This window comes from Pseudomonas sp. MN1F (assembly GCF_009391885.1).
In the GTDB taxonomy this organism is placed as follows: Bacteria; Pseudomonadota; Gammaproteobacteria; order Pseudomonadales; family Pseudomonadaceae; genus Aquipseudomonas.
This window is the reverse complement of the sequence record NZ_VZII01000010.1, coordinates 1-54395: the sequence shown is the minus strand read 5'-3', so window position 1 is coordinate 54395 and position 54395 is coordinate 1. Positions and strand designations below refer to the sequence as shown.

Sequence of the window (54395 nt, the reverse complement as noted above, 5' to 3'; positions counted from 1 at the left end):
GCTTTATCCGCCTGGATCACCATTTCGCCGAGGATGCCGGCGTGCTCGTACTGGCCGGCGAGGAGGTAGATCAGTTGCTTCCATAGCTCAGGGAAGCCACTGAGCCAGTCCAGGATTCCGGTGTCCAAGACTTGCATGTACACAAGGGCTGAAGCAGCCCCGTGCAGTTGGTACTCCCTACCTTTCACATACTTGAACCGGTAGGGGCGGTTGATCGGTCCGTGCCATGGGTGCCATGCGCGGCCATCTTCGAGCTCGACGCGGAGGTCAACAGCGATCTTCCCCAAGTCGTGTAGCAACGCGCCGTAGGCAGCCGCTGCAGTCCAGGCTTCTGCTTGAGCAGATTGGGACTCCGGTGGAGCGCCTATTGGCAGAAGGTGCGTCTGCCGGATCTTTAGGGCATAGGCCATGATCTCCAGGCCGTGGTCCAGGAGTCCGCCAAGGTGGGCATGATGATGATTTTCAGAGGCAGGGAGCAGCTGCACCAGCTCGGCGTAGCGCTCGAGCGGTTTAAGGTAGAGGGTATTGAACTGAGCTCGCGAGAGCGAAGCCCGGCGCCAGATGTTCTCCAGGAGCTGCTGACGGAGTGGGCTCTGCAGGAGAGCAGTAGCCTTCGCCGGCAGATGGAAGCCCTGTGGTGAGGCTTCTGGTGTTGGTTTAGCCGGTTTGCGGCTCAACCAGGAGAGGAGTTGCATAGGTTGCTCCATGGGGTGTGCATGGAGCGGGCTTTTCTCTTAATGCCAAGATGGCATCAACGGTAAAGCGAATGTCTGCCACTTTGGATTTCTTGGCAAATAGCCATCATCAATAGCCAAATTTTGGAGGCGATGGCCGAGGTGTGAGGTCGATGCGTGGTGCAGGGGGAGAGGGCTTCAACTCTTGGCGATACTGCTCAAGGCTCATGCTTCCGATGAGCTTGCCAGTTTTTGAAACACCCATAACTGTCAGCATGCTTTCTGCTGAAACATGCTTCGCCTGGCCACTCCCCCCGCTACCACGCGCATCCGGCATCCTGAAACTCTGCAGTTTGTCCAGATAGTCCATGAAGGTCGTATGTGCAACCCCGGTGTTAAGAATATCTGTAGTGTCTAGGTAATACTCTTCAGGTTCGAAGTATCTTTGATTCCAAAGGTCTAGCTCACCACTTTCTGTAAGAACGCCGTAGACTATCCAGTGGTGGTCGTAGCTATTGAGTGCCGCAGTTGCTGCTTCATAGTCCGTGAAGATGGTTTTTTCTGACTCTATCTCCGAGTAGTCTTTTTTGAATTCAACGAGTACGAGTTTATTGTCTTTTCCGAAAACTCCATCGCCTGATGAGCGCTCATGTCGGCCGGCGATCGGCGCAGCGAAGTCCAGTCGACCATAGCTGGCAAGTCTGATAACGAAGTCGTACTCGACAGTTTTTTCCCACCAAGTTGGTTGCATCTAAGGCTCCTATTTTCCTTTTATCGGACTACGTCCGCCCTTTCGGGTAGGGCTTTTACCCTTGTGGTCCATTCCATTATCCATTCAAACCCATTTTGCGTCTGGGCCATTTCCCTTTATCTACTGATCCAGATGGATTAAATGCTGAGCGACTTCCATCGCATCGTGGAGGACCCGTAGGATCTCCACTGTCTGCTCCATCCCAGCGCGGTAGAACACTATATGTCGGGGGCTGATCATGCGGCCGTCAGTCATCTCCAACACGTTGAATGACAGATGCAGGCTGCGAAGACCTGGTGAAAGCTCATCGCGCATCTTGCTGCCGACCGGCGTCGGCTGCTCAGCTAAGGCTATGAACGTCTCCTGTAGCAGGTCTTGATACCGATTTCTGACGCACTGACCGAGCCTCACCTCAGTGAAGCGAAGCGTATCGGCGATGTCGATGCATGCCTGGGGTGACATGCGAAACATGACCCTACTCATGCTTTAACGCCCTTTAGTCTTCCAAGATTGTCCAGATAGGCTGCAAGATTGGCCGGATCGATTTCATCGTACTGGCCCGCTTCGATCTGCATGATGCCCACTGATGTTGCGTTCCGCAGCGCTTCGAGTCTGGCTGCCTCAGCTGCTTCATGCTCAAGCAGCATCCGGATGCCTGCTCGCACGACTTCGCTGAAATTCTGGTACCGACCAGTGTTGACTAGATCATCAATGGACTGCTCCATCGGCTTGGGAACGACGACGTTGTGTGTGGCCATGGATGTGAACCTGATGAGTGGTGATGGCGTTTTATGCCATACCCCTTGCGAAAATGCCAAAGCTGTCGTATATCTGATGGCAAGATGCTCTCACAGGGCTAGGAGATTGGATCATGACTGCAACCGCCAAACACACGATTGCCTTCCGCTTAGGCCGGGCTCTGGGAGGCGTGGCGCGCTTCTGCATGCATGACTTGAATCCGACAGTCCGTTGGGTTAAGCGGGCAGTCCTCGCCATGGTAATTACGCTCATTTTAGCCAGCTCGATCAGCTGGTTTATGTCGGTGTTACTGACAGTCTTTTCTCTGACTCTTGGCCTGTACGCACTTTCCAAAGTTGACCTCGGAAAGGTTGAGTTGTTTTCTGAGGATGAAGAGGCACCATACGGTCGGGATGTTTTTGAAAGACCGGTTGATTCTTATGGTAGGTCAGTTAAATAGATACTGGCTCAGTACTTGATGTATTAAGCCAGTATCACCATGATGCGCTCAGCTCTTTGACGCTCCTCCAGCAACTGACTTTACTCCGCCCTCAACTAGATTTCCTGCTTTTTGACCTGCCCTTTGCACTGCTCCGGTTCCTTCTGACAGTCCGCTAAGAATTGTCCCAGTTTGGACTCCTGCCCAGCCAAGAGCTAGAACCCAAAAGGTTGGGAGAATGATAAACATCGATCCCATGACGAAGTTCAGAATCGCGTCTTGAGTCGTGGTGTTCAAGCCCATCACTGGATCAAAGGATAGGTGCGGCGAGCCCGAGCCATACAAAACGTCGATGATAGTGCTATCGACCCATCTTGCCAGTTGAAACCAGAAATCTACAAATATTAAGGCGAACATTGTTACTGACATGGTCATGGCAACTTTCAGTTGATACGCACCGATTATCAGCACCAGTGGAATGCAGATGACCATGGCCATCTTGAGGAAGGCCACTACCATCGGTAAGGCTTGGCGCACCATGTCCATCGCCGGGAAGAAGGCCAGCGACCCGACGGCGACCCCCAATGTTCCGCCTGCACGTGCAAGGCCGTTCCAGACGGTTCCATCGATCTGTCCACCATAATCGGTGTAGACGTCGCCGTTGACCTGGCTAGAAGGCGACACGAGCTGGCGAATCATCGAGTCGGTGACTTCCTCCTGGGACAGCCACTTTGCCCACCCGAGGAACTGGTTCAGCAAACTAGGATCGACTTGGGCTTTCAGTCGGTCCCGCAGCCCGATGTTCCCGTCAGACCACCACTGTTTGCAAGTGGGATACCCACCACCACCGGTAACCTGGGGCATGCCATCATCTCGTTTCGTGTCATACGGCCAGGATGTACGGGGTGTTCTGGAGTAATCCGTGTCGTAGTAACCAGCCGTGTTCAGCAGGTAGTGGGACCCGATCCAGTTCAGGTCCTGCAGGGCCTTCTGGTCTTTGGCGATCGACCCAATGTCGGGCTGACGCATGAACAGGCGCGCGCGGGAAGGGCCGAAGCAATCATGGGTGAAGTCTGCCACCTCCTGCGCGAGCAGAGGATTGCCGATCCTCATCGCGTCGACCTCCATGCGCATTTGCCTGAGATCTGTACCGCAGGGGATTGCTGCAACAGCGCCGCTATTCAACCCCTTGGACAGCGCGTGTACGAGCGCCCACCACACCGGCACCTTCGCGCTCTTGCCGGCCAACGAGCTGAAGGTGGTGTTCCAGCCTGTCTCCGAGGGCGCCGGCGTCAGTACCTGGCACTGCTTCCCTCGCGCCTGGTCGAACTGCAGAGTGTCAAATCCCACGGAGATGGCTGGCACAGCACACAGTGAAACAACCACATACCCAACGTACAGCTGGGTTTCAATGCGAGCCAGGGACAGCACCCCCTTGTTGCCCTCGTCAGCGCCTTCTCCTCGGACTTTGATCCACTCACGGGCCACGATGATGATAAAGGGCAGGGCGAAAAGGCCCGTGTCCGAAATCATGTCCCAGATCCCGTTGTTGATGATCCACCCTACCAGGGTGAGGTAATACTCGAGGTAGTCGTTCGTATAGAGCGTCATAGGACCTCCGACCAGGTGATTGGCGCCTTCGAGATCTCGATGATCACGAACAACAGGAGTGCCAGGAACTCGATCCGCTGAACCCCCTTGGACGACTGATCTTCGTCGCTCCCAGGCAGACGCGCCTTGAGCTTCACCCACGCGAAGACGATGCTGCCATAGAGGGCGAGTCGCCATAGCAACAGTGGCAGGTAATTGCCCTCACGCCACTTCAACCAGGTGTCGAACACGCCCAGATGATTGACCGCGATGACGCCGAGCAACACGCTCAGCAACAGCATCACCACGCTGAATAAAACGCCTCCCAGGAGGACTTTGAGGGGGTGGGCTTTTTTCTCGACATCTTCCGACATGGTCACTCCTTGCCGGCAGGCTTCTGCAGCTGAAGCAGGCGATCCTGTTCAGGCGCCGCTTCGTAGATCGAGCGGGAACTTTCGGCGCGCGACTTGCTGCGCTCGATGATCTTCATCGGAGAGTTGTTGGCGAGCTGCTGCCGCATGTCGAGCTCGGTCTTGAGGTTGGTGATGAGTTGCTGAAGCGTGTCGACCTGGCCGAGTGTGGCCTCAACGGCGAGCTTGTTCGCATTCACGTTGGGTTCCTTGCTGCCTGTAATCAGCATGCGCTGCAGCAGCAGACCTTTCTCCAGGACATCAGCCAAGGCGACCTCGGATGCCAGGCGGGAGGCCAACACCGCCTGATCTCGCTCGTCACGAAGGGCAGTAACGACGCCGCGGGTAATGGGGAGGGAGTCGCTGCTTGCTTCACGCAGCTTCTCGGAGGTGATCTGTGTCCCGGGCTTCAAGAGCTCCTGCAGGGCCGCGAGCTTCTTGTCGTATGTTTCCTGGATCAGCGGGGTCAAGCCCACACCCGGAGTCGAGGTGGTCGTGCATCCTTCACAGGTCTGCAGCTGCTGTTCACCCAGGACCCGGTTTGCGAACTGGGCGGCTTCGGCCGGAGACTCCCAACTGCCGCATACCAATCCATTGGAGCAGCTGGACTGCGGGATGCTCGAGGTGTCCTGAGCTGCGCGGTTGTTGAGGAGGTTGTAGCCTGCTTTGGCAACGTCCCCAACCACTTTGATGGGCTGCTGCCCATTGCCACCGGCCTGTTTACCGCCGACCCAGGTCACGCCATTCGATCCTGGTGCTTGCTCGACTTTGTCGACCACTGCTACGGCGTCGTTGCTGGATGCCAGGGCTTGCCCCATCTTCTGCCCCTCTGCAACCTTGCCCCACCCCATCTGGCCACCCGCGATGTCGGCCATTCGTTCGGCCATCGCCCTGCAGGTTCCCTTCGATCGGTCGTAGTCAAGGCGCGCCTGTAGGATTCCGTTCGTCAGCAGGTTATAGAGGGCGGGATTGGCCCGCTGCAGGATCATCGCCGGCAGTGACGTGACTGCGCCGGTCGCGCTCTGGATGACGCTGCCCATGATCTGTTGGAAACCCTGCGTTGCGCCGTTCAGCTGGTTCTGCAGCGTGTTGCTGAGGTCCATGTTTCCGCAGACCAGGTTATTCTGCCAGCCGGCACCGACGGTGATGCTCTCCATCTGGCCAGCGCTGCCCATCTGGACAGCACTGCCACCACCGATGCTGTAGAGCACGTCGTCTCCGATCACGCTGCCCTGGGATTCGACCTTGATCGGGTCGGCGGCCTCGGCCATGCACCAGGTGCTGGTCATGCCAGCTGCGAGAATGATCGCGATGGTTAATTTATTCATTGAACTCTCCATTCATGTCTCATTGGAAGTCAGTGCTTCCCAGGAAGGTTTGGCCCTTACGCTGGCAGCATGAGTAGGGCCGCCACAGGGCCCACGCATAGGCTTCGTCGACAGCGTCGGCATTAGGGGCGGGAGAGGGGAATACGGCGCAGGTGGGGCTCATGGTTGGCGTGAGTTGCTGCCATTTTCCTGTGCTGGCATCGCCTTCTTTCAGCTCACCGGCAGGCCAGTAGCCTGGTTCTGCAAGACCGCGCATTGGCAGGTACACGTGGGGTTGACCGACACGGGTGGTGACGTCGCCGGCGCGCTGGGCGATGACAGCACCGGCCTTAAAATCGTCGACCTGGTGGATGAAGCCGCTGCGTGGGTAAACGCGTCCCCACATGTCTGCCGATAGAAGGCCGCCGACTTCACGCATGCCCGGAATCAGGGCCTCTGGGTAAACGGACTCGGGTACTCCGTACCGCCATGCAAGGGTGTCCAGCGTGCTGAGCATGTATGGAACGTAAGGCGTGGTCGCGCCGTGGCAGGAATAACCAAAAGAACTGGCGAACCGGCTGAACACCGCAGCTCCAGGATGACCAATAACGTCTGCTTCCTTGAACTTGGCGATGTTGTTCTCGGCGTTGTGGTTGGTTGTTCCATCATTACCGGCTTGCGCTGCCGCATTCGGCGCCCCCATGGGGCTCACCTCTGTCCAAGGGTTTTCCCCGGTATTGGCGTAGGCAGATACCACCGCGTCCGGGATGTAATGCCGGACCTTGGTGGAGGTTTTGACCGTGCAGCCAACAGGGGTGCAGAGCAGCCAGTAGCAGATGCCGACCACTTTGTACTCTAGGCAGGTAGGCGAACTGGTGGAGGCGATAATCGCCGCCGAACTGATGGCCGCTGATGCTGAGAACGGGAGTGATGCTGTAAGAAGACCGGTCAGGGTGAGTCGCGAGATTCGTCTCATCATCGCCCCCTTGCCTGGTTGATTGCCTGAATGGCAGCAGCCACGTCGGGTTGGCCATAGACCACAAACCTGCGATCGACAACGACTGCCGGCACCTTCGACACCCCGACACTCCAGGCATCGGCATTGCCCTGCTGAGCGGCTGCCAGCTGTTGCATCAGGGCAGCTCCGGCCGGCGTGCCCATTAGCTGCCTAGCGGCGAGCGCGGCTTGGTGCGGGTTGGGTGGTAACTTCCTGGACAACTGCTCCTCGATGCGCTGTTGATCATCGAGCTTGATGACACGCACATCTGCCGGTACCGAGGTGAGTGGGTGCGCCGCGTCTGTGAAGGCCCAGGTCTCGGCATGCGCGGTACCGGTGGCCAGCGCGGCGACGAACAACGGGATCACTCGCGATGAAGGCGGGGGGAAATTGAACATGAGGCTGCACCTGAAGTGGGGACGGGTACAGGAAAACGGATCGGCCCGCCAGGCGCAGTAGGAAATAGATATTTGACGGTACTTGGATTTCTTGGTGAATCGCCCCACGGGCGTAAGCGAAGCGTTTCCTCTCGGATTTCAGGTCGCTATAGAAATGGGAACTAGTCGAGCCATTCCTCGTCACCAGGATCAAGTTCTTCCAGATTCATATCGAGCTGCAGCTGCAGCTCGATCACGGTCCCGGGCGCTGGCGCATACCAGTCGACTATTACGAACCGACCTTTGCCTATGGTCGCGTCATAGTCCATGAGCACGCAGTCGTCGTTCCACTCCTGGAGAGCCCAGCTCAGCTCATCGTGTGAGGGGAATTCTTCCCCGGTCGACTCAAGCTGAAACCATCCATGGCCAGAGCCTGCGCTTGGGAAGAACCTACTTGGTAGATTGCTTTCTTCGTCATTGTTGTCGATGCGGGAGACCGTGAGCTTGATCATTACCCTGGCTACTCCTTGCTCGCAGTGGCCTGGGCTGCGAGGTCATCAATGACCGACAGCAGTGTGGTGCTATCCACGGGACCCTCCAGGCGCATGCTGTGCCCCGTCAAACTGTCGGTGACCTCGACCGTAGGGGTAGCGGCAATGCCCCTGCCCTTGGCCACAGCCAATTGCTGTTCAACGGCTGCTCGGATATCCAGTCTTGTCCTCGCGCAAGTGGAAAGACCTTCTGCAGAGATGCCAGGTACCTCCAACTCATCAGCGAGCCCCTGGCCATTGCCACGTGTGCGCAGCAGGACCTGGTCGATCGCTTCCCAGAACGCCGAAGCCCCGCCCAATGAACCCGCGCATTGAACGAGCCTTGCCTCTGATACTGCTGCAGGGCCATGACTATCGAGAGGGAAGTGATGCCAAGCGAGCTTCACGTTCTCTTGCTCGCTCACCCATCGCTTCAGTTGTGGCGTGTATGCCCTGCAGTATGGGCATTCCAGATCGGCGTACTCCGTGATCACCCAGCGGGCACTGGACGGACCGAAATACCAGGTCTCATCGGCGGGGCGTGCGCTGTTGTTCATTGCCAGCAGCCAGCCAGCGCCGAGGCCAGTGATCGCGATGATGCCGACCACGATGAGTTTGAGCCTGTTCTTACGCATGCTCATCCCCCCGAGCATGAGGGGGGACTTCAGGTTGGCCGAGCTTCTGCAGGGCGGCCTGTAGATCGTGAATGGCTCCCTCAGGCTGAGGATGCTGCTTCAGCCACTCATCCAACACGGACTGAACCAGCGGAATGATGTCGCGACGATCGAGGGCGTTATTTTTGATCTGTTGCAGCTCGTCAATGAGCACTGGTGCGCAAACTGACAATGACTGGAGTGTGTCGTGCCCGGGCTCTTTGAGCAGCTGGGTCAGGCTATCAATGATGTTCTGGGTCAGGGTATTCATGACTCTCATGCCACGCGCTCCACGGCCTTCTTTGATTCGGGTAAGGTGATGGGATAGGGAGTGATACCGCGTTTGCGGTCCAGGTCCGCGGCCACCTGCAGTGCTGCGTGTAGCTCATCGCAGCCGAGCGCCTGCATGGTTTCGTAACGCTGCCGTTTTTCTTCTGGCTCGGTCATGGCCAGAGCAAGGCACAGACTGGGTGGTACCACACGGAACAGCATCTCGATCCGCTTGGCCAAGACGATGCCCTCGGTGAACTTGCCGTTTTCCTTCCGTGCCGAGAGCATCATCGTCTTCTGCGCCGGCGTGAGCTCACGAAAACGCGCGATTTTCTCCACCTCGTCAGGCGGCATGTTCAAGCAGATCCACCACTCGATCATGTTCAGCAGGGCGGATGCTTCTGGAGGGATGTCGTCGACGTTCTGGGTTGCCATCCAGTACCAGGCGCCTAGTTTTCGCCACATCTTGGTGATCTTCACCGAATACGGGGAGAGCAGTGGCACCTTCAATGGGATGTGGCCTTCGTCGGTGAAGGCAATGAGTGGTCGGCCTTTGAACTGGTCCCGCTCTGCGATGTTGTTGATGGTGTTCAGCAGGGAGATGTAGGCGATGGCCATCTGGGCTTGATAGCCCTCACGAGCGTAGGTGGCCAAGTCGACGATTGTGATGTCAGCTTCCGGCCAGGCGGTACCAGGACGGTTGAACATTTCAGCCTCGGTGCCCATGGTGAACATCCCCATGGCCTCGGCCATCTCCATGAACCGGTTGCGCCGGCTTTCAGGGAGCTTGTCGTCGCTGGCCATCGCCTGCAGCGCTGCGCTGATGTCTTCAGTCAACACCGGACGGTTTTTACTTACGCACAGCTCGGCGGCGTTGATGATGCACTGCCGGATGGCACTGCGGTCGGCCCGAGTGAGTCGCGCATCTTCCTTCGACTCGCCGCCAGTGATCATCAGGCGGGCTGTGATCTCCAGCTCGCCCAGGATGTCCCTCTGCTCGTCCTCCATCCCCGCCAGTGCGTCGGTCAGGTGCTGGTCCGATGCATCCACGTCCGAGGCATCCAAGACCTTGACCTGGTCCTTGTTTTTTACAAGCTGCACGGCGTCGACGAACGGGGCGAGGCTCACGCCGCTACCCGGAGCGAGCCGTACCCGGTTGACGGTCAGGCCAAGCCGCTTGGCGAAATCGCCCAGCAGGCCGAAGCTGTTGCCGGCCTCGATGATGAAGAGTCGAGGGCGGTAGAGCGCAATGGCCTGCATGATCAGGTAGTTGGCTGTGGCAGATTTACCCGCGCCGGTGGGGCCGAACAAGAACAAGTGCGCGTTCATTTGTCGGTCGAGCTTGTTCAGCGGATCGAAGGTCAGCGCTGCCCCCCCTCGATTGGATAGGGTGAAGCCCGGGTTACCTGTGCCAGTGGAGCGCCCCCAGACTGGAGCCAGATTGGCGATGTGCTGGGTGAACATAAGCTGGGTGTACCAATCCAAGGCGCGGTTTTCATTCGGGTCGAAGTTGCATGGCAACCAGCGCAGGTAGCTGTTTAGAGGAGCTACCTCGTCCTGTGACTGGACTGGTTGCATGCCGGCGCCGAGGAGCACGTTGCACAAGCTAGTCGTGCGCTCCTCGAGCACGGCTTTATTCTGACCACGGAGGAAGAACGCGACACTTCCCCGGTAGAGCTTGTGCTTTCGTCCGAGAAGGGACCGCGCCGTTTCAACGTCATCCCGGGTGTGACTGGACGCCTGGGTATCCCCGATAGCCTTCCTGGATAGCTGTTCGAGATGCCCTTCCAGCAGATCCTGCGGGGTCGGCACCATGGTGATGCACAACACGGTATCCTCCGGCAGCCGGTCGAACAGCGAGTTCAATGAGTCGGCCTGCTTGGTCTCACCGGTCAGATGCCCAGTGAGGGGGGCATTTTTCAGGCGATCCAGCATCACAACCCGGTGCGGCATGCCGTCGAACGACCAGAGACCGCTGTCGATATCCGAGCGCGGTTCTCTGTAGAACAAGTTCTCCGAGAAGTCGGTGCCGCTCGCCACCGGCAGCTCACCCTCTTGCAACTCGCGGGCTGGCTGGCATACCTCTTCGTAGAAACGTCGGATATCGCGCTCAGTCGACCCCAGGTGATCTGGGTGTGGATTGAACCAGCCTACGAGCCAACGCTTGATCGCATGGCCATCCATGCGTTTGGTTGTCACGCCGGCGTTGGCCAGGGATCCTTTAAGACGGTCGCAGATCGCTTTGAGGTAGGCGGCAGGCTCCTGGCCGCGCACCACGACGTCCTGTTTTTTTACTCGGCGATACACCACCAGGCGGACTTTCCGTGTCTGACCACGCCACGGGAGGTTGCTGACTGCCGTGTCGACGAACAATCCACCTGGCTTGGAGATGGACTCGAGGTGGTGGCGGAACAGCGCGAGGTAGAGCTTGGTGAAATCCGTGTTCTCAGCCCGGGGCTGGACGTAGGCCTGGAGTTTTTGCAGGTAGTCGGTCCAGTCCGTTTCGTCCTGGGCATAAAGCTGCACTACCCAGTGAGAGCTCTCGAGCTCGTCGAAACTGTCCTGCAGGACACCTTGCAACGCATCGCGAGCTTGTTGAAGCCAGTCGTCGGAGCGTCCCTCGGTCCCGATCGGGATCAACTCGAAAAACGCCGCCCTGGAAATGCCATCCTCGAGGAGCATGGCTTCTTCCTCGGGCAGGTATTCTGCCCATGGCAGCATGTCCACGAACGACGGGTTGACCTCGTACATCCTCGCCACGTCAGCTTTTGTCGCCGGCCGACGTTTAGGGTTTTGCCACTCGATGGGTGTAGGGATGCCCATGGACTCCAGGCGAGCTATGTACCGGTCATTCGCAGCCTGGCGGTCTTCTTCGCTGAGGACAGTACTGACTGTTGCGGGATAGTCGTCGACAAGGTCGGTATCGGTTGTCGTCTGGCCGAGCACGGGCTCGATAGGCGTTGCAGGGCCTTTGCCCAGCAATTTGCTGATGAACTGCATCAGTACTCCTCCGTCCGCTCGCCTGGCATGGCGTACTGCACGCGTTGATACATCGGGAACACCGTGGTGTACCCCGGGACTGGGACTGGATCCGTACCAGCCAGGTGTGGGAATACGTACATCACCAGATCAGGGTTCGGCAGGCGTTTGAACTGGCTGTAAATTTCGTTCTGGGGCGTGCGGTTGAAGGCGTGAGCACTTGCTTGTTGGCGAGCCACCTGAGCCTCATCGAGCGGTCGGCGCAGCTCTTGGCGCGCATCCAGCAACATTCTGCTGTTGGAACTGCCAGAGCTCCCGCCAGACGTACCGTGTTGCCACACGTCCATCATGTTGGCTTCCCCGTGGGGGAGCAGCTCGTCTTTGTCAGTCGTGCATCCGCCTAGGATGAGGGCGAGCACGAGCCAGGCCCCGGCCTGCAGGCGGGGCTTAGTCCAGGTTTGCGGATACATGGTTGGCTCCGGCGTTGTAATCGACCTTGCGGCCTTTGATCTCGTAGTCGATGGCGAGCTGCTGGTCCAAGTGGACGGCGACCTTCGCCCCAGGCTGTACGTACACGGCGGCGAAAGCTTCGCCGTAGAGCTTGTTCATCCAGGAGCGGATGTCGCTGACCCCACCGGTCAGGATCGCGCCCATGGCGGAGTTCCCCGAGGAGCCCGTGGTCCCGAATGAAGTTCCTCCGCTGCTGAAGGTAGTCGAGCTATTTTGCTCATCAGCCTTCAACAGTTTGGCGATGCCGGCGCCCGCAGCCGTCACCAGGGACTGGTTGGTCAAGTACTCCTTGGCGTTGGATCGGCGTTCGCCGGAGATGCAAGGAATGCCGTAGGAGTCGCTGATCCAGCCGAGTCCGCCCTGGATCGCTGGCTGCCCGTTACCGTTACTGCTGTTCTGGTTGTTGTTCTGGCTGCCGTTGGCCTCTTCTGCCGGGGCAGGGAACGATCGGACCGTGCCATCTGCGAACACGAAGGTCAGGCTCCGGACTTGCCCGCGCACGCAGGACAATGTCCAGTCGCCTGATGCGGTACCGCTGGCAACAGCACCGACGACGTCAGGGATCTCGATGCCGTTTGCGGTGAGGTTGTCCGGACCGATCAGGACCTTGAAAGGGAAGGGATCATTGACTGTTCCATCGATCGGTACGCGGCCAATGAGCGCCGACATAGCCACCGACCCCATCAAGGTCGAGTTCTGGGGCAAGGTATAGGCTTTGCGTACTTGCTTGCGGGCATCCTGGGGAGACAAATCAGCGCCGACGTTCTGGGCCGTCGCGCTGAGAACTGTTTGGCCTTTGTCCAGGGTGCTGCCAAAGCTGGTGGGAAAATTGAAGCTGCTGGCCGTCTGGGCGGAGCCGGGCTGAAGGGGTTTACCGCTAGCGTCCAAGGCAGTGGCATCGGTCGGTTCAACCCATACGAGACCATTGGACTTCGTCCCTTTGTCGAAACTCGCGCCGTCACCTGGCAGCACTCCGAGTCCAATGGGAAGGTCCTGCCCAGCGGCATTGGGGTTCTGCGACAGGTTATCCAACTGACGCTGGAACTGGTCCAACAGGCCCATGCTCTGGTTCTTCACCTGCTCCTGCAGCTCGCCCTTCGCATCATTCAGCTTGTTGTCGACACTCTGATCTATGCGCGAGAGCCGGAGCTGGAGCTCTGCATTCTGGTCCTTCAGTTCTTTGTTGTCGGTCAGCACCTTCGCGATCTGGTCTTTCACCTCCCGACTTTCAGCGACCACCGTGCGGAGGGTGTCGGCTGGGGTATCACCGTCCACCCCTAGCTTGCGCGCGGTGTCGCCTCCGATGATGATCGGCTTGTCTTCAGGAGTCTTCGGCTCTTCTCTTTTACTACCCCCCTTGAACACGATGATGAGCGCGACGATCAGCACGGGAATGAGCAGGTACTTGAGGAGTGGATTACTTTTCAGACTGCCCACGGCGCCCTCCTGCTTTCGGATCAATTTGACTGACCGAAGACGGCAGCAGGGCCTCTTTCAGCCCCTTTCCTTGGGTGACCAGGTAAAGCGTGGTGGTATCGCTGGCATTTCCACGAGCTCCGAGGTACGGGTGCTGGAATGTCGCCGTGGAGAAGTTGCCCATCAGCTCTGTTGCATTCATCGTTAACTGCTGGGCACTCAGGTTTCTGAGTTTGACTGCCGTGACATAGCTGTTGTCGAGGCGCCAAGCCCCCAGCACCGATGCTTCCACCGGTAACACCGGCAACAAGGTGCTGAGGTCCAGGGCTCGATCAACACGCACCTGGCTGATGCCGGCGACAGGCTCAACTGTCCGGAGTGGGGCATACAGCATTTGCGCCGCGTAGCGGGTCAGGGCCACCGGCGCAGGTGTCTCATGTCGGGGTGCCGGCGGAACATCCTCCTCTTCCTCCGACGTCGCGGATCGCTTCGTCGGAGCTCGCGTCGAAGTGGTATCGCCGTAGTAGGTAGACGGGGGCGCACCGGCGACGATCTTCGCGGGTTCGAGCTTGGCTTGGCCTTCTTTCGCTGGTGTCGCGGCAATATCCACCAGCATGATCTCGCCTGTGGCCACGTTCTGCAGTTGCAGCCTGGTCGGCTGAATTTCCTGGCTGGCCAGCAGGTAGACGGCGCCGCCGGTGCTCTGGACCCGCAGCTGGCCAACAAGCTGCGGAGGCATGCCTACGCGCACGTTTTGGTCGACGAAAACAATGCGCTCTTGCCCGACAATCAGCGGGATTGCCATCGGGATACGGTCCCACTGCAGCAGCTCTACCGCTTTCACATTGGCAACTGCGAAAATGCCCAGAACAAGGAGGCACGCACGCACATTCATGGCTTCACCCCGGCTGCTTGCAGATCTACCTCGATGCGTTGCGGGTTGGACGCATAGCAGTTCCACATCAGCCCGAACGGATTTTTCTCCGGGTTGACGTCGGCCCGGACGATGGACAGTGGATAGCGGGTCATTGCACGCTTGACCCGCTCGCCGTTCACCGACTCGTCAGCGAGTAGATCCAGGTTGACTGTCCAGTCGTTGATTCCGATTTCTTCCACCCGCAGCACGCCAGGGTCGGTCAACCCGTGGCCAGGGATTTCTGAGACATTCCGTTCACGGCGGCGCAGCTCACCGGCGTTACGGCGCATCTCGTAGTCTTTCTGCAGGTACTCCTTGCAGCCAGGGGTCACGTAGGAGGCCAGGCGCTCGATGTTGTCCTGGTAGTCGTCGTCCCCGTTCTTCTCCCAGCGCTGCATCTGCTGGAAGATATAGAACCCGAAGGCATACACGTTCTCTGGTGGTACCTCCCACCATTTGCGAGTACTACCGGAGCGCAGATCCGGCGGCACATGCACGGTCAGATCTTCAGGGGCTTTGTGCCAGCCATAGAACGCAAACAGACTGACTGCGCCCAGCACAATGACCGCGATTCGCAAGCTGAGGATGTGTGCTTGCTGAGCATCCACTCGTTTTCGAAAACTCATGAAGATCCCTACTTTCCTGTACGACGGCATGTCCACGCACCCTTCCGGATGACCAACTGAGGGCCACCGAGGAAGGGGAGGTGTTGAGCCTTGTAGAACTGGAGCTGGCGGTAAAACCATGTATCCGGCCGGCCGCGCTTCATCTTCCGCAGGATTCGGCTTGCCACGGTCAAGCCCAGTGCACCACCTACCAGAGCGCAAGCGATGAATAGAGATGGGTTGCCGAAGAGGAACGATACCGGGATACCCAGGATCACCCCGGCTCCCCCACACGCTCCAACTGTGCCCCACATCTCATCAGCTGTGAGGCCGCCCATGACGATGGGTTGCCTGTTGAGGTTGTGGGGGAGGAAGTCGAGCGTTCCATCCTTGAGGTAAGTGGTTTCAGCCATGTCGCATCACCGGTTAGAGAACGCCAGTGGCTTTGGTGACCATGAAGATGCCGATACCGATCAGGCAGATCCCGACGACGGCGGTGAGTCCCAGGTCTCGCCACTTCTTCTTGCCCTCATGGATATCGTGGTAAACACCGTAGGCATGGGAGGCGACCCCCACCATCATGCCGCCGAGCAGGAATAGCCCAATCAGCATGAAGCCGTCGTAACCGTAGTTTTGGATGGTTTGGAGCCAGCTGGTTCCCTCGCCGCGTGTCGGGGCTTGTGCTCCCGGTAAGGCGGCAGCGGCAATGACTGGGTGCATACCCATGAGCAATGCAGCGGCGCCGGTGAGTGAATTGGTGATGGTGCGGATGGACATCGGTTAGCTCCTTGGCTAGCTGAGAACGAGTGCGGAAAGAATCAGCAGCAGGACGATGACCCGGACGGTCGACGCGGCTGCGATGTTTTTGTCGATGTTCTGGGTCGCCCAGCCCCGATAGATGCTGTACAGCGCCCAGGCACCCCAAAGGGTCGACAGTGCGATGACGGTGCCAACGAACAGCACGGTGCTGGCCTGGGGGGTGACCCCGCTTGCAGCGTTGAAAGCTGCGACTTGAGTGCCGCTCATGCTCATGGCATCCGCCCGCCGGTGAGGGTGTATTTGCCCGCCAGCTCTGCCGGATCCCGCGGCTGTGCGCGACTCGGGGTCAGGTACTCTTGCAGGCCCTGGCGAACGCGCTGGATGTCGCCAGCCAGACGTTCATAGTCGAAGTTGTAGCGCTGGCCAGGTTCGCTGGCGATCGTGGCGCTGCGTCGCGCCGAGTCCTCCAGCGCGTTCAATTGGCGGATCATCACCTCGATGTTCGCCTGTTCGGATGCGCTAGCCGCCAGGGCGCTGGGCATGAGTGAAAACCCGCCGCTGACGCTGATCAGCGCGCCAATCAGGATTCGGCGAGTAGATGCAAAGTGGAGGGATGGCTTGTACACGGCTGGGCTCTAGCAAGACTGACTGTGGTTGTCAGGATGCCGAGATCAGGGGCTGGCGTGCCTCAAGAAATACTTATCTCAGTGTCGTAGAATTTTTTGCGGTAAGAAAAGCCTTGCGCGTTTGAGGAGATCAGAATGCCGCATCGAAAACCACAATCAATGACATTCCGTAAGTGGATAGCGGATTACCTGGGCGCCAATTTTCGGGATGAGGGGTGCTACGACAACGCAATCCAGGCAGCGGAGCAACTGCATGCTGATGGGCTGGTGAGCTCAGCGGAGTTGTTCGATATGATCAAGCGAGCCAATGTGTCGCTGCTCCGTATTCACGGTTAAGGCAGGTAGCGGCCTTGGCCGCTGGCATCAGCTGCACCTGGATGGGGTTTGATTTCGAAAACCATTGCAAATTCGGCCACGAATGCGACTACCTTTGGGTTCACCGCTACCGCGTCGATTTCGACGTGACTTTTCGTCAACCGATTTTGGTTGACGACGAATGATACGATGGGCATGATGATCTCAATCGCGCCCGATCCTCTGGTGCTGGCTTAGTCCGGCATTACGTTCGGGCCTTCTTATTTCTGGGAAATGGATTTTGCTGGCTCCGAAACCTTTCCGAACCTATCCAGACCTCGTCGCTCTCATCCAACAGCGCAATATGCACGTTGCAGATCCTGTACGAGCAGAGCGCAAGCTGGCTCAGTTGGGTTACTACCGCCTAAGCGGCTACTGGTACCCAGCACGCGAGTTCGATGTTGACCCGGTTACCAACCAGGCAAAGATCTGCCCGATCAGCAACAAGCCGCTTCGTCAAGACGTCTTTGCAGCGGGAGCATCCTTCGATGATGTGGTTAGCCTTTACAGATTTGACAAGCACCTTCGTCTACTCATGCTAGATGCGATCGAGCGGCTGGAGGTAAACCTGAAGACTGTCATCGCTCACGTTGTTGGTTATCACGACCCGATGGCGTATAAGGACGTCAGCTATATCCATCCTAAGTACGCCAAGAATTTCATCTCTCATGGCAAGCCTCGAAACAAATGGAACGAGTGGGCGGCGAAACAGCAGCAGCTCTTGGACAGGAGTACTGAGGACTCTATCCAATGGCACCGTCGCTCCGGCAGACCCATTCCGTTCTGGGTTGCTGTGGAGGCGTGGGATTTTGGCGCGCTTTCTCGTTATTTCGAGATCCTTAAGGGAACGTATCAGAACCAGATCCTTTCAAGGTTTGGCGTGACTGATGCCAGGGTTTTCGCTCGATGGTTGCAAGAGATCAACCTACTACGCAATCGTTGTGCGCATCACACACGGATCTGGAACCAGGTTACTCCCAACCCATTGTCCGCGTTGTCGTCGGACCCATACTTCGCCGCCCTAAACTTAGACGTCAATGCGCTGAGTAGGCTCTACGGCCTCGTATCCGTTGTTTGGTACCTACTCAAGAAGCTCGCGCCTAGCTCAGATTGGATCAGAAAGGTTGCGGATCTGCTTGACAGCAAACCAGGGTTACCAGGATGCACGTTCGGCTCGCTTGGGCTTCCAACTGAAACCGGATTCCCACGTGCGGCCTTTGGGATCTAAAGGGGCTAGTGAGTAGATCGGCGGTCCCAGTTTCCCGGACGCGCAGCGTGAAGAGGTTGTTCAACTGACTTCGCGCTTGAAAAAGAGCAGATATCCGATCGGCATAGGGAAACCGTAGGACCAGGCCTGGGCATTTTGATTGCCCACCTTGATTTCGCCTCGGCACACTGGCTGTGTGCTGACAAGTTCCCAGCCTTCGGCTCCGAGCTCGAGCATCTTCTTCTGCAGTTGCTCCTCTTCTGCCAAAAGAGACGCAACATCGGGCTCAAGCGTCTGTTCTGTGCTCTTGAATATCCAAGCGCCGCTAGTCGCGTTTTTGAATGGGATAGCGACATACTCAGCGCGGTGTTCGAATTTCTTGCTCATAGTGACTCCCTTATTTAATCAGCCGCGCGCTTGACGCGCTCCTGGGGCGAGAGCGTCCACGTAGCGTTCCATGATGGACAGCACCAGACTGTTGATGGCGAGGATCTTCATCGCCCGGGTGACGGCCACGTACAGAAGGTTCAATTCATCATCTCGTCGACCTGGATCGATGTCAGGTGAGAGCGGGTCCGACGTGAAGTCGTCGAAGAGCCCGACGAAGTCCCACTCCAGGCCTTTCGATTTGTGGGCAGAGGTGAGGGTGATAGTTGCATCCAGCTCTTGGTCCACGGTGCATGAGCGCAGGGCCAAGATTCGCTGAGGCAGATCCGGATACATGTTGATGATCTTGATGGACCGGATCATCTCGCTGTCCTGGCTAACCTCGGCGATTTCCACGTACTGGCCATAGTCTCGGTAGTCACGGAGCAGCTTTTTATTCTGGACCAGATCGCGCTGTTGGCGACTGAAATAGAACAGGTCCTCGAGGTCGCGTACTGAATAGCTGTCAATGCCGCCAACCCAGTAGATTTTGGGCTTCTCGGTGACCAGGCACAGTGCGTGTTCAATCACCCCGATAACGGTCCGATGAATGTATGCCCTGTGCGGCAGCCCGGCCGGCAGCGCCTTCTTCACCAATGTCTTCTCGCCCAGTCCCTGCAGCTTCCTGGTTTCTCCCTTGTAGGACAGGATGATGTTGGCGACATGGGCGACTGCAGGCCCAAATCTGAAGCTCTGGGTCAGGTAGTGCTTCTCCGCCCCGGCCATCCAGCTGGCATTTAGAGCGTCTTCCGCCCCTCGAAAGCGATAGATCTGCTGGTGACGATCACCCACGGCCACCTTGCGAATACGCTGAATGCGCACAATGTCAGCGATGACGGGGTTTACGTCCTGTCCCTCATCGAGCAGGACACAGTCGAAGCGCTGGCTCAGGTCGGGTTTGCTCAGCTGGTACAGCTTCAGGTATCCGTCATGCGTGATCTGCACCGCTGTGTCCTGCAGGTCAGTCATGCGCTTCCAGATGCTCATCGCTGCTACCAGCGCCTGGTTCAGGTAGCGCTCCTGGGCGGAGGTAAGCATCGGGCGGTCACGGAACCGTGGAAAGTGCCAGCGCTCGATCAGGTCGTCGGCGCTGGCCATATAGTTGTTGAGGGTGGTTAGCACGTCCCTGACCAGCTCCCAGTCCTGCGTATCAAGCGCTCGGGCGATATCGGTCAGTCGCAAGTTGTTGGTCTGCTTATGGCTGAATTGTGTGCCATAGACGGCGTAGGCCAGGCCGTGCGCAGTTTTGTTCACCACGTTGCGCGGAAATCGGCCACGCGCGGCGATCTCGACCGGCTTGTTGTAACAGAGATAGAGAATCCGCAGACGGTTGTGGTGTTGCGCATAGCCCACCAGCGTTGTGGTCTTGCCACTGCCAGCGCCGGCCTGGATAAGGAGTTTCGGGGCTTCCGACTGGATGATTGGCGACTGCTCGTGTGTCCATTGCATCGTTCTCTTCCTCACAAATACTTCTTGAAGCTCGCGGCCGTAATGCTCACGGACACCCCGAGTAAGGCAGCGCAGGGGAGTAGTACCAGCATTGGGCTGATGCTGATCGGGAGCGCCAAGTAGAAAGTCCAGGGGAAAATGGCCAACGGCAACATCGTTGCCCGGGCCTTGTGGTACAGGTAGCTGGACTCCCGGCCGGCACCAAATTTACGGAGGTCTCGCCGCACCAGACCGTCGACCAGGCCTGTGAGTGCAGCCATGGCAAAAAGCGGTACCGTCATCAGCAGCACGACCAGGCGGACGCAAAACACCAGGACGGTAAAGAGGGCAGCCAGGGCATAGTTCTGTACCGTTGTGACGCTCTGCGCGGCCCAATAGCGCATGTCCAGCTCGTTACGGGGACCGGCTTGAGCGATCGACTCCATGCCCTGGACCCAGCTAAGCATCCCGGTCTTCACGACCAGCCAGTCGTAAGCTTCAGTGACCAGCCAGGTCGCGGTGCGCCCGGGCTCTTGGACGACAGCGCTATGGACCAGCCCCTTGGACAACCAGCCGACCTCGCTGACCAGCATTTGCTGACCGTGCCGCCACCCGGCCTCTGGCCATAAGAAGTACAGGCATACCCAGTCGACCACGATGGCGAGGAACAGCGAGCTGAACATTACGCCGATGAAGGTAATCGGGAACCAGAAGATCTTGCTGAACAGCGATTCCTGTCGCTCTTGCTGCTGTTCGGCCTTCTTTGATACGTCATCTGCCATTGGCTACACCTCAAGCTGCATCATCGGTGGCCACCTGGCGGAAATCTTCAACCAGGTCTTCGGGCAAAGCTGATTTCAGCTCTTGATAGCCAGGGGCTTCCCACCAATCGTTCGAGGACGCTGCCGATCGCCGCATGCCGGCGGCCAGCTCCTGCAGGTTGCCGGGCATGACCTCGTCTGGGTCGTTCGCGGGGAGCGGCATGCGGATTTTCCACAGATTCCCACCTTCGATGAGCGCGAAGGCCTGTCCCTTCGGCAGTCCCACCACGTGGGCCGGCTCAATCATCGGCACACTCGCCAGCTGCACCTGGTCGTGCGAGCTTGAGGTGAACGCGGTTTTGCCGTTGACCGAGTCGTTCGCGCTGCTCGCCGGCGTGCTGTTGTAGATCTGCACTTTTGGTAGCTGGTTGGTCAATAGCTCAGCGGTCGCGGTTTCCCGAACACGCAACATGAACAGGTTGTTGAAGTTACCGATCACCTGGCCGGCTTTCGCCTTCGAGCCGATCTTCGCTTCGATATCACTCATCGTCTGGGTGTAGGCGGTGACCTGGATGCCGGCACCACCGGCCTTATTCACCATCGGGATGAATTCGTCCCCGATGAGCTCGTTGAACTCGTCAGCGTGGAGGTTGATGCGTACCTTGCCCCCAGCCATATGCCCCGGCAGGCCGTCGTCGATGCCGTGCTTGTAAATGTGGCCTGCAACAGAGACCAAGTCACTGAACATCGAGTTGCCCACGGCCGCACTGACTTCGGTGTCGGATAGTGCATCGAGGCCAACATAGACCACGGCGCGTTTTCGGATCACTTGCATCCAGTCGAAGATGGGACGCTCATCGGCGAGGTCCAGGTAGTCGGGGGCAAGCAGTTCAGCGATACGCCCAGTGGTGAGCTTCTCCAGGAGTGGCAGCAACGATGCGACGATCTTGTCGAAATAGGTCTTGTCGTAGCGGACAGCGCTGCGCAGGCCATCCATAACCGAATCGTTGATGCGCTTCTGGGTCAGGTACATGTCGATGGCCACAACGCGCAGCGGGCGGTCTTTCATGGCGAAAGACAGGTTCTTGCGATCGATCTTGCCTTCAAGCTCGACGATGGTTTGCCAGGCCTTCGGATCATGTTCAGCGAAGTACTTCTGTGCGTACTCAATGAACAGCTCGTCGATATTGATGACGTGCCGGCGGATCTGCTCGTAGTCAGGGCGACGGCCGAGCGCGACAAGCGACTGGGCGATGATATTGACGAACCGCCAAGCGAACTCCCGGAATGCTGCAGAGTTACCCTCGCCGGAGAGCTGACCAGCGATGCGAGTGGCCACCTCGCTGATTCGGCCGAAGCGGCCGATGGCGTTGTAGCGAGCGGAGATATCCGGCCATCCCAGATGAAACACGTAGAACTCGTCGAGGCGCCCGGCGCGCTTGCACTCGACGTACATGCGCTTGAGCAGGTCGGCATCGCCCTTCGGATCGAAAACGATCACGACCTCGTGGTCGGCCTGTTCCTCTGCTCGCCGGCGCCGGCTCCATCGATGGGAGGTTTGGCTCCGTCGCCCCATGCGGACTCGCGGCCCGTGGCGATGCGTTCGGCGAATGTCCTGGGTGATGAACACTTCCGCCAGGCGAGTCTTGCCCACCCGTGTGGTGCCCAGGACCAGTGTGTGACCCACCCGCTCACCCAGAGGGAGACTGACATTCTGCTCATCTGGTTCGATCCCGTGCAATCTGGGCAGGCCACCCACTGGTGGGAGAGGCCGAGCGGGGTTCCAGTTGGAATCCCAACCAGTGAGTTTTGTGATCAGTTTCAGTGGGAAGGGGGCGAACTCTAGGCGTTCCTCCAGCCAGCGCGCCCGTTCATAAAGGTTCGTCGGTTCGACGTATGCCGCGAACTGAGGGAGGTAGGTGTCGGCCAGGCGCTGAGTGTGCTTCTGAGTCCACCGGAACCCGCGTCCGATGAACAGGCGCTCGTTGCTGATCGGCATTTCAGCGCTGGTCATGGTGTAGTGGGGAAGTCGCCTGAGGTTCGCCTGGTACCTTAGGACCCTCCGCGCCTGCAGCAGCCGAATGGTGCCCAGGTAGATAAAACCCAGCGCGGCGACAACTCCAAATAGTGGGGTCAGCGCAAAAGCCCAGGGCGCGCAAATGCAAAGCGAAGCTGCCACATAGCAGACCGCAGTAGTGAAAAGCTCTACCGGCGGCCGGAGCAGAGATTCAAGGGTGTATGTCGCCATCTCAGGTCCTCGCGGTGTATGTCATGGCGTCGACTTCCGCACGCGCTTGCTCAACCTGGTCCGGTGTCAGCCGTTCGGCCAGGCGCTGGGCGAATGCGTGTTCGTTGAGCTCGGAGATTCCTGTCAAGCGAGCACCGTACAGCTCGCTCACATGGCGAACCTGCTCGATCATTTGCTCCCGGCCGGGCCGGTGTAGGGGATGGCTGATGATCAGTGTGAACACCGGCGATAGTCGTGTTGGGCGCATACCGGTTCTCACTGCTGAAGGGTTGTAGCTGTGATCAGCACCGGGTAGTGCTGCAGCCCCAGGCGACCAGCAATATCGCTGGCAGGTACAGGCATCACCTGCAACCCAGGTGCCCAGCGGCGGATCTCTTGCAGTCGTGCAGCGTTGCTGACATTCACAGCAAGGCCTACTGCCTGCAGGCCTTGAAGTGCCGACAGCTTCTGCTTGAGCCAGGCCTGCGACGTCGGATCATCCCCAACGATGAACATCGGCTGCAGACCTGCTGCGTTGATCACTCGTCCCTGTACTGGGCCGGGGCTCAGTTCTGGAGTCGACACCGGAAACGCTCCGCCCGCCCGGACGCCAGTCACAACTGGGGTGGTGTGCGTAGGCTCGGGATCAATGTCTTGGTAGTAGGACAGTGCGGATGAGCCGCCACGGTCCTCCACCACGGTGAGCACCGCTTGCTGATCAGCATTGCAGGGCAGAGCCAGGCTGCTCATGATCGCGAGGGCCAGAGCCTGCACGGCGTGTGATCGCCGGGCGTGGGGATATGTCATGGGGTCACTACCTCGAATTTGATGCCGGTGACCCGGCTAAGATGTTTCGTGAAATAGCTACGGTACTTCGCGGCCGGCTCCCCCCCGGCAGGGCGGTGATACCGCCCCGCAGCATCGATCCAGGTTCCACCCTTAGCTTTTTGTTCAGCCAGGATCTGAGCGGTCACCGCCAGGTTCTTGTATGGATCCAGGCCTTCGCAGGGATAGCGGTAGCGATGCCCGTTGTAGCGAATATTTGTTTGTCCCAGCCCCACGTCGACTCGAGCGGGTCCAGCCTTAACAATCGCTATCATCAGAGCTTGGCAAGCGTCTGCTCGTGTGGCGAAGCGGTAGCCGGTTCCGGCCACATTCAACGTCCAGGGCCACGGCACAAGCTGCCCGCGCAATCGCGTCCCGCTTTCCTGCAGTGCCACCGAATAGAGCACAACGGGCGGGACCCCGTGTCTGATGCCGATCGCCTTGTAAGCTGCTGGCGGATCCTCTACACCCCATGCGTTGCCGGCGAGCAGAACCACCGACAGAACGTAGAGCCGCCATCCGCTCACTGACGACGCCATGATCCATTCACCTGTGTTACGGCGGCTGGCAGCGAGCCACCGAGCCCGAGGCGAACCCAGCGGCCCTGGTCATGATTCAGTGTGATCAGTCGGCTTTTAACGCTGGACGGGTCAATACCCGCGAGAATTGCCCAGCGGCGGATCCTTTCATCGTCTTGCTGGCTGCCGACGAAATACAGATCAAACGGCGTCTGTGACGCCTGCAGCCGTTTGACCTGGTCGATGCAGGGTAGGCAGTCGTCTTTGACGAAGAGTGCCATGCGCCCGTTGCCCTCCAGAGCTGGGCCGCTCCCGGATCCGGCCAGGCCGGAAGGGGTGGTCGAAATCTCAATGGCTTTGATGCCTGGGAACATGCGCTGGTACGCCTCGTCGTAGGCTCGCTGGTAGGCGAGCTCCCGATCGACTCGTTGGCGCTCTGCTTGGACCTGCAGCTCGGCGAACCGGCGTCGTTCGCTCTCTGATCGGGCCTCGATTCCCAGCGCGGTGAGAGGGTCAAGCCCTGGCGAATACACCCCCCGGGGCCCCTGCATTACCTCTTGATATCGTTCGTACTCCTTGGGGGTCAGGCCCCACTCCTGCGCGGCTCTATCATCGAGCTTGTTCTGGGACAGGGTGCTTTCGCTGGTGAGCTGTTGAACACTGGAGGCGGCCCCTCCGGCGGCGGAAGGAAGCGGCGCGGCCTCAATGCCACTTGCGGTAAACGCGCAGGCGCAGGCGATGGCTCGAACGATCGGTAGATTCATGGTGCTTTACTCATGGCTGGATGCTCAGGGTTCGGGTTGTTCCGCCGGCGTCGAAGGTTGCGGTCCGTTCATCTACAGCCCTGAGGCGCCAGTTGCTGCCGCTGACCACTTCGCCAGGCCGAATCAGGTAGATCTGGCTCAGCCGCGTGCTACCAGTGGGGGCAACAGACAGGAAACGCTCTCCGCCTCGGTATTCGAGGCCGACCATCTGAAAGGGCGGAGGATCTTGCGGGATTGGTGGGGCTTTAACCGGTGCGGGCTTCGGCTTCGGTTTGGAGGAGGTTTTGGGGGCTGGTGCAGTCGCCTGAGCCTGAGGCTTGCTCATTTTCTGCAGTTTGCCGTCGAGCGACTCAAGGTCGGCTTTCAGTACTAGGAGATCGCCCGCAGTCGCGGATGAGCGAGTGGCTTCAGCTGCAGCCGCGTGGGCCTGCGTTGCTGTGGCCTGCACAGCATCGATCCGGCTCGAGAGCGCTTGCTGGCTGATACGGAAGTCTTCCATCGTGACCAGGGGTTTGCCTGACACAGTGTCGAGCCGATCGTCGATCGCGCTCACCCTGTTCTGGAGCGCATCGATCGAGACTTTTTCTGCTGCTCCATTCACGGTGCGAGAAAGAGTCGACAGCTGGTACTGCTGGAACACGATGATGGCGCCCAGGATGAGCAGGCCCGTAGCAAGGGGTAGGTATTTTCGGATCGGCAGTTTCATGGGTGTCCTCTCGAAGCCGAGTACACCCTCGCGCAACCATGATCCTGATTCAGCAGAAAATACTTAGCCCGCTTGCACGGATTTTTTTAACCATGCCGAGTTGGAAAGATGATCGCCGACGCTCGCGCTCTGCACTATCTGCAGTAAACACGCCACAACTGGTCAATCCGGGTTGTAAACGACTGGCTCAGGAGTTCTCGACGCATACCCCACTCCGGGCTTCGTGGAACGTTGGCGGACCTCAGTGTACCTTTGCCGTACCGGTGGTTTATGCCATCCATAACCGTCATCAGGCGATCGCAGGCAACTGGCTGCGTTGACGCGAACAGATCGTCAGTGAATTCACCCGGTTGCCGTAGATCGAGCAGTAGCACCTCGGCTTTGCTGTAGCGGTACCCGTCCTGGTAGACCCTCTCCACAGCCTCAGTCGCTGCCCGCGTGAGCAATAGGGTGTCGCTCGTGGGGTAAGGCAGCTCAACCAGCGCCCCTTTCGCCAAATGCAGTTCGTTGGGATTGAACATACCTGTGCGGATCGACACTCGCATGCGCTTGCACACCGACCCCTGGGCGCGCAGCTTTTCGGCTGCTCGCGCTGCATAGGTCGCTACCGCCTGCTTGATTGGTGTCAGTTCGGTCATTCTCTTACCGAACATCCGGCTGCAGCAGATCTCCTGCTTCGGCGGATCAGCCTCATCCAGTTCGAGGCACGGCGTGCCGGCGAGCTCGCGCGCTGTCTTCTCCACCACCACGCTGAACTTGTCACGCAGCATCCGCGGATCTGCCTTCGCCAGGTCCATGGCCATGCGGATGCCCATCGCCTCGAGGTGTGCCGTCATCCGCCGGCCAATGCCCCAGACCTCTTTCACCTCAGTGTTGCGCAGTACCCAGTCGCGCTTGAAGTCATCAGTGATGTCGACCACCCCACCCGTTTGCGCCTGCAGGCGCTTCGCCGTGTGGTTGGCGAGCTTCGCCAGGGTCTTGGTACGGGCGATCCCCACACCGACAGGGATGCCAGTGCAGCGCAGCACCTTGGCGCGTACCTCCCGGCCGAATTGGGTCAGACTCCCCTGCACGCCAGTGAGATCAGCGAAGCATTCATCAATCGAGTAGACCTCGGCCGCAGGCACCATCGATTCGATCAGCGACATAACCCGTTCGCTCATGTCGCCATACAGGGCATAGTTGGACGAAAACGCCACGATGCCATGCCGCCGCAGCTTCTCCTTGGCCTGGAAATAGGGCTCGCCCATCTTCACGTACGGCTTGGCGTCGTATGACCTGGCGATTACACAGCCGTCGTTGTTGCTCAGCACCACGATGGGTGTCTTGGCCAGATCTGGCCGGAACACGCGCTCGCAGCTTGCATAGAACGAGTTGCAGTCGATCAGCGCGAACACCTGGTCACTGGGCATGATCGCGCACGCTGTAGCGAACCACACCCCAGATGACCAGGTCGTCGCCTTCCATGACATGGCGCGGGGGGTAGGCTGGATTCTCAGATTGCAGGACCAGCACGCCGTCGCGACGATAAAGGCGTTTGCAGACGGGTTCAGTGTTGATCGCGGCGATCACTATGTCGCCGTGCTCGGCCTCCCTACTGCGGTCTACGATGAGAAAATCGCCCGAGAAGATCCCGGCGCCCTGCATGCTGTCGCCCTCCACCTGCACCAGATACACGTGAGGGGCACGCAGGTCGAACAGCTCGTCGAGGGAGATGTGACGCTCCAGGTGATCCGCCGCTGGCGAAGGGAACCCGGCCGGCACACGGAAGGAGTACACCGGCAGCAGAGCAGGGCCGCCCGTCGGCGCGCCCAAGAAGGTGATGGTCATGGCAGATCTACTCAAAAGAATATCTGTATATTTATACAGTAAACTGTCAGAGCGTTCCTGCGTCAATGCGTCGAAGCCTGGCAGCCGACAAACGAGCGAGGTGGGTATGTGTGGAAGGTACTCGATCTACGAGAGCATGGACGACTACCTGCGGCAGCTGGCCCTGGACCTGGTGGTCATCAACGGTTATGACCATGAGCGGATCAACCGGTACAACGTGGCACCCTCTACCCGCGTGGAGGTTATAAGGCCCGCCCCGGGAGGACTGAACGTCGATCGAGTGAAGTGGGGATGGTCGCCTTTCTGGGCCAAGGGGAAGCGGGCCGACCCGATCAATGCGCGGGCCGAGACGGTGATGACGGGGAAGTTCTTCAAGTCGCTTTGGCCGAATGGCCGAGCCTTGGCGCCGGCCAATGGGTGGTTCGAGTGGATACCCGATGTTGCAGATCCGAAGCGCAAGCAGCCTTACTACATCCAAGGGGCGGACGGTAGGTCATTGTTTTTCGCGGCGTTGGCCGAAGTTCATCCAGGGCTGGAACCAGATGAGCGCAGTGGCTTCGTTATCGTGACTGCTGCGGCTGATGAAGGTTTGGTGGACATCCATGATCGCAAGCCCCTGGTGCTTACCCCTGAGCTTGCCCGAGAATGGATAGATCCAGGCACAACGACCGAGCGGGCGGCGGAAATAGTCCAAACAGGTTGCCGGCCTAGTACCGACTTCCGTTGGTTCCCTGTCAGGAAAGAGGTAGGGAATGTCCGTAACCAAGGGGCAGAGTTAATCCAGCCAGTACCGTCACAATAGGACTATATAAAAGTAATGGAAAAGATTGATCCAGTAAATATCGCTCTTCCACAAGGGCAGGTCTTTGAAAATGGGAGCATCGCAGTTGATCTGCCTACATTGGGCTGTCTTGAGGAGTTCTGGGGAGCTAATAAAGAGAAGTTTCCATTTTCTTGCCAGGGCATGGAGGCTGGGATTAAACCTGCGTATATGCGTGAGTATCAGTGGGTGTTCGGGGCGACCAAGGCAAGTGTGATTGAGACAGTGCTGCGCTTGGGGCGGTCAGGGATACACGCTGCCTGGTACAACTGGAAAGAGCAGGATCCAGAGAGCTGGGAGTTTTTCTTTGCTGACCGAAGAGGGTATAAGCAGGAAAGATTGGAGAAGGGGATCTGGACCGATGAGGATGAGGACGAATGGCAGTCTCGCACGGAGGAAAATTACCACGGTTGGTGGAGGTTTGAAGGTGTTCCAGATTCTTCAAGTATTGATGAGTGGTTTGGTATCGGTACTTCAGCAGAAGAGTTAAGCGACCCAGGCATGTCGGTAGTAGCAGTCACTCACAGGCTTTGCGAACAGACTTTTGACGAATGGCGTGACGTCGAGTTATGGGAGCTGGAAACGCATACCCCTGAGTCGGTGCAAGACACAATTAAATATTGGCAAAAAGAAAAGGCCGAGGGGCAGGACTATTATGGCCGGGAGAACGAAAACCCGAAAGATCAGCATTGATTAGTGCGGGGTATGGCCACCGTGCGGTGGCCTCAGACTCAGATTGAAGCATCCAGCAGAGAAATCACAATTGTATTCGGTTTCAAGTCCGCTCCGTAGTAGAGGGATAGGCTCGCTGCATGGTGAAGGTGCTGGTCGAGCTGGAATGTGTCCCGGGCAAGAATTTGATTGGTAGGGTCCGCCTCGCCGCTATAGAGGGGGCCGCCAAGATGATTGATGGTTGCATGACGATTGTTGATGAGGCAGAGTGGTTTAGGCAGCGGAGCGGAATAGAGAGGAAGGTCACAATCTGGGTCATTTCTTAGCCGGATGTATATAGTCTCAAATCTGCACGAGTCAGGTTCGAAAATGAGTTCTAGGCCTGGAATACTTTCAATTTCAAGTGTGTCAGTATCCTCGTATTCAGACGCGCGAATTGAATGTTTCTCAACTAATCCAAGCCTCACAAGGGTTTGATATGAGCTGCCCAGGTTGTTGATCAGGAGTTCAAGTTGTCCTTTCATCGGGATTTCCATTAATGGTCAAGCTGGTAGGCATATCAGCAGGTGAAAAAAGGCCACCCGAGGGTGGCCATATGCTATGCCGCGATCAGCTGTCTTGCCAGCGCCATCTCAACAGAGTCCCCGTCCTGGTTCAGGGAATCCAGCCCGGACTCAGGCACATCGCCCGAAGTGCTCTGCGCCACTGCGATCTTCTTGGCCATCAGCTGCAAGCAGGTGATCTGCGAGCTGCCGGCGTAGCCGAAGAAAACCACGCGGACCGGGTGTTTCTGTCCGATCCTCCACGAGCGCCGCGCCGCTTGCTGTAAGGTGTACACGTTGTACCCCGTCTGCAGGAACGCGATGGTTGGGAAGTCCAGCAGGTCTAGCCCGGTCTTAACCAGCTCCGGGTTGGTGAGCAGCACGTCGATACCACGGTCGACCTGGTCGAGGATCCAGTCCTCGCGCCGAGCCGTTTCAACCGTGGCCCGCAGTACCGCAACGCGCAGACCGGCCAGCTCGAGGACCTTCTTCAACCTGGACGTGGTATCGCGCGTGCCGCTGTAGACGGTGTATGCAAGGACCTTGCGGCCTTTCGCTTTCTCCTCGAGGCACAGGTTCAGCAGCGCCTGCTCCTTGGGCATCAGTTCATCGTCGCCGAAGAGCGCCGGCACGAAGGCTAGCGTGTCTCGGGTGCGGGGATGTTTGACCATCTCCGATCGGAAGCAGCAATCCGGCCAGGCCAACAGCACATTGAGCACTACTCCCAGAAGGGTGGTGTCTCTCCGGGCCAAAGCCTGGCGGAGTTCAGCGGTCAACGTTGCAGCCAAGCGCTGGTAGGCCGAGGCCTGTACCGGCGCCATGGGCACGTCGATGAACTCCTCCTGGTAGCTGGGCAGCACATTGCCACCGATATCCTTGAGCTTCAGGAACACGGTGAATGGCAGCACGAACCGGTGGATGCCTTTAGGGCCGAAGCCTGGGGCCTTCACGGTGCGTACCGACAGCTTCTTGCCCTTGGCGGTCTTGTGCGAATCGCCATCGCGCTCGGTATAAATGTCCTTGAGCACGCCGTGATCGCGCATGAACGACATGGCTGCAGGCGCCATACTGCCGCGTGCGTTGGGTCGGTAGCCGTCCTCGATCATGCGCTGGGTGAGGATGCGGAACAGGAGGTAGAACAGATCGTCGGCGTAGCCACCCATCAAGGTCCCGGTGAGGAGCACGGTTTTACGCGCCTTCGCGGCCAACACCCCCATGGCCTGGCCCTGGGCCGAACCGCTGTTCTTGTACTCATGCCCCTCGTCGACAACCAGCAGGTCGAAGAAGCCATCGGGTAAGTAGCGCTTGATGAACTCTGTCGGCTGGTAGCCCCCTTCGCCGAATCCGAACTCGATGTTGGCCATCGCCCGCTCCATGCGCTTGGCCTGGCGGTCGCTGAAGACGAAGTTGCCTTTCGCGTCCATCAAGTTGATGAACTCTGAGACGTTGTCCACCAGCATCGAGGCCAGAAAGTCCTCGCCGAAGTCGTTCAGCAGCCGTTCCGCCCGGACCGGGCCGATCGTCGGTATCCGGCACATCGACTTCAGGATCGTCGAGCGTCGGTCCCCACTATCGACTTTGCCTGGGCGCATAAGCGTCCAGAGGGCAGCGTTGCAGGCCGTGCAGTTGCGACGGCGATCACCGCGCTCGAATTCGTCCACGGTGACCAGGTTGCCCTCCTGGTCCTCGAGGACCTGGCCACAATCTGGACATGCCGCCAGCAGCTGGCCACCTGCAGTACGCCGCTTCCAGCAGGCGAGCCGCCAGTGGAAACCCATCCGCATCCTGACGCGGCCGAGAATGAAGAACTCCGGCCGGCCGTCGTAGGTTTGCCCCGACTGGTCACGCAGCTTGAGCAGCTTGATCAGCGTGTCCGGGCCGTTGAGTACCCAGACGCGGGCGTCTGGCGTGGTTTCCAGGATCTCACGCCGCCACTTGTAGACCAGGTGGGGCGGCGAGATGACGAGGGTTCGACGGTAGCCTGCCGCGTGGAGCACGGCAGCGACTGCGATGGCCATCATCGTCTTCCCGGTACCCATCTCGGCGTTGATGATCGCAGCTTGCTCGTTGCGATCGAGCAGCAGCGCTGTGATGGCTTGGACAACCTCAGCTTGCGCCACAAATGGCGTGCGCTTGAGACTTGCCATCACGGTCTGGCGCTGTTCGTTGATGTTGCCGGTGTAGACCGGAGGGTTGGAGCTGTTGAGTGACGCCAGGAGCTCGTCGCCGAACTCGTCGATGAAGTCGATCAGGTTAATGTTCAGTGGGGAGTGGGCCGAGGTGGCCGGTTGGGTCAGTGCGTTCATGTGCATCTCCTGCAGGGAAACAGGGCATGCACAAACCCCGGTGGGTATGAGCATACCCTGTGGGTCGGTTTTGGGTTTTCGCCGTTGCGGCGCTGGTCAGTAGTCGCTGGGAAGCAGCAGGGTGGTGGCGCTACGGTCGGCCTCGGTGATGATCCAGAGTCTGGACTCGTCGCCGGCGTCGATGTCATAGCTTGAGAACAAGCGGTCTCCGTGGGTAAGTGCGAGCTGATTGGAGGCTCGGTCGTCATCGCACAGCTCGCCCCAGTCGCCAGCCAGGTGGCGTTTCAGCGCTGGGGTGGGGTTGAGCTGCCCGGTTTCCACCAGGTGGCTAATAGCGGCAGTCATCACGATCTGTCCTGGGTTAAACAGCGGTGCTGTGACTGGTTCGTCAACTGCAGGCACTACGTCGGTGCTCGCCGGCGAGGAGCTGATGATCAGGACCTGGCCGTGATGCACTGAGGAAGGCGTCATCTCCCAAGCACGAATGATCGGGATGAAACGGTCGGTGAGGATCCTGACTTCTGAGACGTTACCCTTCTCGTCCTCGGTGAATTCGGTCTTGCGCACCTTGTCCTTGTAGGTATCACCCTTCACGACCAAGGTCCGCCCCGACTTCGAACGTACAACACCAGAGATTGCGCCGGCGGCCAGGGCCAGTGCGAGGTGCCAGCGGGAAAGCTCGCGGACAGGGGCTCGGGGTTGAAGACCGGCTTGCCCGAAGTGCAAGTTGAAGTCAGGCCAGAGACCCCGCAACCGCAGAATCTCGGCGGCGAATTGCTCCGGCTCGAGGGTAATGCGGTAGAAGTGCTCCAGCTCGTTAGCAGCTGACGGGACAAGGTATGGCTCCCATGGCCAGCTGGCTGGGATCTCCTCGGCCTGGTCCTGCCCGGCGCCGATCGCCTGCAGGCGCGACCTCACCTGGTTGGTGGAAGCCCGGGCCAGGTCCTGCCGCCGTACACGGATGCCGAAGATCACCACCTGTTTGAAGGTGGGGTCTGCAGCACCGTATACACGCAGTTCGGCGAAGTGGTTGCTCAGCCATCCAGTGAACTCGTCGTCCAGCACGTAGTGAGGAACGATGAGCACCATGACGCCGCCGTACTGCAGAAGCGGGAGGCAGCGTTGATAAAAAGCTTTCTCCAAGCGCCGTCGGCCGCTGCCTTGGTACTGGGATGCACCGGAGTGATCCGCGACCAGGTCACCGTAGGGTGGGTTGAGCCAGAGCAAGCCGAACGACTGGCGGCTGATCAAGGTGTCGAAGAGGTCGCTGTGCAGCACCCGATCGAGCAGGCCACGCGCGTGATCCGCGCGTTCGCGATCGTACTCGACGGCGAATGCTTGGACCTGGTCGCGGCCCAGGAGGTGAGCTGCTTCAGCAAGGGCAACACCCTCGCCGGCGCAGGGGTCGCAGATCCTCATCCTGCCCGAGGTGGCGGGAGTGAGCGCCTGCAGCGTGCGTTCGAGCGTGATCTCATCGGTGGGGTAGTAGCCGTTGCGGGCAAAGTTGCGCGCTAGGCGCGGAAACATAAGGGCCATAAGCGTTCCTTGAGTCATAGGTGAGCCCAGGCCTACGCCTGAGCTTCGATAGTGAGTTCGCCGCGACGGATCAGCTCTCCGAGGGAGGACTCGAGCACGTCGAGCTGAAGAGCGAGCCGCCAGGCGCAGACGTTTCCGATCGTCCCGGGTAGGGCAGTCAGCATGCGGTGCTGGGTGAGGACTTCCATCACGGGCTCGCGCCAATGCTGGAGAAGGGGGAGCGGGCAGGTCTCTATCACCAGCGGCCAAAGCCATTGGTGTGGGGCTTCATTGCGCTCCAGGAGGGCGAAGGCGAAGTGATTGGCTTGGTCGGGCGCCGAGGCGCGCCGATCGAAAAGCCAGAGGTGCACCATGCTGCCGAATAGGGTGCCGCGGAATTGCCGTGTGGTGCGCTTTTCCAGCAGGTCATGGTTAGGGAAAACGGGAATGCTCCGCCCGTCGACGAGAATGTGAAACTGCTCGATGCCATTCTCTTCCCGGCCAAGTGTGAGCCTGGCCAGAAACTCCTGCAGTGCGGTGTCACGACCCCAGGCCGACATGAACACCAGGTTGCGCTGCTCGTCGAACACACAGGCGTCAACGTACAGGTCCGGGCACTCCTCGATCTGGAACAAGGGAGATGGGTGCATGATGGCCTCCATTTTGGAGGCGTCCGTCCCAGCGGGCGGAAGCCCCCCGGGGTGGTTTGGTGGTTAGTTGAAGGTCCTGGTGTCTGGATCGAACACCACGGGTTTCTCACTGTGCAGTGGCCCGTGACCAGCACGGAATATCTGGATGCGATACTGGTCACGGAGGAGGATAGCGGCCTCGGCCTGGTCCAGTGTGAGCTCCAACTCCTCGATGAAGAGGTCGACGAGCTCCTCGTCAGTCGACACCTCGTTGTTGGACAGCTGGTCCTCGATGTTCGCGAGGGTTTGTTTGCTCAAGTTGCTGAACATGGCGTTCATGGTGATGCTCCAGGTAGAGAAATGGAGCCCCCTGAAGAGGCCCCTCAGGGTGTGTGCTGCAGGTTGACTGCGGCAGTGGGCTGGCAGGGCGCTTTAAGGCAAGGCCCTGGTCCAGGTTTGAGTTTTGAAGTCCATGGTAAAACCGAGCTGGTCCAGCCGCGTGCACTGGGCGCGCAGCCGTTGTCGGTCTACGGTGGTGTCGAGCTTCACGGTTTCGCCCAATGGCCACACCGTGCCAAAGAGTTCGGCATCGATGTCGTTCGTACTCGGTGTCGCTGATGGACTCATCCCGAAGGGCTCATCCGAGGCGAGGGCATCAGTTTGGGGCTGCCGCGCCGGCGTATTTGGAGTCCGACGTGACGGTGTCGGTGTGGGCGGTGGCCCGTCCTCTTCAAGAGGGTCAGGGACGTTGGTTGGCAGGTGTTCTTCGTCCTCGCGACTGAGACCTGTGACATCCTCCAGGGTCATGCCCTCGAGTTCTGCCCTGATCTCAACAACGAGTCGACCGCCGTGTGAGTAATACGATGGGCGAATCTGCTTGATCGCGAAGTCACCTCGGTATTTGCCCTCCTGGTACTGATCCAGAAGAGCATCCTTGATGGTGAACTCACCGATCGAAGTACTGAGGCGGCCGACGTTGAATAGCCCGAGTCGGCCGGAGATGGTGCGGATGGCCAACTGGCCGGTGATTGAGATCATGTGCGCTCCCCGTAAAGCATGGGGAACTCCCAGCGGGCGTTCCCCGCGAGGTGGAAGGTGGTCAGCAGTCGAACAGCGGCAGACCGTCGAGAACGTTGCTGTTGGGGTCGATGACCAGGAATCTCACGTCAGCCTGAGCGGCGAGAGTGAGTATTCGGATGGTCTCCTCGCTGAAGCCCTCGGCGGCTTGCAGCGCTTGAAGTGTCGAAAGGTCATAACCCCAGTACTGTCTCAGATGTTGGTCGGTCCAGGGCGTGCTGAGAAGTTTGAAACCGATGGCGTCACTGTCGGGCAGGGTGAAGCACTCGAACTGAAGGAGAGCTGTATCAGCAGTTTCAACGAGTGCCTGCAGCTCTTCCCAATCTGCCTCGGGCAGGTGTGCCGAGGCGATCTCGAATGCTTGGCTGCAGCAGGGATGAGGTACAGAGTGATCGCCGACAGCGATGTGGAAGGGGTTGGGTGATTGTGCCATGTGGCGTGCTCCTGGTTGAGAGGAAGCCACCCCAGAGGGTGACCCCTCTGGGTGATTAACTGGCTGTGTCAGGCGGGGTCTGTAGCGGGCAGCAGCTGGATCTGGATGTAGGATGGCTCGTCCTTGGGAGTCACGATCTGCAGCATGAGAGCGACCCAGTCACGATCGCGGCCGGTGTGGCGCTTCGTGTACACACCGAAGGACAGAGCAGTGGCCTGAGGCTGCTGCTTGAGCTCTTGCCACGCCGTTTGGACGACAGTGGCGAGGCGCTGGCTCATCTCGGCTACACGAGCTGGGTTTTCGAGATAGACCGCCCGCAGCCACGCAGCGTTGTCCAGGACAACTGGAAGAGTGAGGTATGCCTCGGTCGAGGCGGAGGGTATGGACATCAGAGGTCTCCAGAATGAGCGAGGCCTCAGTCCGCGAGGATGAGATCCCCGCAGGTAGGTAAAGTTGAAGGCACTCCATCACTGAGTGATGCGATCGCGCTGCCGAGTGCTAGGCGATCTTGGGTGGGTTGGCGCAACGCGCTGGAGCCTTAAACCCTGGCTCCGGGAGGCACTGTCAACGACAGTGAACCAATACGGAATTCGTTGGACGGCCAGCAGGCAGAAGCCCCGCATGTGCCCGGGCATTGCATTCAATGTCCCCCCGAAGGGATACCCTTCGGAGGGGAGGACAGGTGGAGCGGGGCGGATCAGAATAAGGCAGCAGCTTCCTGCACTGCGAGATAGTTCTCCATATCGAGCTGAAAACCTTGCCGTTCTGCCTCACGGTTGAACAACTGGTTGTGAGGAAAGGGCAGCTCTTGGTACTGATCCCGCAGCGCGCTGATCATGCTCTTCTTGTACAAATGGAAACGGGAACATGGACCGATGTTGAATATTGGGACAGAGTTGTGACGCTCTAGCATGAGCTCCCAATCCGCCTTGATTGATGTAGCAAATCGTCGCTCGAGAACATCCACACGGATAAAAGCTCCGGCAGCGCGTTCCTCGAAGGGATTGGTAATAAACATGACGCCATTGAAGACTTGGGTGGCTTGGGACATGGTGATGCTCCGATGATGGGTCACCAGCCCAATCGGGTGATGTACCCGAAAGGTGAAGTTGCAGTGCGGACGTCTGGGGCCATGAGGCCCCGGGTGGTGTGATCAATGGGGCTACGCAGTCGTAAAGGAACTTGCTTTGCGGTTGAAGGCATACATCGCGAAACCGCTCAGCCCGATGAAAGCGCAAGCACCGAAAACAATGTCGCCGAGGATGACGGCGGCGATCAGGATTAGAAGGTTCAACGCGAACAGGATTTTCATGACTGCCTCCTTGGCAGAAAGTGAAGGCGCTGAAATCAGCGCCTTGATGGGGGTTATGCAGCCTGGTTGGCACCCTGGGAAAGATCATTACCGAGGCCAGGGGCAAGCTGTTCACCGAACTGGTGGGCGACTTGCTGTCCCTGATTCAGGGGTTGCTCAGGTTGCTCCTGATTCAACACTTGATCAACACCAGGTTGTCCCTGATTGTCAGCGGGCGTGGTGGCGTTTTTAGGCTTCGCTTCGTACACCAGCTTGCCGTCAACCTTGATCCAGCCAATGAAGAGCAAACGGCCTTTGAGGCTTGCGCCGGCCTGACCCTTCTTGTCGCCTTTATCATAGGTGAAAGCATCAGCCCAGATGTCGCCAATTCGGAAGGAGACAAGCACCTTCTTCCTAGCTTCAACGGCCTGCTGGCAGCGTTTAACCAGCGATTCTGCCTCGGCTCCGACAACGTTGCAGTCGATGTAGGAGTACTCGGCGTTATCAGTCGCGCCGTGCAATGCTGCAACGGTTACACAGGTGAATGGTCGGCCCTTGCGGGGACTGACTTCACGGATACGGTTGAGGTAGCCGATGCCAGTGGTATGCAGGTCGAAGAATTTGGCTTCGTTGGATTGGTTGCTCATGAGGATTCTCCAGTTTCAATAGTGAAAGCGGAGAAACACTTCGCCCATGGGGGAAAGTATTCCCCGCGTGGGTTGGGATGTAGCAAGTTGGGTAGGCTTCCATCAATCGGGAGATTGATCAATCGCGCTTCCGGAAGCTTGGCGATTTTGGGGAGATCAACACCGCAGTGGGTGCAGCAGTCTTTCAGATCATGACTGCTCGGGCTGGGGTTACTGACGACGTCAGCAGCTCACGGTGACAAGCATGGAAATGGTGAAGAAGCTTGTCAAGCCCCTGGAATGAAAAAGCCCCTCAAGAGAGGGGCTGGGATCAGTGGGATCGATGACGCGGATTGAGCTTGGCAAGCCTGCGTTTGAGGTTTGGCCAGTCAGCCCATGCAGCCATCGCCATGCACACTGCGAGCAGCAACAGCAGCATGATCACGCCGAAAGTCGTTTGGCTCATCTCAAGATTCCTCCTGAGTCAGGTAGATTCCTGTCGACCAGATTAACACACCAACTGCCAATGCAAGTGCAGTCAGGATGCGATGCTCGCCCAGGAAGATACCGATTAAGCCAGCAGCGACCGCTGTCGTGCCAATTTTCCGGAGGTCTTCAGCGATTGCAGACAGTTTTTTGCGGCCCATGGCTTTCCTTGTGGGTTGATCGGAAAGCCTCCCACCGGGAGGTTTCCCGATGGGGGTTAGTGTGGTTCAGACGGTCAGGCGATGAGCTGGTCCAAAGGTCCGAACTTTGGAAGTGGGCCGACAAACGACGTCGAGGCAGGGGCGGCTTTTCGCACACTACTGCGTTTACGCTTCGGCTTTTCTGGTTTGGCTTCCTTGGTGTTTTCCTCATACCAGCGGTTCAGATCCACGCCTTTACGAGCGAGCGTAGGTGTCCTGGACAATTCGTCCCAGTCGTTGCGCGTGCTGCGCATAGGCAGACCCGCGGACGGTATGTCAGTGGACGGTAACTCCCTGGTCGCGCCGTCCTTCAACGAGCGACGACAGGCGGACACGAAGGCGCCAACGGAGTAGCCGACACGGAAAGAAATCGAGTGGGTGGGTTGTGCAGACATTGCGGTCATGGTGATTCTCCTGCGAGTCGAGAGAGCGCGGAGAAACACTGACCCTACGGGGAAGTGTATTCCCCGCTGGGTTTGCGGAAGGAGCTTCTATCGACGGAGGTCGATCGGTCGTGCTGCCAGAAGCTAAACGACCTTGGGTTGGTGGATCACACAAACTTCGTGCTGCAGCATTACGGATCCGAGCTGCATGGGGCATGTTGCTGACGACGTCAGCAGATCACGGCTTAATAATCGGAGCGGGGAAGGGATGTGTCAAGCGGAGGGGGCGGGAAGGGGGAGCGGGAGGGAGAAGGTCGGCTGGATCAGCCCTTGAAAGGTGACCCAGCCGTGTTTGAAAAAAAGTTGAAGGAGCCACCTGTGTCGGGAATCGTCGATCCCTGGGCATTGATCGTCTCGACTCTCATCACCTGGCCATTCTCGTGGCTTTGGCCAGCAAACATGAGGCACGCATCCGCGCACAAAAGGAGCCCGGCTTATCGCCGGCGGGCCACCGGCAAAGGAGAGAGTACCCATTGGGTAGCCTCATAGACCTTCGACAAGTCCATCAGGCTACCCAAGGGGAAGGAAAGAGGAGGGGCCACATTACCAATGTGGCCCTTGGATCAAAGAAGCACCGAACCTCTTGAAACTCTATGTGCCTGTGAACTCGATCATCACGAGTTAGACGGCTGCGCGACTAGAGAGAGCAGGGAGACACAGGGAGAGCTTTCAACCAGATCCGCACGCCCTTCCCGGAGCTATAGCGTGCTTACGGTTTGGTGTTGAGGCGAACCACAACACCTGGGCGCTACTGATGACCGTCAGTAGCCAGCGGGGTTGAACCAAAACTGATGTCATTATGGGTTGTACCATGGCCGGGATGCAAGGCTCGTAGGCGTTTTCGCGAGACGTCAACTGTCAATAGACCGCAACGACTGCTCCCTCTGGGACGGGCGCTGGAACGGCTATGGCCATGTTACCCACCTTCGGTGAGAACAACTGGCCAGACCTCTTCACACCAACGGTGGCGGACTCAGTGCGCTCGGTCAATGCGGCCGGCAGGCCGGCAGGAACCGTTCCCGCGATGTAGGTGTAGGACACACCACTCACGATGTATGTGGCGATCCCGCTTTGCTTGGTGTACCAGCCTGGAAGGTTTAGGGATGAGTCCGTCGGTGCTCCAGTAAACCCAGGGTTGGCCCGGGCATACTCTGCTGCGGCCGAGCGGTAGATCAACAGACTTCGGCTGAGGGCATCGATCGTGGCCTGCTCTGAAATGGTCTCGTCGGAAGACTGCATTTGAGAGCAGATACTCCCCGCTACGATCAGAAGCGTCATAGCGATCCAGTAGACGTACATGACGAGATCCTAATAAACAGTTTTATGGTTCAGTGTGGGTTTTTAATACGCCCTACGTTTTGCGATTTTTAATTTCGAATATTTTGCTTGAGGTAATGAAGAATTATTTTCGATTGCATCGAGGAACTCCTCTGGATCGTTAAGAGGAAGGCTTCTAAGGTAGGTAAGATCAAGATTCCACCATTCACTTTTGAGTAGACGCTGAATGGTTTCGGCACTGTGGCGGTATTTGATGATTTTTGCTGGATTCCCCCCGACTATTGCGTAGGGCGGTACATCTCGGGTCACTAGGGCCCTTGTAGCAATAATTGCACCTGTGCCGACGTTTACTCCCTCTAACACTGTAGCGCCATGGCCGATCCAAACGTCGTGTCCCACAGTAGCCCAAGATAGTTCAGGGGAGTAGGCTAATTCTCCAGCCTCGTATTGAAATGGATGCGTGCTCACCCAGTCTGTTGGGTGAGTGTGCTTCTCTTGCCCGAGCGTGCAGTCAGATCCGATAGAGCAAAAACGGCCAATTTCTGAGATCACAGACAATTTTGTTCCGCTTCGGATGTACGAGTGTGCACCAATCGACAATGAAGGGGGTTCTACCCGGATGTGTCCTAGGTTGACTCCCTCTTCAATGGTTGCACATGCCCGAGAGCTGAAAGTATTCGTACCCCCGGCTGCCTTTCCCCCCATTTTTCGGAAGACTTTCTTGAATTTTTTTTCCTTAAGTATCTTGAACATGTGTCTGGTCGCATCACAAAAGTTGAGGACAATGTTAACAAGTCTACTGCTCTCCAAAAAGCTTTTTTATCACATAGTGGGGTATTACCTTCGGGGCGGCAGTATAAGAACTCTTCGCCCCGCGATAGAGCAGCTGAGTCACCGCGTGCAGACACCGACGCCATAGTATCGGTCGGCAAAATAACTGCTGTTTTGGCCATATACCCCAGATGATGATTTAAGAGTATAACCGCTGGGGCATACCGGTACACAACTAAGCCAGTTGTTCATAACGCAGTTGACGACTAGGAAGTCGGCAGCCCCAGCTGATTTCCACGCACTGGATTGACAGGATGGCGTTTGGCACTGGCAAGTGAGCGGTGCACCGAGAGTGGTTTTCGACTGAATGCCAATCTTCGGGCAAGCTTGCCCTTCAACAGCCGTGCTCTCAATGTCCAAGTATTCCCCAACTGTCACACGCCCGTCTGCCTGCAGTGTGCCGCCGCGGATTTTTCCGCCGGTTAGCAGGCCCTTGTCGTTGAGGACCCTGACCCAGTCAGCATCGGACTGGTAGATACCTCCGCCCCACCTCTCGTTCACCCAGCCGGTGTTGTTCTGGCTTCTGAACCAGCCGTTCTTACTGGTGATGTCGCTCGTCGCGGTGACCGCGCCGGCATTGTTGATGTCGTTGCCACCCATATCGATCGCGGTGTTCATCCGGTTGTACTCAGGATGGCCTGGTACAGCGTTGCGGTAGAGGTAGTCGTTGGCCAGGTCGCCGTCGATCAAGAAGAGCGCGCTCGCAGTATGTCCCTGCCCAGGATTAATGCCGTAGTTGCTGAGGGCCACTTCCCATCCCCCACGCACGCCCTGGATGACTCCGGGCTTGAGTGACGATATGAAGCCGCCTGGCCCGCCAAGATGCTCAGCGATGCTCCGAATGCCGAGTTCCGGGATGACCTGGCCACCGGTGGTCACCACAATGGCCTCGAGCTGGTTCGCGTTCAGCCGCCTGGCCAGGCCGACGATGGTCTGGCCGAAGCTATTGGTCGAGCTGAAGCCAGCCGGCAGATACTTGGTGTTTTGCATCATGTCTACGGTGACCTGGACAGGCGTAGTCGGGCCAGCATTGCTGAGCACCACGGAGTAGTTGTCCTTGAGGTACTTGGCAAAAGCGTCAGCGACAGTCCGCTGGTGTTCCGCGGCGATCCGGTAGTCCTGCTGGTTGCCGTAATTGAGCATCCACCAACCTGCGAGAGACAGCATGATGCTCATCACTATCAGGCCGAACAGGCCATCAATGGTAAAAAATCCAGCCTGCCCGCGTTTACTGGCCATGCCAGAGACTCCTGTTCGATTGGGTGACGATGTCTTGCTCGATCATCTGAAGATGTCCGCTACGAATCTTCTCGCGGATGGACGGCGCGTCATCCAGGGCCAGTGACAGCGTTTGGAGTGTGAGTCGCGGCTGTCCGTGATCTGGACGGAGGAGGGTTTGGTGAATGACCACCGTCAGCCCCTGTGAGAGCACCTCCAGGGCATTCGGCATGATGGGCTCGGCAAGTACAGCCAGGCGTTGGATGGAGCTTCCGATGCTGCCGCCGTGCCCAGTGGAGAAAATGAGATGGCCATTGATGGATGCCTTGATGACTTCAGCGGCCGTGGCCGTGTCTCGAACTTCACCGACCAGGATGAGGTCTGCGCGAGTTCGAAGAGCTCGTATCAGCGTTTCTGAATAGCCGCCTTGCATACGGGAAACCGGCAATTGGATGCAGCGACCAGAGCCATGTTCGCCTTGGAGGAGCGTTTCAGGCGGGTCTTCTACAGTCAGGCCCAGGCCTCCGCGTGTTGTCAGGCGTGCCTTGACCGCCGAGGCTGCACTACTGGTCTTGCCGGTGCCCATCTCACCAGCGAAGTACACCAGACCCCGGGTGTCCTCGGCGAGCAGGCACTCGTAAATATGGTCCGGTAACCCGAGATCTTCGAGGGGGATGATGGTTGCTCTTGACCGATTCAACACAAAAAACGGCTTAGTGAAGACGTCCAGGTTGTACGTCACTCGCAAGAGCACGCGATCCTCCAACACGAGGGCGAACTCAGGCTCACGTGTTGTCTCGTACTGATGCAGACACCGCGCCCTCAGTTCCTGGATCTCGGTCGACCACTCCGTAGGAGCGGCGGCCTTGCGGGGCTGACCTGCCAGCCCCTTCACATCGGCAAAATCATGGCCAAGATAGAGGTCCACGAACTCAGCATCTGCAATCAAGCTCACGCTGGCAGCCTTCAGTAGGTAGTCCAGGAGATCGAGTTCATTTCGTTGGAGCAGCTTGTTGTAGCGGCGGCGGGAAGGACCTCGCCACTGGTTGCCGAGCCACCATTGATGGCGGTGGTGGTCTGCTTGTCCTTGGCGATCTTGGTGGTCAGCGTGATGCAAGCCGCTTTGGGGACGTTGCTCTCGGAGAGGGTAAAGGTCATGCCATTGCTCACAAGCGTGACGGCGCCGTTCCACTGGTTGGTCAGGGTGGTGCCCGAAACGCCCATTGAGCCGGTTCCGTCGATAGCGATCAGCGAAGGCACGAGATTAGTCCCCGATGTGCCATATCCAGAAGATCCCTTCAGCTTTTTGGCGTTGGTGATGATGGTGGTGATGTTGCTTTGCTCTACAGCGGCATCGGAGCTCCCCAGCATCTTGTAGCCGATCCAGGCGATGAAACCTAAGGCGATGGTAATGAGCATGATCCACATCACGCCGTCGATGGACAGGAAGCCACGTTGGTTTTTTGGGGTAGAGAGTGTCATTGGTTGCCTCTGGGCTGTGTGCTTAGTGTTGGATTGAGTCCATCAGGCCTATGGCCAGCTGGAAGATGCCGACCATCACGAAGATCATGAGCAGGCCCATGATTACTGCGGATAGGGCTGTAAGAGACTTCGAGACCGTTTCCACGCGCTTGAGCATTTGCTCGAGCCAGCGATTGGCGAACCTCTCCATCGATGCGGCGAAACTTTGGCGTGTGGCCAAGACCTGCAGAAAGTGAATGGCCATCGGATCCGGGAACTGGTGCCCGGCTAATTTGAGAGCTGTACCGAAGTCTTTACCTGAGCTGACGCCGTAGTTGATTGCGTCGATCCTTTCTCGCAGCCATGGAGAGGCGCTCCGGCTGAGAATGGTGAGCGCACTAAGCTGGCCCACCCCGGCGCGGAGCATCACTGACATGTTCAGCAGGAAGATTGAGCCGTGCAGGACTTTGTAAATTGACCAGGGGGGAATGCCTTCGAGTCGCATCCTGGTGGTCTGCAGTAGCAAGCTAAGCTGCGTTTTCCAAACCGGGCTGTTCGGTCGAACCTGCAGGCCGCAGAAATATGGAAGTGTCACGAACGAGACGACGACCAGAGTCAGCACGACTCCAACGATCAGAAGTCCGTAGTTCGTGACCACCTTGGAAATTACATAAAGCAGACTTGGGATGCCGGTCCACAGCTCTGGATCTTGCCGTTGAGCCATCGACGGTACCATCCAGGTGGCGATGACATACAGCAGCGCCCCCATGAGGCTCCATGTAATCGATGGAAGCGCTACGACGGAGACCACCAGGCGAGAAATGCGTTGACGGGCCTCGATGAGCCGGACGCAGTCCCGGAAAGCCTCCACCAGGTTGCCGGTTTTTTCCCCGGTATCGACCAGGGAAGCCTCGTCATATGGCAAGTGGCTCCTGCAGGCGTCGGCGAGAGATTTTCCTCCCCGCACGAGCATCGCCACCTGGCCACAAATGACTGACACTGGATGCATCGTTTTTCCGTCATTGCTGAACGCCTTGGCAACGGTCTCCAGTGCTTCTTCGATCGGGATACCGTCCTCCAGAACGCCCATCAGGCTCTCGTAAAACTGGATTCGCTCGTTCTTCCCAAACTGCTTTGCATAGAAGGTGACCGCCCAGCCCTGGGCGGCCTCCCGTACACCTGTCCAGAAGTCCTGAAGCAATTCAAACATCGGATTGCTCCATCAGCTGCCTGTCGAAGTCGAGCGGTCCAGCGAAGAGCTCGGCATCGCGTGGGTCTACTTCCCCGCTGGTGACTTTCATGATCCCGTGGGCGATCTTGGTGATGCCGCCCATCTCGTTGACCCAGTATCTGCGCGCAGCGCTTGCGCCGCGCTTGGTGAACGTATCCATGAGCTTGACGTTGGTCAGCAAGGTTTCGGCGATAACGGTTCGATCGACGACCCCAAGGTTCCTGCACTTGCTGCAACCTTCACCGACCAGATTGACTTGGTCGACGATCTGCAGTTGCTTCAGCCGGGCGAAGAGGTCCTTGCTGATGCCGTGGGTATGGTCACGCAGCGGGATCCGGCAGGCAGGGCAGAGCACCGGCACTAATGACTGGTTAGCGATCCCAGTGGTCAGCAGCGGATCAGTGACCAGGTAATCAGCCACGCCCATGTCAATCAGGCGCTGGATGGTGGCGATCACGTTGTTCGTGTGCAGAGTCGACCAGCTCTGGTGACCAGTCATGGCGCCGGTGTACGCCGCCTGGGCTGACGCCAGGTCGCGCAATTCACCGTACATGAGGACATCTGGGTCAAGCCGTACGGCATTGGTAATACCGTCACCCCAAGTCTCGCCGGCGTAGATCGGTGACTGGTTAGCCTTGAGCGGATACTCAGGAGGATGCTCGAGCGTGAGGATGTGCCTGGAGCCACCAGTCTCGTCATACAGGGCGTTGAGGTTGACCTGCAGGGTCTTGGATTTGCCGGATCCTGTTGGGCCAGTAATCAGGTTCAGTCCATAAGGCAGGCTCCGCAGTCTTCTGAAGTGCTCGATCTGCTGAGTCAGGAACCCGAGCTCCTCGAAGCTCTGCTTGGAGGTATCGTCGTACAGCAGACGCATCACCATCAGCGGGCCATCCACCAACGGCCGAGTTGCAACCCGAGCGCCGTACAGGCCCAGTTGGTCGACGAACTTACGGCTGACGCGGGCATCCTGAGCGATGTGGGGCTGGTAGTAATCGCCAGAAACATCGCACATGCTGTTGTACAGAGCAGCGCAGAATTCACGCCCTACGTCGCTCTTTTCCTGGCGCACCTCCTGAAGGACCCCATACAGCCGATACTTGATCCGGGTGACATCGTGCGAAACGACGATGTGAACATCACTTGCGCCGCGCCGGTGGGCATCCCCCATGAACTCCACCACCTGGGCTTGGCGCTGGGTTTCGACAAGTGCCTTCATGCCCCTCGACGCCGAGGCTTGGTACAGCGTCTTGATCTCAGTCATCGAGGCTGAGACCACTTCGTAGTCAATGCCTTTGTGCTCAAGCTGATCCATGAATGCCATCACATAGGGATCACTGACGTGTTGGGGTGATATGTACAGCTTCCCATCGGCGGTCATGGCCAGGACCTGGCGCAAGTCGTCCTTAATCGCATGAGGGCCGCCTGGGGCGGTCAGCACCGCTACTGGCAACGGCGCCAAAGTCAGTTCGGCAGGCTCAAGATCGACGGGCTCTGCGGATAGCTCGGTCATGGTCAATACTCCTCAGGGTTGGCCGGGCAGGAGGCCGGGGAGGCTCTGTTGTGGCTGAGACACCACCCGGTTACCGAATCCAAGTGGGTATCGCTTTCCCTCCTTGCTCAGCACGACCCCATCGAGCGTGATTTGTTGGACCCGGAAACCGTTCGGCAGCTCGCTGCCAGGCTTGGCGTCAAGCTCGCTGCCGTCGCTGTAGATCAGGCTTGCCCGCAGTTTCTGTCCGGAGCCGCTGATTTCTTTCACCACCGGCAATGCCGATTGGCGCGGCCCTGGGGATGTAGCCGTCATGGCGGGAGTGAGCCCGACAGTAGGAAACTGCGTCACTGGCTGGGGGGGGCTAGGTAGTGTGCCGTTTGCCTCGAGCTCTGCCTTCGCGCGTTCGGCTTTTGCCTTGAACAAGATGGTTTCGCTCTGCACCTTGCCGAGCTCGCCGACGCTGATGGCTGAGAGATCTGTCGCTGTCTGTGCTCCGGCAATTGGCATCCAGAGCGTGAGCAGGATCAGGTTGAAGTTATTTCGCATACAGGACTCCTGTGACTGACCAGATAAGGTGGTCGGCCTTGTATTCGGTCTTGATCTCCTGCAGGCGCAGCCCTTGGGTTGGAGCGCCATTGAAGGAGTCGTAGGGCAGCACGCCAGAGGTGTACGACAGCTGGTACTGCTGCCACTGGGGAGGCGGCGGCGGAGGTGGCGTGGGTTGACCTGGCAGAGCAGGTTCCTGAGGCGTAACAACGGGGATCGGTTGCAACTGCGGTTCCTGGGAGAAACCGTGGAACCAACTGGTCAAATTCTCCAGAGCATCTCTGGCCTCAATGAGGGCGTCGTCACCGGCAGCATCAAGGGAAATGTCGAATTTCAGCAGCCCGGTCTTCCCCTGATTGATGAACTCCGGGCGGATAGAGAAGAGTTCTGCGACAGCCATCGTGAACTCGTGAGCGGTGCTGTTACCTGCGCGTTCGTAGGTCGCAATAACCTGTGAACTGTTGCACTTTGCCTCCATGAAGGGCCAGCCGCGGATACTCAGCGGCAACCGGTTCATGAACCTGCTGCAGGCCTCAACGAAATCGGTGACCGAGGGCTGTTTCGCCCAGGGGTGCTCCAGCGCCTGGATGGGTTGTTCCGTGCCTGTTTGCCTCTGCAGCTCGGCCAGCTCCTCGAGGCGTTTCTTCTCCGCCTCGATGGCAGCTTGACGCGCGATCTCTGCCTGATGGGATTTCCATTGTGACCAGGCCAGTAGCCCTCCACCGATCAAGAGGGCCACCAGGAGCAACTGAGCCAGCTCAGGCTTGGACATACCGAACACGAGTGGACGCAGCCGGTATTCACGCTTGAGCCGGGACGGCTGGAGCAGCTCATCAATATCGATGAGGTCGCCGCCCATGCCAAACTCGGTTGGTAAGAACTCTCGCTCAAACTGGATGCCGCGACTGCGTTGCTGCAACACCCGTTTACGGACTTCCGATGCCGTGGCAATCAGGTCGCAACCCGGGATGATCCTGCCCTCATGGACAGCGACGATGGCATAGCGATCTTGATCGGCGTCGACGGCCCAGGCAGCAATCCATGAATCACCGAGCTGGCCAGCCAAGGTCGCAGCCAGCGAGTACATGCCTTTGTGAACGTCAGCGGAGCGGGAAACAAAGCCCGCCTGGATCATGAGCGACGTTCTTCGGATAGCCACGATGTCCAGGCCGTGCTCATGGCCATACTGACGGGCTTCCTTCATGTAGCTGGTCATGTTGCCCAGGGGCGTCCAGAGCATGCCAGTGACGAAGACACGCCCTCGGTGCTGGATGGTCTGCACCCGGCTCGAAGGTTTGTGTGTATCGGTGTTCATGAGCGCCGCCACTTACAGGTTGTCCGGGAGGACGATTGGTGTCACCAGTACCACCAGGGCGCTGTGGGACGTCGATCGGGTTCGCCCACCGCCCAAGCCAAAGAAGCTAGGACTGCCAACGCCGGATTTACGGGCGTCATCCCCGTTCTCATCGAACCCAGTCAGAATCAATGTCTCACCGCTGCGCAGACGGACCTTTGGCGCTACGTTCTTGGTGTCGTAGTCCGTGGTCTGGACCTTGGAGTCGTTGCTCTCGAAGTCCTTGAAGATTGGCTTGCTGCTGATGCTGAGGGTGATCATCAGCAGCATGTTTTCTTTGTCCAGGAGCTTGGGCAGCAGCATCATGTTGAAGCCACTGGTGATCGTCGCCGGTGTCAGTGCGGTGCTGGAACCAACGGAAGCGGTGGTGGTGGTCGAGCTGGAGGCGACATAGCTTTGGACGTTGCCGATCTGGATCGGTGCCGGCTGCAGGTTCAGCGTGGTCACCGATGGCGACCGCACTTCGGAGACGCGCCCCTGTTCTGACAGGGCTTGCACGACGGCCTTGGAGCCTGCCCACGGAGAGCTGGACGTATCGAGAATGCTGCCGCTGGCAGAGATCGCCTCGGAACTGATGCCGGCGACGGTGTTGCTCAGGCCGAAACCCCATTTCCCGGAGATGGACTTGTAGACAGCGCTCCAGTTGACCGCCGTCTGGTCGCTGTCGCTGAAGTTAACCTCGTAGACCTTGACGTTGAACAGCACCTGTCGAGTGATGCTGCGGTTGGTATCTTTCAGGTAGGACGAGATTCGATTCAGCACCTCCGGCCGGTCGCTGACGGTGAGCGTGCCGGTAGAGCGAGAGAGATACAGCCGCCCTGGAGGCTGCATGCTGAGCATGGCCTTGACGTTGCTCTCGATGTCGCTCATCAGTGAGGTTTTGTAGGTCGACTTGGTGCTCTGGTTGCTGCCGGATTCACCCGTGGCTCCCCCCGAAGAATTCGAAGAGCCCGAGTCGCCGTTGCCGGTGGAGGTCAGCAGGCCCGACTTGACGGTACTCTCGATCTCCAACTCGTCACCGAATGTCCACACGTCGAAGGTGCGGGTGTCGAAGTAGGTAATGCGCACGCCCTGCAGCTCAGAGTCGAAGTGCCACGACAGCCCCAGGCGTGAGGTGGCCTGGTTAAGCAGCCCGGAGGTTTTGCCGTTGTAGTTCAGCCCGGAGATCAGTCCTCCGTTGCTGAGGCCCAAGTCGAATGAGCTTGCGCTGCCAGGCATTGCCCCCGCCATGCCATTTGGCAGAAGACCCGCTAGGCTGTCTGGATCAGGTACAGCCTGAGCGGCGCCGCGAGCGGTAGTGCCGGCAGACTTCGCGGAGAGGATCCCGGGGTTCAATGCGTCAGGCGCTACAATGACCTGCAGCCCAGTTTCCTTGGTGATCAGCTGAGCCACGTCGGTGATCGACACTGGGCCTGCAGGCCGATAGGCAATGTCACGGTCCAGGCTGAACGGGAGCCCGCGCCTGGTCACCAGGGGCTCAGTGGAAACCCAGGGCTTGCTGCTGAAAACGACCGTGTCGCGGTTTTGTTGTGGCTGCTGGTTCTGCAGGAACTTGGTGTACTGGCCAGCCGTGCGGCCCTGGAACTCTGCTCGGTCGAACGACTCATTAACCCGTTGCACGGCACAGCTGCACAGCAGGGCGAAGGCGATCGGGGTCAATGCCCAGCGGACCCAAGGAAACTTGTTCATTTCTTCTTCCTCTCAGCGACGTACAAGACGCTCTGGGAGCCTTCGCTACCGTCGACGACGAAGGATCGCGGGGCATTGTCGTAGAGCGGGAACAGCTGCTTGATGGCTTCCTGGAACGGGCCTTCGAAGTGCAGCGGTGCCTCGATCGGATAGTTGAGGTCTTCCTGGGCCCAGATCACGCGCCACCGGGCTTTTTTGGCCCATTCCTCAACGGTATCGCGCAGGGTTGATCCAACTTCGGCCGTCCATACTTGGGGCAGCGGCCGGGGTGGTGTGGCGGGCTTGACCTCGATGGCCGGGGCCACCACTGCTGTAGTGGTCACGGCAGCCGCTGGCTTGGATGCTGCAAGTTGGTTGGGCGCATTCGGTGCTGGGGACGCAGGTGTCGAAGGTTTAGCAGCGGTGGTTACCATCGCAGCCGGGATAGAGCCATCCTTGGCGGGTGCCACTGGGGGGAGCGCGAGAGCCACTGGCGCTGGGGCTGCGACAGCGGGTGTAGTCGTGGAGATAGGGGCGGGAGTAGGCACTGCGGCAACGACCACGCCTGGCGTCGAGGCTGGTGTGGCGGCGCTGGTTCCAGGAGCCCGTGCTTTGTCGGCGTAGAGTTGGCCTGCCGGCGTCGACGGGGCTGGCAATTGGTAACCGGGGCGAAGCACGAAGCACACCTGACGGTTCACTTCATCGATCTTCACCTGCCAGGCTGGGCCGGCGAGGACCTGTAGGGTATTGCGAAGCGTCATCGGGCCAAGTTTGTACTGGGCTGCCGGCAGAGGTCGGGTGTACAGGATGTTGACGTGCTGCGAGCTGGGCGGGCAGAGGGCGTACCCTGACCGGTCGACCACGTAGAGCATGGCATCCCGAACGCTTGGGTTCATGCTGGAAGGGATGGTCACGTCGATGATCTGTGCCATCAGGTCGCGCTGGCTCGCATCGGGTTGGGTGCTCACCAAGGTGTAGCGGCCATACCGAACGACCGGTTCCTTCTCCGGACTTGCACCGTTCGGGTAGATGTCCGGAGACAGCCATTCGGGATTACGGCTGCTATCGAACGCCGGCTTCGGCGGCTGCTCAGCCTTCTGAATCGCACAACCCGCAACGAGTGCGGCGAGCGAGAGAGTGGTCAACTGCCTGATCATGAGGCCCCCTTTAGTAATGAGGGCACATTGGCAGCCGAGCGTTTCTCTCGCAGCAGGAAATAAATATCACGCAGCGTTGGAATTTTCGGCGCACTGGGTCAATGTCAAGGTCAGCCAAGATTGGGGATGATTCGCGCCCACGGGACGTTGGCCGTCAGCGCGTATGGCAGCTTTCGACCCAGAGCTGGCAGTCGCTTAGATCACCTGACGGCCTACAACGGCCGTTCGCCGACCAAGTTTGGCGGCAAGTCATCGGCCAAAGCCGACTTTGGAACGCCCGGGTTCCATGTCAGCGATCGGCGGATTGCTGACGGTTGGCCTACCCTCGCTACCACATTCGATTGGTTTTTGTCATATTATTCGCGGTAGTGCGTCTGGTGGGAAAATTCGGAATTTTCGTAAATTCGGTAACTCGCCAAAGCGGTTTGACACATGGAATTGAACGACCGACGATCTGTCGCGTTGCGACCTCAATCAGCAGGTTCACGAGATCCACTTCGGTGGAGATTTCCAAAGATGGCTGACACTCGTGATTTGACCAAATTCGTCGATCGTCTCATGCTTAGTCTCATGCAGCAAAATTAGTTCAAAGGTGAGGGGAACTTGGTAGACCATAAGAAGTGCGCGCTTTGCCCAAACACCTTGTCAGCCAAGAATAGGACGAAAGAGCACATCATTCCTAATGCGATTGGAGGCAGAAAAAAGACGACAGGCTTTATCTGCAACGATTGCAATAACAACCTTGGTGAACGGTGGGATGCTGAGATTGCCAGACAACTCAATTGGTTCTCTTTGGCAGTAGGGATCAGCAGAGAACGGGGTGAGCCGCCCAAACAGATCGTACAAACCATCGATTGCGACAAATACTGGTTGCTCAGTGACGGATCCTTTACACCGGAGAAATCTTCTTACTCGGAAGTGGATCTTGGCAGCGCGACCAGAATAAATTTGACGGCCAAGACCATTGAGGAGGCGAAGCAGCGGCTCAAAGGTATTGCTAGAAAGTATCCGAAATTCGATGTTCAGAAGGCTCTCAATGAGTTGACTGTAACGACCGAATACCTTGATTCGCCCCTTCATGTTAGCTTGTCTCTAGGCGGACCCGATGCTGGCAGGTCGGTGGTTAAGACGGCCTTTGCCTTTGCATCTGAGTGTGGCATCCCGCATGAACAATGTGAACAAGCGCTAGAGTATCTGCTGAATCCAAATCTCCAGACCTTTCCGTTTGGTTTTGCTTACCTGTCCGACTTGGTCGAAGACAGGCCAACGGATAAGATTTTTCATTGCGTTTCGTTGCACGGCGATCCTAAGAAAAAGCGTCTGTGGTCCTACATAGAATATTTCGGGATGTTCAGGCTCGTTGTTCTTCTGAGCGACGTATACAACGGCCCTTATAAGAACGAGGTATACGCTATCGATCCGATCAAGGGAGAACGGATTGCCGTCAAGATAAAGATGCAAATCAATGAGGCAGAATTCACTGCACTGATGGTAGGAGAAGGCTTCGATCAGGATAAACACAAGGCAGCTGCGGACTACGCTCTTCCAATCATATTGGATAGGGGTAGGAGCCGAACCTTGGAGCGGACGGTAAATGAAGGCTTTGAGCATGCTGCAAAGCGGCTTGGAATAAAAGAGGGGGAGGTTGTTCCCAAGGAGAAGGCTGCGGAATTTACCGGGCTTATGATGGAGAAAATTTCTCCGTTCATAAAACACTTGGTTCGAAATGGCCGTCGGGATGGTCGTTCATAAGCAATCTGCTCGTGTGTGGGACCTCTAAGCCCTGATATCCAATGCAGCAGAAGAAGACATCGTGCGGCTGGTCTATGCCTCCTCTGTCACCAATCGGCTCCGTTGCTGACGTACAACTGAGCCTTTATCAGCTATAGCTGATAACCGCGTGTTGAGTGTCGGTCGGATTTCGGCGTGGACCAGCCGTTCGAGTGATCTTACTAGGACTCAGGCGAGCGGCAGAAGCTGGCCGTCCGCCGCCGGTGGCTAAGGGCGGCAATGGGTCGATAGCAGTCGTTCGCGACTGGCCGCTTTCGACCCATAGCGGACATTTGCGACTGTTGAGTTCGGCAGAGGAGCACTGAACCCAGCGGCATTGCCATTTATCGCCCTCAAGGTGTAGTAGTACGATTTAGCGCGTTGAACCCCGATGAAGGCATCATCCCCAGGATGGTAGCTTTTTTGTCGTTATCATCGACTGATAAGAATAAAGTTGAGATATAGTCCGGCTTATCGGGAGCGTCAAGCCCTAATGCTCTCTCAACATTTTCAATGCAGCCGCTGTGGGTGACCAAAACAAGATTATGGCCTTTGAGTTTGTGTTTAAACGCATCCTCTAAAAGTGAATTCTCACATGAGGCTAACCACTCTTGACCCTCGGCCTTTTCATTGAACATTGCAGTGGCGGTTTGCTTGGTTCTGGTCACAGGGCTGTAAAAGACATCTGTTTTGGTTAGACCCAGCGCTCTGTACATACCGCCCAATCTCACCGCCTCGCCTCTACCTCGCGCTGTGATGCCGTCAGGAAGCGACAGACACGGAGCATCCGATTGATCGCATCGCTCTGCATGGCGTACGATCGCTATAATTTCTCCCTTGCCCCATGCGATCTTGACGTTTTCCAGCTCCACTGGGGAGGCATGTTCCAGCGACTGTGGACTGGTTGATTTTCCCCACGAATAAACGGTCACACCTGAGGCAACAATACACATAGCTGCCAGAAGAATCTTACAGCTTCTTAACAGTCCCGCAGGGACTGGTTTACTTGCAGTAGTTATCTCAACCTTTTTGTTCACAGCCAAAGACCTATTAAAAACGTTGTCGCTTCGAAAAGTTTGTGAGACTTTTCAGTCCTGGTTTCGGCTCTGCCATCGCAACAGATCACAAAAATTAGTGAAAAATTGACGGGCGACCGATGCTTCGTCAGTTATTGCTGGTACGGTAAACTTCAATGATTCGGTTGCGACCTTGCTCTGCGAGCAAGTAATGATGAGGGGCAATTTGCATGATGGTTTGTGCAGAACGAAGATGATTCAGAATCACCTGGAGATTTCCGGAAGCATCCAGAAGCAGCAACCGAGCTCCATGGGTCGCATCTTCTGTAATCCAAAGGCCATCATCGGAACATTCGACAAACCCTGGCGCGTTTAGCCCATCAACCACGAGTTTGTCCCGGCCCTCCTGCTGCCACAGCTTGACCCAGCCCTTGGCCTTTTCGGTGTAAAACAGGCGGCCGTCGTTGCACAGACTAAGGCCTTCACCTTCCGCCAAGCCGTCCCGAAGCACGCTCAGGGAGCGCGATTCAGGCTCATAGCGGAGTAGCCTCCCCGACTTCATATCTTCGATAGCAAAAAGCACCCGGCCATTGGTCGTGATGCCCTCGACGTTGTTCGCTTCGAACAGGGCTTCGGCTTTTCCGTCATGTAGCCATAACACCGGCAGTTTTCCGCCTTCCTGTCCGGTTACCAGGCCTCCTCGGTACATCACTTGCCCGTCCGGTTTGGACAAGCCTGTC

General features: G+C 58.1%; 65 protein-coding genes (1 of these 65 running past the window's edge). 5 read left to right on the top strand and 60 right to left on the bottom strand.

Annotated elements, in window-relative coordinates:
- The 4 genes from mobH to F6X59_RS07820 all read right to left on the bottom strand — a co-directional run.
- On the bottom strand, positions 1–707 hold the 5' end (the start) of the coding sequence (mobH, locus tag F6X59_RS07835; RefSeq protein WP_152955741.1) for a MobH family relaxase. Its footprint begins 1189 nt before the window's first position; 707 of the gene's 1896 nt are visible here — the first part of the coding sequence; it begins with the start codon at positions 705–707; its stop codon lies beyond the left edge, outside the window.
- Positions 708–804: 97 nt separating this feature from the next.
- Positions 805–1425, bottom strand: a complete 621-nt coding sequence (locus tag F6X59_RS07830) for a hypothetical protein (protein WP_152955740.1) — start codon at positions 1423–1425, stop codon at positions 805–807.
- A gap of 120 nt (positions 1426–1545) precedes the next feature.
- Positions 1546–1896, bottom strand: coding sequence for a type II toxin-antitoxin system RelE/ParE family toxin (locus F6X59_RS07825; RefSeq protein ID WP_152955739.1), 351 nt, complete (start codon positions 1894–1896; stop codon positions 1546–1548).
- 8 nt (positions 1897–1904) lie between these two features.
- The gene (locus tag F6X59_RS07820; protein ID WP_152955738.1) at positions 1905–2183 is read right to left on the bottom strand and encodes a type II toxin-antitoxin system ParD family antitoxin; all 279 of its coding nucleotides are present in this window, start codon (positions 2181–2183) and stop codon (positions 1905–1907) included.
- Positions 2184–2296: 113 nt separating this feature from the next.
- Between F6X59_RS07820 and F6X59_RS07815 the strand changes: the two genes are divergently transcribed.
- On the top strand, positions 2297–2623 hold the full coding sequence (locus F6X59_RS07815; RefSeq protein WP_152955737.1) for a hypothetical protein: 327 nt from the start codon (positions 2297–2299) through the stop codon (positions 2621–2623).
- Positions 2624–2671: 48 nt separating this feature from the next.
- On the opposite strand, the gene F6X59_RS07810 is transcribed toward F6X59_RS07815, so the two are convergent.
- The 18 genes from F6X59_RS07810 to F6X59_RS07725 form a co-directional block, all read right to left on the bottom strand.
- Complete coding sequence (locus F6X59_RS07810; RefSeq protein ID WP_110968390.1) at positions 2672–4213, bottom strand: conjugal transfer protein TraG N-terminal domain-containing protein; 1542 nt, start codon at positions 4211–4213, stop codon at positions 2672–2674.
- Positions 4210–4566 carry a hypothetical protein gene (locus tag F6X59_RS07805; RefSeq protein ID WP_152955736.1) on the bottom strand — a complete coding sequence of 119 codons (357 nt, stop codon included), beginning with the start codon at positions 4564–4566 and terminating at the stop codon, positions 4210–4212. The genes F6X59_RS07810 and F6X59_RS07805 overlap by 4 nt, the downstream gene beginning before the upstream one ends.
- Positions 4567–4568: 2 nt before the next feature.
- Positions 4569–5930, bottom strand: coding sequence for an integrating conjugative element protein (locus tag F6X59_RS07800; RefSeq protein ID WP_152955735.1), 1362 nt, complete (start codon positions 5928–5930; stop codon positions 4569–4571).
- 19 nt (positions 5931–5949) lie between these two features.
- Positions 5950–6885 (bottom strand): TIGR03756 family integrating conjugative element protein, encoded by a 936-nt coding sequence (locus F6X59_RS07795; protein WP_152955759.1) that lies wholly within the window; start codon positions 6883–6885, stop codon positions 5950–5952.
- Positions 6885–7304 (bottom strand): TIGR03757 family integrating conjugative element protein, encoded by a 420-nt coding sequence (locus F6X59_RS07790; protein ID WP_152955734.1) that lies wholly within the window; start codon positions 7302–7304, stop codon positions 6885–6887. Before F6X59_RS07790 ends, F6X59_RS07795 begins: the two co-directional genes overlap by 1 nt.
- 161 nt (positions 7305–7465) lie before the next feature.
- Positions 7466–7795, bottom strand: a complete 330-nt coding sequence (locus F6X59_RS07785; RefSeq protein WP_152955733.1) for a hypothetical protein — start codon at positions 7793–7795, stop codon at positions 7466–7468.
- 8 nt (positions 7796–7803) lie between these two features.
- Positions 7804–8448 (bottom strand): thioredoxin domain-containing protein, encoded by a 645-nt coding sequence (locus F6X59_RS07780; protein WP_256669135.1) that lies wholly within the window; start codon positions 8446–8448, stop codon positions 7804–7806.
- Complete coding sequence (locus F6X59_RS07775; protein WP_152955731.1) at positions 8441–8746, bottom strand: hypothetical protein; 306 nt, start codon at positions 8744–8746, stop codon at positions 8441–8443. The genes F6X59_RS07780 and F6X59_RS07775 overlap by 8 nt, the downstream gene beginning before the upstream one ends.
- Positions 8743–11559, bottom strand: coding sequence for a conjugative transfer ATPase (locus tag F6X59_RS07770; RefSeq protein ID WP_152955758.1), 2817 nt, complete (start codon positions 11557–11559; stop codon positions 8743–8745). The genes F6X59_RS07775 and F6X59_RS07770 overlap by 4 nt, the downstream gene beginning before the upstream one ends.
- Positions 11560–11735: 176 nt before the next feature.
- The gene (locus F6X59_RS07765; RefSeq protein ID WP_152955730.1) at positions 11736–12185 is read right to left on the bottom strand and encodes a TIGR03751 family conjugal transfer lipoprotein; all 450 of its coding nucleotides are present in this window, start codon (positions 12183–12185) and stop codon (positions 11736–11738) included.
- Positions 12163–13662, bottom strand: a complete 1500-nt coding sequence (locus F6X59_RS07760) for a TIGR03752 family integrating conjugative element protein (protein WP_372240327.1) — start codon at positions 13660–13662, stop codon at positions 12163–12165. The genes F6X59_RS07765 and F6X59_RS07760 overlap by 23 nt, the downstream gene beginning before the upstream one ends.
- Positions 13643–14536, bottom strand: a complete 894-nt coding sequence (locus tag F6X59_RS07755; protein ID WP_152955728.1) for a TIGR03749 family integrating conjugative element protein — start codon at positions 14534–14536, stop codon at positions 13643–13645. The genes F6X59_RS07760 and F6X59_RS07755 overlap by 20 nt, the downstream gene beginning before the upstream one ends.
- Positions 14533–15183: a PFL_4703 family integrating conjugative element protein gene (locus tag F6X59_RS07750; RefSeq protein WP_023628669.1), complete on the bottom strand. Its 651-nt coding sequence runs from the start codon at positions 15181–15183 to the stop codon at positions 14533–14535. Before F6X59_RS07750 ends, F6X59_RS07755 begins: the two co-directional genes overlap by 4 nt.
- 8 nt (positions 15184–15191) lie before the next feature.
- Complete coding sequence (locus F6X59_RS07745; RefSeq protein WP_152955727.1) at positions 15192–15575, bottom strand: TIGR03750 family conjugal transfer protein; 384 nt, start codon at positions 15573–15575, stop codon at positions 15192–15194.
- 13 nt (positions 15576–15588) lie between these two features.
- The gene (locus F6X59_RS07740) at positions 15589–15939 is read right to left on the bottom strand and encodes a TIGR03745 family integrating conjugative element membrane protein (RefSeq protein ID WP_152955726.1); all 351 of its coding nucleotides are present in this window, start codon (positions 15937–15939) and stop codon (positions 15589–15591) included.
- A 15-nt stretch (positions 15940–15954) separates the two neighbouring features.
- Positions 15955–16188 (bottom strand): TIGR03758 family integrating conjugative element protein, encoded by a 234-nt coding sequence (locus F6X59_RS07735; protein ID WP_372240326.1) that lies wholly within the window; start codon positions 16186–16188, stop codon positions 15955–15957.
- Between the two features lie 2 nt (positions 16189–16190).
- Positions 16191–16508 carry an RAQPRD family integrative conjugative element protein gene (locus tag F6X59_RS07730; protein WP_372240328.1) on the bottom strand — a complete coding sequence of 106 codons (318 nt, stop codon included), beginning with the start codon at positions 16506–16508 and terminating at the stop codon, positions 16191–16193.
- A 371-nt stretch (positions 16509–16879) separates the two neighbouring features.
- On the bottom strand, positions 16880–17059 hold the full coding sequence (locus F6X59_RS07725) for a hypothetical protein (RefSeq protein WP_152955723.1): 180 nt from the start codon (positions 17057–17059) through the stop codon (positions 16880–16882).
- A gap of 146 nt (positions 17060–17205) precedes the next feature.
- Between F6X59_RS07725 and F6X59_RS07720 the strand changes: the two genes are divergently transcribed.
- Positions 17206–18129, top strand: a complete 924-nt coding sequence (locus F6X59_RS07720; RefSeq protein WP_152955722.1) for an Abi family protein — start codon at positions 17206–17208, stop codon at positions 18127–18129.
- Between the two features lie 60 nt (positions 18130–18189).
- Here F6X59_RS07720 and F6X59_RS07715 read toward each other — a convergent pair whose 3' ends face one another.
- The 11 genes from F6X59_RS07715 to F6X59_RS07665 all read right to left on the bottom strand — a co-directional run bounded on the left by F6X59_RS07715 (position 18190) and on the right by F6X59_RS07665 (position 27593).
- Entirely contained in the window at positions 18190–18495 is a 306-nt protein-coding gene (locus tag F6X59_RS07715) for a hypothetical protein (RefSeq protein WP_152955721.1), read from the bottom strand.
- Between the two features lie 18 nt (positions 18496–18513).
- Positions 18514–19983: a UvrD-helicase domain-containing protein gene (locus F6X59_RS07710; protein WP_152955720.1), complete on the bottom strand. Its 1470-nt coding sequence runs from the start codon at positions 19981–19983 to the stop codon at positions 18514–18516.
- Between the two features lie 11 nt (positions 19984–19994).
- Positions 19995–20744, bottom strand: a complete 750-nt coding sequence (locus F6X59_RS07705) for a TIGR03747 family integrating conjugative element membrane protein (protein WP_152955719.1) — start codon at positions 20742–20744, stop codon at positions 19995–19997.
- A gap of 10 nt (positions 20745–20754) precedes the next feature.
- The gene (gene traD / locus F6X59_RS07700) at positions 20755–22971 is read right to left on the bottom strand and encodes a type IV conjugative transfer system coupling protein TraD (protein ID WP_152955718.1); all 2217 of its coding nucleotides are present in this window, start codon (positions 22969–22971) and stop codon (positions 20755–20757) included.
- A gap of 1 nt (position 22972) precedes the next feature.
- Positions 22973–23143, bottom strand: coding sequence for a hypothetical protein (locus F6X59_RS07695; protein WP_152955717.1), 171 nt, complete (start codon positions 23141–23143; stop codon positions 22973–22975).
- An 83-nt stretch (positions 23144–23226) separates the two neighbouring features.
- The gene (locus F6X59_RS07690) at positions 23227–23700 is read right to left on the bottom strand and encodes an integrating conjugative element protein (protein ID WP_256669134.1); all 474 of its coding nucleotides are present in this window, start codon (positions 23698–23700) and stop codon (positions 23227–23229) included.
- 53 nt (positions 23701–23753) lie between these two features.
- Positions 23754–24314, bottom strand: a complete 561-nt coding sequence (locus F6X59_RS07685) for a lytic transglycosylase domain-containing protein (protein ID WP_152955715.1) — start codon at positions 24312–24314, stop codon at positions 23754–23756.
- Entirely contained in the window at positions 24299–25057 is a 759-nt protein-coding gene (locus F6X59_RS07680; RefSeq protein WP_152955714.1) for a TIGR03759 family integrating conjugative element protein, read from the bottom strand. Before F6X59_RS07680 ends, F6X59_RS07685 begins: the two co-directional genes overlap by 16 nt.
- 10 nt (positions 25058–25067) lie before the next feature.
- A complete protein-coding gene (locus F6X59_RS28365; RefSeq protein WP_178120048.1) occupies positions 25068–25763 on the bottom strand; it encodes a methyl-accepting chemotaxis protein in 696 nt (231 codons plus the stop codon).
- 134 nt (positions 25764–25897) lie between these two features.
- On the bottom strand, positions 25898–27175 hold the full coding sequence (gene umuC, locus F6X59_RS07670) for a translesion error-prone DNA polymerase V subunit UmuC (RefSeq protein WP_152955713.1): 1278 nt from the start codon (positions 27173–27175) through the stop codon (positions 25898–25900).
- Complete coding sequence (locus F6X59_RS07665; RefSeq protein WP_152955712.1) at positions 27165–27593, bottom strand: LexA family transcriptional regulator; 429 nt, start codon at positions 27591–27593, stop codon at positions 27165–27167. The genes umuC and F6X59_RS07665 overlap by 11 nt, the downstream gene beginning before the upstream one ends.
- A 106-nt stretch (positions 27594–27699) precedes the next feature.
- On the opposite strand from F6X59_RS07665, the gene F6X59_RS07660 reads away from it, so the two are divergent.
- Positions 27700–28395, top strand: coding sequence for an SOS response-associated peptidase family protein (locus F6X59_RS07660; protein ID WP_152955757.1), 696 nt, complete (start codon positions 27700–27702; stop codon positions 28393–28395).
- A 15-nt stretch (positions 28396–28410) separates the two neighbouring features.
- The gene (locus tag F6X59_RS07655; RefSeq protein WP_152955711.1) at positions 28411–29106 is read left to right on the top strand and encodes a hypothetical protein; all 696 of its coding nucleotides are present in this window, start codon (positions 28411–28413) and stop codon (positions 29104–29106) included.
- 38 nt (positions 29107–29144) lie between these two features.
- On the opposite strand, the gene F6X59_RS07650 is transcribed toward F6X59_RS07655, so the two are convergent.
- The 25 genes from F6X59_RS07650 to F6X59_RS07535 form a co-directional block, all read right to left on the bottom strand.
- Positions 29145–29609, bottom strand: a complete 465-nt coding sequence (locus F6X59_RS07650; RefSeq protein ID WP_152955710.1) for a DUF6392 family protein — start codon at positions 29607–29609, stop codon at positions 29145–29147.
- A gap of 74 nt (positions 29610–29683) precedes the next feature.
- Positions 29684–31933 carry a DEAD/DEAH box helicase gene (locus F6X59_RS07645; RefSeq protein ID WP_152955709.1) on the bottom strand — a complete coding sequence of 750 codons (2250 nt, stop codon included), beginning with the start codon at positions 31931–31933 and terminating at the stop codon, positions 29684–29686.
- Positions 31934–32029: 96 nt separating this feature from the next.
- Positions 32030–33469, bottom strand: a complete 1440-nt coding sequence (locus F6X59_RS07640; RefSeq protein WP_152955708.1) for a DUF6094 domain-containing protein — start codon at positions 33467–33469, stop codon at positions 32030–32032.
- Between the two features lie 32 nt (positions 33470–33501).
- Complete coding sequence (locus tag F6X59_RS07635) at positions 33502–34098, bottom strand: hypothetical protein (protein ID WP_256669132.1); 597 nt, start codon at positions 34096–34098, stop codon at positions 33502–33504.
- Positions 34099–34161: 63 nt separating this feature from the next.
- Entirely contained in the window at positions 34162–34416 is a 255-nt protein-coding gene (locus tag F6X59_RS07630) for a hypothetical protein (protein ID WP_152955706.1), read from the bottom strand.
- A 93-nt stretch (positions 34417–34509) separates the two neighbouring features.
- Positions 34510–35115: a DUF3275 family protein gene (locus F6X59_RS07625; protein WP_152955705.1), complete on the bottom strand. Its 606-nt coding sequence runs from the start codon at positions 35113–35115 to the stop codon at positions 34510–34512.
- Positions 35116–35176: 61 nt separating this feature from the next.
- A complete protein-coding gene (locus F6X59_RS07620; protein WP_152955704.1) occupies positions 35177–35587 on the bottom strand; it encodes a hypothetical protein in 411 nt (136 codons plus the stop codon).
- 68 nt (positions 35588–35655) lie between these two features.
- Positions 35656–35976: a hypothetical protein gene (locus F6X59_RS07615; protein WP_152955703.1), complete on the bottom strand. Its 321-nt coding sequence runs from the start codon at positions 35974–35976 to the stop codon at positions 35656–35658.
- A gap of 308 nt (positions 35977–36284) precedes the next feature.
- Positions 36285–36638 carry a hypothetical protein gene (locus F6X59_RS07610; RefSeq protein WP_152955702.1) on the bottom strand — a complete coding sequence of 118 codons (354 nt, stop codon included), beginning with the start codon at positions 36636–36638 and terminating at the stop codon, positions 36285–36287.
- Between the two features lie 111 nt (positions 36639–36749).
- Complete coding sequence (locus F6X59_RS07605) at positions 36750–36899, bottom strand: hypothetical protein (protein WP_152955701.1); 150 nt, start codon at positions 36897–36899, stop codon at positions 36750–36752.
- A gap of 53 nt (positions 36900–36952) precedes the next feature.
- Positions 36953–37525, bottom strand: coding sequence for an STY4534 family ICE replication protein (locus tag F6X59_RS07600; RefSeq protein ID WP_152955700.1), 573 nt, complete (start codon positions 37523–37525; stop codon positions 36953–36955).
- 310 nt (positions 37526–37835) lie between these two features.
- Positions 37836–37970, bottom strand: a complete 135-nt coding sequence (locus F6X59_RS28615) for a hypothetical protein (RefSeq protein WP_256669128.1) — start codon at positions 37968–37970, stop codon at positions 37836–37838.
- A gap of 1 nt (position 37971) precedes the next feature.
- Complete coding sequence (locus F6X59_RS07595; protein WP_136916169.1) at positions 37972–38151, bottom strand: hypothetical protein; 180 nt, start codon at positions 38149–38151, stop codon at positions 37972–37974.
- A gap of 74 nt (positions 38152–38225) precedes the next feature.
- Positions 38226–38594 (bottom strand): hypothetical protein, encoded by a 369-nt coding sequence (locus F6X59_RS07590; protein WP_152955699.1) that lies wholly within the window; start codon positions 38592–38594, stop codon positions 38226–38228.
- Between the two features lie 897 nt (positions 38595–39491).
- The gene (gene pilM, locus F6X59_RS07585; RefSeq protein ID WP_028700178.1) at positions 39492–39932 is read right to left on the bottom strand and encodes a type IV pilus biogenesis protein PilM; all 441 of its coding nucleotides are present in this window, start codon (positions 39930–39932) and stop codon (positions 39492–39494) included.
- Positions 39933–39974: 42 nt separating this feature from the next.
- Positions 39975–40664, bottom strand: coding sequence for a CatB-related O-acetyltransferase (locus tag F6X59_RS07580; RefSeq protein ID WP_080694048.1), 690 nt, complete (start codon positions 40662–40664; stop codon positions 39975–39977).
- Positions 40665–40802: 138 nt separating this feature from the next.
- Entirely contained in the window at positions 40803–41981 is a 1179-nt protein-coding gene (gene pilV, locus F6X59_RS07575; RefSeq protein ID WP_152955698.1) for a shufflon system plasmid conjugative transfer pilus tip adhesin PilV, read from the bottom strand.
- Complete coding sequence (locus F6X59_RS07570) at positions 41971–42915, bottom strand: ATPase, T2SS/T4P/T4SS family (RefSeq protein WP_028700180.1); 945 nt, start codon at positions 42913–42915, stop codon at positions 41971–41973. The genes pilV and F6X59_RS07570 overlap by 11 nt, the downstream gene beginning before the upstream one ends.
- An 11-nt stretch (positions 42916–42926) precedes the next feature.
- Complete coding sequence (locus F6X59_RS07565; RefSeq protein ID WP_023628939.1) at positions 42927–43442, bottom strand: type 4 pilus major pilin; 516 nt, start codon at positions 43440–43442, stop codon at positions 42927–42929.
- Between the two features lie 22 nt (positions 43443–43464).
- Entirely contained in the window at positions 43465–44631 is a 1167-nt protein-coding gene (locus F6X59_RS07560) for a type II secretion system F family protein (RefSeq protein WP_152955697.1), read from the bottom strand.
- Positions 44624–46162 (bottom strand): GspE/PulE family protein, encoded by a 1539-nt coding sequence (locus F6X59_RS07555; protein WP_152955696.1) that lies wholly within the window; start codon positions 46160–46162, stop codon positions 44624–44626. The genes F6X59_RS07560 and F6X59_RS07555 overlap by 8 nt, the downstream gene beginning before the upstream one ends.
- Positions 46163–46174: 12 nt before the next feature.
- Positions 46175–46690 carry a type IV pilus biogenesis protein PilP gene (gene pilP, locus F6X59_RS07550; protein ID WP_178120047.1) on the bottom strand — a complete coding sequence of 172 codons (516 nt, stop codon included), beginning with the start codon at positions 46688–46690 and terminating at the stop codon, positions 46175–46177.
- Positions 46680–48005 carry a type 4b pilus protein PilO2 gene (gene pilO2 / locus F6X59_RS07545; RefSeq protein ID WP_028692969.1) on the bottom strand — a complete coding sequence of 442 codons (1326 nt, stop codon included), beginning with the start codon at positions 48003–48005 and terminating at the stop codon, positions 46680–46682. The genes pilP and pilO2 overlap by 11 nt, the downstream gene beginning before the upstream one ends.
- A gap of 12 nt (positions 48006–48017) precedes the next feature.
- The gene (locus F6X59_RS07540; protein ID WP_152955694.1) at positions 48018–49733 is read right to left on the bottom strand and encodes a PilN family type IVB pilus formation outer membrane protein; all 1716 of its coding nucleotides are present in this window, start codon (positions 49731–49733) and stop codon (positions 48018–48020) included.
- On the bottom strand, positions 49730–50869 hold the full coding sequence (locus F6X59_RS07535; RefSeq protein ID WP_152955693.1) for a TcpQ domain-containing protein: 1140 nt from the start codon (positions 50867–50869) through the stop codon (positions 49730–49732). Before F6X59_RS07535 ends, F6X59_RS07540 begins: the two co-directional genes overlap by 4 nt.
- 603 nt (positions 50870–51472) lie before the next feature.
- On the opposite strand from F6X59_RS07535, the gene F6X59_RS07530 reads away from it, so the two are divergent.
- Entirely contained in the window at positions 51473–52621 is a 1149-nt protein-coding gene (locus F6X59_RS07530; protein WP_152955692.1) for an HNH endonuclease, read from the top strand.
- A 371-nt stretch (positions 52622–52992) separates the two neighbouring features.
- Here F6X59_RS07530 and F6X59_RS07525 read toward each other — a convergent pair whose 3' ends face one another.
- Both F6X59_RS07525 and F6X59_RS28360 read right to left on the bottom strand, forming a co-directional pair.
- The gene (locus F6X59_RS07525; protein ID WP_152955691.1) at positions 52993–53676 is read right to left on the bottom strand and encodes a histidine phosphatase family protein; all 684 of its coding nucleotides are present in this window, start codon (positions 53674–53676) and stop codon (positions 52993–52995) included.
- A 127-nt stretch (positions 53677–53803) separates the two neighbouring features.
- On the bottom strand, positions 53804–54395 hold a 592-nt coding region (locus F6X59_RS28360), incomplete at its 5' end, for a hypothetical protein (RefSeq protein WP_178120046.1).

Coding starts and splice junctions, on each gene's coding strand:
- F6X59_RS07735 (WP_372240326.1), bottom strand. CDS start 16,188: ATGAGCGGCACTCAAGTCGCAGCTTTCAACGCTGCAAGCGGGGTCACC.
- F6X59_RS07605 (WP_152955701.1), bottom strand. CDS start 36,899: ATGAAAATCCTGTTCGCGTTGAACCTTCTAATCCTGATCGCCGCCGTC.
- F6X59_RS07745 (WP_152955727.1), bottom strand. CDS start 15,575: ATGGCTGAAACCACTTACCTCAAGGATGGAACGCTCGACTTCCTCCCC.
- F6X59_RS07705 (WP_152955719.1), bottom strand. CDS start 20,744: ATGGCAGATGACGTATCAAAGAAGGCCGAACAGCAGCAAGAGCGACAG.
- F6X59_RS07795 (WP_152955759.1), bottom strand. CDS start 6,885: ATGAGACGAATCTCGCGACTCACCCTGACCGGTCTTCTTACAGCATCA.
- F6X59_RS07630 (WP_152955706.1), bottom strand. CDS start 34,416: ATGAACGCCATGTTCAGCAACTTGAGCAAACAAACCCTCGCGAACATC.
- F6X59_RS07780 (WP_256669135.1), bottom strand. CDS start 8,448: ATGCGTAAGAACAGGCTCAAACTCATCGTGGTCGGCATCATCGCGATC.
- F6X59_RS07810 (WP_110968390.1), bottom strand. CDS start 4,213: ATGACGCTCTATACGAACGACTACCTCGAGTATTACCTCACCCTGGTA.
- F6X59_RS07555 (WP_152955696.1), bottom strand. CDS start 46,162: ATGACCGAGCTATCCGCAGAGCCCGTCGATCTTGAGCCTGCCGAACTG.
- F6X59_RS07565 (WP_023628939.1), bottom strand. CDS start 43,442: ATGACACTCTCTACCCCAAAAAACCAACGTGGCTTCCTGTCCATCGAC.
- F6X59_RS07595 (WP_136916169.1), bottom strand. CDS start 38,151: ATGGGCCGCAAAAAACTGTCTGCAATCGCTGAAGACCTCCGGAAAATT.
- F6X59_RS07655 (WP_152955711.1), top strand. CDS start 28,411: ATGGAAAAGATTGATCCAGTAAATATCGCTCTTCCACAAGGGCAGGTC.
- F6X59_RS07680 (WP_152955714.1), bottom strand. CDS start 25,057: ATGAATCTACCGATCGTTCGAGCCATCGCCTGCGCCTGCGCGTTTACC.
- F6X59_RS07725 (WP_152955723.1), bottom strand. CDS start 17,059: ATGCCCATCGTATCATTCGTCGTCAACCAAAATCGGTTGACGAAAAGT.
- pilV (WP_152955698.1), bottom strand. CDS start 41,981: ATGGCCAGTAAACGCGGGCAGGCTGGATTTTTTACCATTGATGGCCTG.
- F6X59_RS07665 (WP_152955712.1), bottom strand. CDS start 27,593: ATGACCATCACCTTCTTGGGCGCGCCGACGGGCGGCCCTGCTCTGCTG.
- F6X59_RS07785 (WP_152955733.1), bottom strand. CDS start 7,795: ATGATCAAGCTCACGGTCTCCCGCATCGACAACAATGACGAAGAAAGC.
- F6X59_RS07685 (WP_152955715.1), bottom strand. CDS start 24,314: ATGGCGTCGTCAGTGAGCGGATGGCGGCTCTACGTTCTGTCGGTGGTT.
- F6X59_RS07645 (WP_152955709.1), bottom strand. CDS start 31,933: ATGAACGCACTGACCCAACCGGCCACCTCGGCCCACTCCCCACTGAAC.
- pilO2 (WP_028692969.1), bottom strand. CDS start 48,005: ATGAACACCGATACACACAAACCTTCGAGCCGGGTGCAGACCATCCAG.
- F6X59_RS07720 (WP_152955722.1), top strand. CDS start 17,206: ATGCACGTTGCAGATCCTGTACGAGCAGAGCGCAAGCTGGCTCAGTTG.
- F6X59_RS07620 (WP_152955704.1), bottom strand. CDS start 35,587: ATGGCACAATCACCCAACCCCTTCCACATCGCTGTCGGCGATCACTCT.
- F6X59_RS28615 (WP_256669128.1), bottom strand. CDS start 37,970: ATGAGCCAAACGACTTTCGGCGTGATCATGCTGCTGTTGCTGCTCGCA.
- F6X59_RS07815 (WP_152955737.1), top strand. CDS start 2,297: ATGACTGCAACCGCCAAACACACGATTGCCTTCCGCTTAGGCCGGGCT.
- traD (WP_152955718.1), bottom strand. CDS start 22,971: ATGGCGACATACACCCTTGAATCTCTGCTCCGGCCGCCGGTAGAGCTT.
- F6X59_RS07540 (WP_152955694.1), bottom strand. CDS start 49,733: ATGAACAAGTTTCCTTGGGTCCGCTGGGCATTGACCCCGATCGCCTTC.
- F6X59_RS07765 (WP_152955730.1), bottom strand. CDS start 12,185: ATGTATCCGCAAACCTGGACTAAGCCCCGCCTGCAGGCCGGGGCCTGG.
- F6X59_RS07770 (WP_152955758.1), bottom strand. CDS start 11,559: ATGGGCATCCCTACACCCATCGAGTGGCAAAACCCTAAACGTCGGCCG.
- F6X59_RS07650 (WP_152955710.1), bottom strand. CDS start 29,609: ATGAAAGGACAACTTGAACTCCTGATCAACAACCTGGGCAGCTCATAT.
- F6X59_RS07535 (WP_152955693.1), bottom strand. CDS start 50,869: ATGATCAGGCAGTTGACCACTCTCTCGCTCGCCGCACTCGTTGCGGGT.
- F6X59_RS07830 (WP_152955740.1), bottom strand. CDS start 1,425: ATGCAACCAACTTGGTGGGAAAAAACTGTCGAGTACGACTTCGTTATC.
- F6X59_RS07600 (WP_152955700.1), bottom strand. CDS start 37,525: ATGAGCAACCAATCCAACGAAGCCAAATTCTTCGACCTGCATACCACT.
- pilP (WP_178120047.1), bottom strand. CDS start 46,690: ATGCGAAATAACTTCAACCTGATCCTGCTCACGCTCTGGATGCCAATT.
- F6X59_RS07740 (WP_152955726.1), bottom strand. CDS start 15,939: ATGTCCATCCGCACCATCACCAATTCACTCACCGGCGCCGCTGCATTG.
- F6X59_RS07825 (WP_152955739.1), bottom strand. CDS start 1,896: ATGTTTCGCATGTCACCCCAGGCATGCATCGACATCGCCGATACGCTT.
- F6X59_RS07775 (WP_152955731.1), bottom strand. CDS start 8,746: ATGAGAGTCATGAATACCCTGACCCAGAACATCATTGATAGCCTGACC.
- F6X59_RS07660 (WP_152955757.1), top strand. CDS start 27,700: ATGTGTGGAAGGTACTCGATCTACGAGAGCATGGACGACTACCTGCGG.
- F6X59_RS07820 (WP_152955738.1), bottom strand. CDS start 2,183: ATGGCCACACACAACGTCGTCGTTCCCAAGCCGATGGAGCAGTCCATT.
- F6X59_RS07640 (WP_152955708.1), bottom strand. CDS start 33,469: ATGGCCCTTATGTTTCCGCGCCTAGCGCGCAACTTTGCCCGCAACGGC.
- F6X59_RS07560 (WP_152955697.1), bottom strand. CDS start 44,631: ATGTTTGAATTGCTTCAGGACTTCTGGACAGGTGTACGGGAGGCCGCC.
- pilM (WP_028700178.1), bottom strand. CDS start 39,932: ATGTACGTCTACTGGATCGCTATGACGCTTCTGATCGTAGCGGGGAGT.
- F6X59_RS07715 (WP_152955721.1), bottom strand. CDS start 18,495: ATGAGCAAGAAATTCGAACACCGCGCTGAGTATGTCGCTATCCCATTC.
- umuC (WP_152955713.1), bottom strand. CDS start 27,175: ATGCCCAGTGACCAGGTGTTCGCGCTGATCGACTGCAACTCGTTCTAT.
- F6X59_RS07580 (WP_080694048.1), bottom strand. CDS start 40,664: ATGTTCAAGATACTTAAGGAAAAAAAATTCAAGAAAGTCTTCCGAAAA.
- F6X59_RS07590 (WP_152955699.1), bottom strand. CDS start 38,594: ATGACCGCAATGTCTGCACAACCCACCCACTCGATTTCTTTCCGTGTC.
- F6X59_RS07800 (WP_152955735.1), bottom strand. CDS start 5,930: ATGAATAAATTAACCATCGCGATCATTCTCGCAGCTGGCATGACCAGC.
- F6X59_RS07805 (WP_152955736.1), bottom strand. CDS start 4,566: ATGTCGGAAGATGTCGAGAAAAAAGCCCACCCCCTCAAAGTCCTCCTG.
- F6X59_RS07695 (WP_152955717.1), bottom strand. CDS start 23,143: ATGATCGAGCAGGTTCGCCATGTGAGCGAGCTGTACGGTGCTCGCTTG.
- F6X59_RS07690 (WP_256669134.1), bottom strand. CDS start 23,700: ATGAGCAGCCTGGCTCTGCCCTGCAATGCTGATCAGCAAGCGGTGCTC.
- F6X59_RS07790 (WP_152955734.1), bottom strand. CDS start 7,304: ATGTTCAATTTCCCCCCGCCTTCATCGCGAGTGATCCCGTTGTTCGTC.
- F6X59_RS07635 (WP_256669132.1), bottom strand. CDS start 34,098: ATGCACCCATCTCCCTTGTTCCAGATCGAGGAGTGCCCGGACCTGTAC.
- F6X59_RS07750 (WP_023628669.1), bottom strand. CDS start 15,183: ATGAGTTTTCGAAAACGAGTGGATGCTCAGCAAGCACACATCCTCAGC.
- F6X59_RS07610 (WP_152955702.1), bottom strand. CDS start 36,638: ATGTCCCAAGCCACCCAAGTCTTCAATGGCGTCATGTTTATTACCAAT.
- F6X59_RS07755 (WP_152955728.1), bottom strand. CDS start 14,536: ATGAATGTGCGTGCGTGCCTCCTTGTTCTGGGCATTTTCGCAGTTGCC.
- F6X59_RS07625 (WP_152955705.1), bottom strand. CDS start 35,115: ATGATCTCAATCACCGGCCAGTTGGCCATCCGCACCATCTCCGGCCGA.
- F6X59_RS07615 (WP_152955703.1), bottom strand. CDS start 35,976: ATGTCCATACCCTCCGCCTCGACCGAGGCATACCTCACTCTTCCAGTT.
- F6X59_RS28365 (WP_178120048.1), bottom strand. CDS start 25,763: ATGAAACTGCCGATCCGAAAATACCTACCCCTTGCTACGGGCCTGCTC.
- F6X59_RS07710 (WP_152955720.1), bottom strand. CDS start 19,983: ATGCAATGGACACACGAGCAGTCGCCAATCATCCAGTCGGAAGCCCCG.